This is a genomic window from Psychrobacillus sp. FSL K6-2836 (genome assembly GCF_038003085.1).
Lineage (GTDB): Bacteria > Bacillota > Bacilli > Bacillales_A > Planococcaceae > Psychrobacillus.
In genome coordinates, this window is record NZ_JBBOOM010000003.1 from 1 (window position 1) to 57671 (window position 57671).

Genomic DNA, 57671 nt, shown 5'->3' on the forward strand with positions numbered 1-57671 from the left:
AGCTCATTCTGTTAGGGGATCCAAAACCTACTTGGGAGCCCTGTATAGGCGTACTGCATCAAGAAAGGGTAAAAAGCGTGCAGGGATATCAGTGGCTCATGCCATTTTAAGAATCAGCTATTATCTCCTAACACGAAAAGAAATGTACGTAGACTTAGGTGAAGATTACTTTGACAAACAAAAAGAACTATCGATAGTACGATATTCTGTTCGAAGACTTGAAAACTTAGGTTACAACGTGACAATTTCTGAACCAAATGCCTCCTAGTCCAACCCACAATTTAATTCTCATTTAGGCGCTGCACTTTTTTAAAAAATTATTGAGCTGCGTCGGATTTCATATTGCCTTTTTTCCTAAATCGAAGATTTTAATTTTCATGGGAGTTGAAGAAGGAATATTACTTGCCTGTTTTAATTGCAGTATCACTGATAATTAAACTAAGTTGCAATCGACCTAACCATTTTTCAGAATCACTAACAATCCTTGAGATTCCATTCGTTTCTTCGTGGTATTCTAAGCCTTCCACGGAGCGATAGTCTATATCTAATTTTGCGATTCTAAATGCAATCATCGCCCATTCAGCATCCGTCATTTTTTCTTTTGAATTTCTGTTTATGTATTCAGCACTTTCCCTTGAAAAAGAACAAGAACCAGCTGTGATATCAACTTCTTTACCTAATTCTAAAGAACAGATCTTATTTGTAATCTTCTCTGTTTCAATCCATTCTACTGGGTGTGTTTTCATTGCTCTTTCGGTACGACCTAAAATTTGATAATTATGATTTGGAATATCTAATACTATATTTTTTAATTCATCTAAATGGTTCTTTCCCCAAGTTAATATTCGATCAAAGTCACAATAATGATAATATTGACTACTACCAGTGAGACCAAAATTTAATGCTTTTCTACGTGCCTGTGCTACACCTTCTTTGGGAATTATTTTAACATTAAACATGCTTCTTTCCATTTCCTTTATTAATTCAATTGATGATTCCTCACTAATCGCAATGAAAAGCTCTGAATAAATACCTTCAAATTCTTTTTGTAATTCATTAAATCCCTTTATATTTTTTCCATTTGGATCGTGAGTAACTGTCAATAGATCTATTTTGGACATGATTTATACCTTCAACACCTTTCGATAATAATTCTCCATTACAGCCTTTATTTCCTTTATTCTTATTCAACTAACCTGCCGAGTTGGTTCAATAAGAAAAAAAGCTTTACTCTTTCTTGAAGTAAAGCACCCGTTAGTTGAATAAATCCAATTATTAGCTATTAGCTATATCTATTACATTTTTCTACATATTTTTACTTTGTTGAAGAAGTTTAGATTGCCCTGTCCTTTCCCATCCTTCCACAGTCTCATATGCTTTTTCAGGAGTAAACCCTTTTCCTACAAGAACCCCCATTAGAATAAATTCTTGAAGAATATGAGTAGCATTTATTCCTCTTGCAACATCCTCCAATCCTTCATTTACCAAAAATTCAGTGTACCGTACCCATTCATCTGGAGTCTTGCCAGAAATAACTGTATTTCCATTGCTATGACTGTTTTCTTGTTCAGCAGCCATCGCATCTGCTTTCGTAGGATGAACAGTACCGAATGGATGGTTAGGAGGAGCATATATTGAATAAAGCTTTAATGGAATATTACCTGTATTTGTAAGATTATGCCATGTTCCAGCAGGTATCATGATTGCAGAATCGTCATATACATTTCTTCTGAAATTTAAATTATCTTTACTCTTGCCCATTTGAGTAATACCCTGACCCTGTTCAATACGTAAAAATTGGTCAACATCAGGATGTATTTCTAGTCCAATATCTTCTCCGGGATTTAGACTCATTAATGTAACCTGCAAATGGTTTCCAGTCCATATTGCAGTACGATAAGTGTTGTTTTGTTTCGTCGCTTCATTAATATTAATGACAAATGGGTCAGCTCCAAAATCTTTTAACATTCCTCTTCCATTATCATTAGAAACGTTATAGGATTCAAATTGATTTGCTCGAATTGTCCCATCAGGATAAGACCAGTTATTCGGGTTGCCACTATAATTATACGGAAAATTTCCATAATAAGGGTAATGATATAGATAACCATAAGGAGTATAATACACTTTTTCAATCCTTTCACAGATGTATGTATTATCATATGCTCCTATTTTAAAAATGTCCTTTTTATAATTTTAATAATGGAAACAAGTATTATTCTTACCTAAAAAAATAAAAAGCCGAAATAAAAAGTTCGGCTTTCAAAAAAAATTAATTTTGTTGCTCAGACATTAATTGGGTTCTTAATTGCTGAACTACACCTTCCGAAGCTGTAGCAGCTGGTTTATAGTGTCCCTTTTGAAGAGCATAACTATATAATGTTCGTTGACGAGATTCATCCTGATTTCTCATTTGAATCAAAGTCTGTCTAAGTTCCGAATTATTTGTTTGGGCGATGATATTGGCATATCCTGTTAAGCCTGCATTTAATCCACCTAGGTAATCATTGACCATTTCTTTATCTTGAAACATTTTATTCCTCCTTAATTTAAATATGACATTAAATCTTGTTGGGCTTTCTTTGCTGCTTGTGCATCTCTTTCAAAAATTGTTTTTAACTCAGTATCAGTACACCTCTGTGCATAAAATTCTAATTTTTTTGCTACGTTTCCATGTCCACCGATTAAACTTCGTAAGTGTTCTACTTCTAGTTCAGTTAAATTATGGTTCATTATTAATCCTCCTTTACTTTAATATATTCTCCCATTTTTAAAATTACATACATTACTTGATTCGTCCTTACATAATCTCATGATAAATGCATTGATTTTACTAAATCAACGTCGCGTTACTTTATTTCTTAACCCATCTCTTATTAAACTAAACTGCCGCGTTAGTTTAAGTGAAGCGTTTCACAATCTCACCTTTATTAAAGAATCAATTGTATCAGTGTCTAAAAAAAGCATTAATCCTTGTGGGATCAACGCTGATTAGAGTAAAACAAAAACTGGTATAAGTCTTATTTTTTCCGTACTTTCAAACCAGATATCGGTTTGTATTTTCCTAATGAAACAATATAATAATCTTCTCCATTATGCTCTATACGAGATGTTTCCCATTGGTTCCATTCGTTGTTCCAAACATCTAATGGTAAGCCCGAACTAAACTCGATTTCTGTCCCTTGGATTTCATAACGATTATTATTGTTTTTTACTAATACTCCTTCAGATATAACTGACTTATTCATCCATTCAATCTGCGTTTGTATATCTGCCAATTTAGATACGATAGTACGCACTGTATCATGTTGATATTTCTCTTCTGGATTATCGTAATTATATTCAAATTCGTCAGGTAAATTTCCATAGCGATCTTCTAGCTTAGAAATACTGTTTTCTATTTCTTCTAGTACTTTAAGAGCTAACTTTAATTCCATTATGCACCTTCTCCTTTAACGTCAATTCTCTAGGTTACACCTATATATTCCTAAATTATATTACTCCTTTATATCCCCCAAGTAATCCTTTACAAATTCTCTAATAAAACTATCTCGCTTCAAGAGGTCTTCTTCTTTACGGAATAACCCTACTCTTTTTACTCTTTGCTCCAGAGGCAATTTACTCCATTCAGCAATTGCTTTTTCTTCAATCTCATAGCGCTTTCGAACAGATGAAATCATGATATCTGTCTTTTCAGCTCTAATCTCTTGAGCTGTTTTTGGAATTGGCAGCCTGTTGAATACTTGTTGCTCTAATTCTTGTTTTTTTCTTTCCAACTCGAGAATTAATCTGTTTTCCATTTCTTTTTGCATTTCCTCAAATTTCCGACTCATTTCTTGCATCACTAGTGCCTCACTGAACACTGGTGAGCCACCAAAATCCTCAGTTGGAAATGACCTTACATCTATATGTTCGGAGAGCACATTAAAAATAGCATCTAAACTCCATTTTTGAGTTCTCTTATTTAAAATAAATATGGCGATGGCTACGTCTAATTCATCGTATATCTTCTTATTCGTTTCTGCAGTTCTTTGAATGTAATGAATGCCTTTATTTTCGAGTTCTTTAAACCATTTATCTACCGTGTTGTAATGAACGGACTCTTTAATGGTCGTTTCTTCTTCATATCTGTTCTGTATTTCTTCGGTAAAATCACGTATTTGCCAAACTGCCTCTTTCAACTCCATCTACAAACCTCCTACAATTAAAATAAGAATGATTCACAATTGATGTGTTCCCCATTAATGAACTAACTGTAGTGAACCAACGCACTACTACTAACCCATACTCTTATCGCACTAATGAATCTCTAGCCACTTGTAGAACACTACAAGATTTATTTGTATAATCACTTGTGAAACACTAACCATCTATAGACAACAAATACTGAACAACAAAAGAATATGGAATCAGCTTGGTGAATCATTAACAAATTTTGTAATCAAACAACTGTGAATCCTTGGCCACTTGTAGAGCATCAATGTTACGAAATTTCGCATCATCAATGAATCACTAACCACTTGTAGAACATTACTAAATTTACTCAAATCCTCACTAGTGGGGCATTAACCCCTGATAGATCACAATTACCAAACTTATAAACTAAAATTCCACATGCTCATAAGATCTTTGTCGGCTTTTAACAACACTAGTGATTCACTACTCACTGATGAATCATCGCAATTCTTTTATGAGTGATTACTAGGGAATCATCGACCACATATACACCACAATTATTATGATTTTTTTAATTACTAATGAATCCCTAACCATAAATGAATCACTGTACTTTATTAAATCTCACTAAATAATTCTAATTCGACAAACTAATAAAATTCCCTTTAATTTCAAGAGAAGATTATATATTAATTTAGATAATATCTACATTTAAAAATAAGAGAGTCCAATTCATATTTGAATTGGACTCTCTTATTCGTTCTTCATCATAAACTGTAAACACTTTCTTTAGTATTAGATAACACTTAACCAAAGATCCAAGCTTTCATTAACTGAGTTTTTCACTAACTGAATAAACGATTCATCTTCACCCGTTGTATGCGCATGATCCAACGCATCGTAATAAGCTGCACGATCAGTTGCTTTTATAACAGCAGGGGGGAAGCCGACTTTCATTAGCTCATAGTTCATCAGTAACCGAGAAGTACGTCCGTTTCCATCTATAAAAGGGTGAATCTTTACAAACTCTGCATGAACTTTTGCAGCACGTTCTACTGGGTGTAAAGTAGACCATTCATTTTCAACTGTTTCCACAAAACGTTCCATTAGTTCTGGAACAACTACATGATCAGGCGGACGATGAGTGGCACCCCCAATTAAAACATTTTCTTTTCGGTACACACCTGCATTTTCATCTTGTATTCCTTTTAACACAAGTCGATGTATTGACTTTATCGTCCATTCATTTAGTCGTTCCTCTTTTTGAACAACTTCTTCTAAGAAATCGATGGCGTCTCGGTGATTAATGACCTCTAGATGTTCACGCATCGTTTTACCACCAATAGTCATTCCTTCTAAAACCACTTTTGTCTCGGAAATAGTTAATGTATTTCCTTCTATGGCATTTGAATTGTAGGTCCAGTCAATCAACACATGATTTAATAGGGATTTTACTGAATGCACAGGTAAAGGACGAGCTTGATCTAACCTCTTTTTCTTTAAGTCAATTTCTTGAAAGTCCATGAACATTCATCCTCCTAGTCATTCATTTAACTCACTTTATACGTTCTTTTATATTCAATAAGCTATAATTCATTTTACCATTTACAACAGGAGAGAGTTGCTTTTTTACGTATATTCTTTCTCCAATTTATGATTTTCAACCCTTACAAACGCTTCTCTACACTATTTTTAACTTCTCACTTTATTTTTGCTCACAAATTCAGAAAATGTCTGAAAAACTTTTTCCCTTTGTTCGATGGTAAAATCCTCAATTCCGAAATACTTCTCAGCAAGAGCCCCAGTTTCAATCAACCGTTTTGTCCGCGCTTTTCTTTTCTCCCAGCTTAATTTCCTTCTAGTTTCTGTTTCCAGTTGTTTCTTCTTTTGTTGCAGCTGGTTTATCTTCGCTTTTAAGTCATTTGATTCTTCTAGTGGATCATATTTCATTCCTATTCACTTCCTCAGAAGCTACACTTTCCACACCATTTACTTGTGAGGCCATTTTTTGTACCCATTTAATTGCCTCTTCTTCTGAATCCACATTCCAAAGCTTGAGTACTTCCCGACCTATTCCAATGTGCATTTGTTCCTCAATTTTTTTTTGCCTTTCTTTTAATTTCTCAATTTGTTGCTCAATCGTTAGGATTTTCTCTAGTTTGTTTGTCATGTCCTTCACTCCTTTTTAACTTATTTATTCATATTTTAACATATAAGATAAAAATAATCACACTATTTCATAAATTTGTGATACAATGAGTCCGAGTACTGAAAGACGAGTGCCCATTTATACACCACTAAAAGTGGTGCCATGGGTTCTGTCCAAGGACAGAAAAAATAATGGTCGCCTTCGGATATTAAAATGAAAAAGGAAAAAGCCAAATCTAAAAGGAAAAGAAAGGAGGGACTTAAGATGAGTTATTACATGCTAAGAGCGAATGTCATAAGTAAAAAAACACAATCAGTAGTAGCAAGTGCCAGCTACCGAAGTGGAGAGGCATTATATTCAGAACGAGATGAGGAAGTAAAAAACTTCCGAACTCGTGGAGTGGCACCAGAAGCATTTATCTTAAGTCCCGACCATGCACCAGAGTGGACAAAAGACCGTGAAAGACTGTGGAATGAAGTAGAAAGAAAAGAAAAAGCCTGGAACGCTCAATTAGCCCGGGAGATATTAATCGCTTTACCACGTGAGCTAAACCACGATCAACAGAATGAATTGGTTCAGAAATTTGTTCAATCCACTTTTGTTGACGCTGGGATGGTTGCCGATGTAGCCATTCACAGAGACAAAGAACACAACCCACATGCCCATATCTTACTTACCGTTCGTCCGTTCAATGAGGATGGCTCTTGGGGAGAGAAGAAAAGAAGAGTTTACGAAAGAGATGAACTTGGAGATATAAAACGAACAAAGGACGGGAAAAAGATTTATCAAACAGTCTCGTCAACCGATTGGAATAATCGAGACACTTTAGTAAGATGGCGCCTTGCTTATGCGGATATGATGAATGATGCCTTTCTTGAAAATAACATTGATCAACGAGTATCTGCATTATCTTTTGAAAACCAAGGACTAGAAAAAATAGCAGAAGTCAGGCTAGAACGAAATGAATACCAGTTTGTGAAACGACTAGAAGCCCAAGGAAAAGAAGCTAATACTTTTTATCATCAGTTAAATCAACAAATTAGAAAGACGAATGAACAAATCTCTAAACTAAATTCCAAAATCGTAACGCTTGCTGCACATCAATCTACTCCATCAGTAGAGAAAATTCTTCATGATGAAACAAGCCTTGTGATGGGTCAACTGGAACCCGAATACCAAGAGAGTATTCATTTCTTACAAGGTCGCTTAAAGCAAGAATTAACTTTTTCTAATGTACGAAACCACTTGGATGGGTTATACCGTTGGAAAGAGAGAACAACAGAATCAAATGAAGTAAAAATGGCTGTTACGCATTCATTACTAGATGCTGTAAACAAAGCTTATCATGCACAAAACAAAGAGTTTCTAATGTCTCAAGGGTTTACAATAAAGGGGTTTTACGAACAATTTATCCCTAGATTAGAAGCTTATGAAGAGGCGGAAAACGACCAAGTAAAATTATCGGAAACGCAAGATATGCTAATTGAGCATTCGGAGAGAGCATACAATGCATACGCTCTAATAACACATCGCACCTTCAATCAGATTTATCCAGATATTGAAGAGGAATTTAAATGGAATGACCGAGTTCTTCTTAAAAAACAAGAGATACTCGATTCATTGAAAGAAAATAGAGGAGAACAAATACCATATCCAGAAGAGTTAACAGAGGAGCTAGCCATTGCTGAAATCGATCAACTTCTAAGTAAAGGTGATTCCATTAGTGAAACCATCCGAATTCAATCACTAACACGCAACAAGTTGGGTATAGAAAAAGACGCACTTAAAAACAAGAGAGGGGAACCCGACCGGGTTTATCAATTATCCGTAAAGCTCAATACGATGGTACAGATCTTAGATCAATCGATTCGAAAGGCTGCACTAATAAACGATCAATTAGGGCAGTTAATAGCTAGTCGATTTGCGAACGAAAAAGAATCTTTATTAATCAAAATAGAAGAGATGCCACTCCAAGTAAAAGCAGATATCTTACTTAACCACAAAGTGGAAATGGAGAAAGGATTCGTTCCTACATTAAAATCCTGTATTTTGTTTGCGAAAGAGCGTGAAAAAGAACGAGTTGATTCATATAAACTGTATGAAAAGAAGGAGTCCGGTCCATTTATTAAACGTCTAACCACGGAACAAAAAGAAGGTTCACATTTTATTGGAGGACGAGCACCCGTCGAGTTGTTTGATCAACTGATCCATCAATCAAGTGGGGTTCATTCATCTAAACACGAAGCACAAACACCATCAAAATCACGTAAAAAAACCAAAGATAAACGAATCCGTCAACAGTTAGATTTGGAAGTAGATTTATAAAAGGGAGGGAGGAAAACAAATGGGCAAACGAAAATTTCGAAAAGATGCAGGGATTAGGATATCAGTCACATTTTTATTAACCTTACTGATTGCGTATGTGCTCTCCGGTCTCTTTACGTTCTTAAAGTTGAAAGGCAGTTTGAATAGCCGGTTAATCGATGTGACAGGAACATTCGATTACGTGATGAATGATGCAGATAACAAAACGAAAATACTAATCATTTTACTCGCAGCCGTTTTCTTCTTCTGGTTCCTTTCCAAAATGAACCTGATGGAAAAATCGTATGAGGATGCACATGATTACGGGGTCCATGGCTCTTCTAGATTTACCCAGCCTCACGAGGTAATGAACGGCAAACAGCTATCCAAACGAAATAAATACAGTAAGTCCAATCCAGCTAAAACATTTGAAACGCTAGAAAATGGCTTAATAGTTGGAAAAGTACCTGATAAAAAGCAAGTTCTGATTATTCCACGCACTACTACTATTGATAATCGAAATGTATATGTAGTCGGTTCTAGTGGGAGTGGGAAAGGGCAATCATATGTTATTCCAAACCTATTAAATAATAGAGAAGAAACGATAATTGTGACGGATCCAAAAGGGGAACTATTTCACGAAACTGCACAAATCAAGCGAGAACAAGGGTATCAGGTCTACCAAGTAGACTTTATTAACTTCAATCAAGATCGCTATAACCTACTAGACTACGTCCTAGATGATCAAGATGCACAGAGTGTCTCCGTTACGATAGCGAAGAATTCTACAAAAGATAGTAAAGAAGACTTCTTTATGGAACGTGCACAAAAGATGTTGGCTGGGTTAATCGTCTACTGTAAGACAGAGATATCAAATGCCAGTATGAAAGATGTAATCGATACATTTAACGAGAAAGTTGCACCGGACGAAGATGAATTCCGTGAATGGGTAGACGAGGAGTTAACACAGCATCATCCAGCCTATCAACTATTGAAAGGGTTAACGACACTTGGTGGCAATACCCGTGCAAGTGTAACATCATCGTTTGCATCACAGGTCAGTATCTTTACACTAAACAAAATCAGCATGATGACCAGAACAAGTGATTTTAACTTCCGAGAGTTCCAGGAACAAAAAAGTATACTGTATGTCAAACTTCCAATGGATGATAACCCATTTATGGCACTGACTTCCGTATTCTTTGACCAACTGATCTCACAGTTTTACAAGATGGCCGATGAAAATCATGGAAAACTCAAAATACCAACGATTTTCTTATTAGATGAGTTTGCCAATATCGGCAAAATCGAAAAATATGGTCGCGTGCTCGCTACCTGCAGAGGCTTAGGTCTATCCATGAACACAATCGTCCAGGACAATGGTCAAATAGAAGCCATGTATGGAAAAGAGCTAGCAAGGTCTATATTATCGAATCACGACACCCTCTTATACTTAAGAAGTAAAGACATGGAAACAATTAAATATTTCTCCCAACTTGCAGGGGAGACGACCGCAAAGATCCAAACAGGCAGCACCAGTCAAAGCGGTGGCTTCATGAGTGGGAAATCGAGTGCGAGTTCAAGTCAGTCTGAACAATATGTGAAGAGACCATTAATTCCGGAAGGGGACTTATCAAACATTCCAAAAGATACGAGTTATCTATTTGTTAGTGGCATGTTCCCAATGAAACTTGAGAAAGCTTGGCAATCGGAGGTGTTCGGTAATTATGTAGGGCAGTTTAGTAAGCAGAACCCAATCTCTACGACTAATAGAATAGTAGACTCACGAACTGCAGCCACATTAGCAAGAGAACCAATGAAATCCAACCCTTCAACTGGTTCTCATACAATCACTCAAGTAATCGAAGAAGAGTGGGACCAAGCTGAACACCTAGGGCTTGATTTTGATGAAGCTGATTTGGAAGTCCATGACTCGGAGGAAGAAAAGGATCTAGAAAGTGAAGATATTCAAAAAAGACTAAAAGAGAAGGAAGTCACTATTCAAAACTTTTTCTAATGATATCTTTCGAGAGAAAAATAATTAAAGGAGTGAACTGGATGTATCTGACCATAAGTGAAATTCTCGGAACAGATAAACGGATACTTAGCTTTTATGATCCTGTGCCCTTTGAGGCACTTACATATGAGGGTCTACTTGATTTAGAAGAAAACATCGCAGATTACACGGTAACTTGTTACACACCAGTTCGTGTGGAAGGTAGTTTATCGCCTTTATATGAGGCATGGTATGTACGAAAGGACGTGATTGAATATGTCGAATAAAGTGGATTTAACTGAAGTGTCCAAACGGTTAGAGCAGAACTTGGAAGATCTATTCAAAAACGACCGTTTTCAGGATTTGTTGAATGTCATGGCTTCTGGACATCATTATTCATTTCATAATAGCCTACTTATTGCATCGCAAAAACCTGATGCAACCATGATTAGAGGGTTCAAACAGTGGCAAGAACTTGGCCGACAAGTGAATAAAGGGGAAAAGAGCATTGAGATCCTTGTTCCTACATTTCAAAAAGAGATTGAACAAAAAATAGATGCGAAAACTGGTGAGATCCTCAAAGATGAACAGGGTGATGCCCAGTTAGAAGTTAAAGAAACAATCAGCGGCTATGTATTTGGCAAAGTGTTTGATGTTTCCCAGACAAGTGGGAGAGAGCTGCCGAATGTTCGAGATTTCGTACAGAACGATTTACAATCAGAAGAATCATTAAGTGAACTATACGAGCGTTTTGTAGAACAAGTAAATAAAGATAGGCAGAATCCTATATCCATCCTAGAAGAAAATCATGAAAATGAGTCCTACGGAGGTTTTTACGAAAGAAATACCGATAAAATCGTCATTAATACAGCTATTTCTAAATCTACCGATGCTAAATTCAGAGTGGCTATCCATGAGTATGCACACGGTTTACTCCATAACAAAACAAATGAAATGCAAAAGTTTCCACAAGGGCATAAAGAGGCGCAGGCAGAATCAGCAGCATATATAGTATCTAAATACTACGGACTAGATACCAACCTAACCTCGACCGGCTATATCGCAACATGGGCACAGGACTTGAACCTAGCAAAACAAGCAATTCGAGAAGTACAGCAAGTGTCTGGTCAAATGATTGAACAAATCAACTCCCTACAAAGTGAAAAGATTAAAGAGTTCTATCAATCCATCGATCCATCCAAAGTAAAATCGGAACTGGAAGAGAAACTACGGATTGAATTTAAAGATGAACCAACATTGCAGTTAGTGGATTCAAAGAACGGTCTGGTCCTATTTGCAAAAGTGGAAGAAAGTACTCCAGATCATCATTTCATTTTACGTACCAATACGAATAGATTAGTACCTTTAGGTGACCTAGAGAGTAGATATCATGTCATCAATGTGTTGGAGAACCGAAATGAGATAGGTAAAGAGTTTAAAAAGGTCGAAGATTTTATGAAAATAACCAAAATAGATGACGGTAAATACGCAGTGACAATAGAAGGTGGGAAAACAACGGAACGAACATTTATGAAAAAGTTAGAGGGTCAAAAATTTGTTCAGAAAATAGCAATTGCTCAATCGCTTAATACCGATCGCTACTTATCGGTTACGAATTTAAAAGAAACGGGACATTTACAGCAAAAGAACGAAAAACTATTGAATGAGCGTGTAGGTAAGTACGTAAAAGAAAAAAATAGAAAAGCAGAACACCAACACAATGTCACTATTGGATGGCATTTGATGAAAAATCCGTTATTACAATCTAAAGAAGCGCTTGAAAGAAATATAAATTCACTCAACCCACATAATAGTCAAACAAAAGAATTAAAAGAAGCAGTATCCACGAAGGAAAAAGAACAAGAATTAGAAAAATAGAAAAGGTGATGGGGTTTTTAACCCTATCACCTTTTTCGTATAAATTTTTCTCCATTAATATTAAAGATATCTCTTCAACTAGACAGCTAGTTTTCTTATATTACTAGTTCTTTCTCGATTTCATAAATGTCAGTTTCGTTATTATTTCTCATTAAATATATTCTAATAGTGGGTAAACCTCCATTTCCATGCATATGCTCACCTAAAATTATTACACCTAGCCCCTCAAATGTAGGACTTAAAACCGTAAAAATTACCTCCATATGTTCTTATTCTACTGGCATAAATATAATCGTAAGTATGTATCTCTCCTTTATCTACATATCCATCCAAAAATGATTTCTCTTTCTTTGAAATAGTAAATAAGTTTATTAAGTAGATTGAAATTAACAATCAATAAATAGGTATTTAGAAATATGGAATTTCAAAAATTTTAAAAGTAAATATTATTAAACTTTTCTGAAATTATTGTTGACATTAATCAGAATTGTCTTAAAATGAATTATATCTAATATATTAGATTTTAGGAGGTGAATTGATGACAAACAATAAAGTAGTAATTGTAACGGGAGGAGTTTCAGGATTAGGTTTAGCTGTAGTCCAGGAACTTACTAATAAAGACATGAAAGTGGCAATTATTGATCTATCCGAAGAAAAAGGAAAGGATGTAGAAAGGACCTTAAGTGAACAAGGGAAAAGAGTAATATTTATTAAAGCAGACGTAACAATTCCAGAAGAAACCGAAAGGGCAGTAAAATTTGTTGTTGAAAATTTTGGGGGCGTAGATGCACTAGTAAATTGCGCAGGAATAATTTCCCGATCACCTGCGGCTTCAGTTTCTGCAAATGAGTTAGATACTATTTTGCGTATTAACCTTCAAGGTAGTGTCTATATGTGCCAAGCAGTACACCCATATATGAAAGAAAAGAAGATGGGTTCCATTGTAAATTTTTCTTCCATGCTTGCCCATTATGGCAGTTCAAACCTTCTATCGTATGCGGCCTCAAAAGGAGGAATTGTCCAGGTGACAAAGTGTTTAGCTGTAGAATGGGCACAGTTCAACATTCGAGTAAATGCTGTTAGTCCTGGATATATTGAAACGCCATTAGCCATAGGAGCTACACAAGATCCAAAGTTTAGAGAACGAATTTTATCTCGAACACCCCAAAAAAGGTTTGGGGCTCCTGAAGAAGTGGCAACAGTTGTAAATTTTCTAATATCCTCTGCTTCCAGTTTCGTCACAGGTATTATTTTACCAGTCGATGGTGGGCTTTTGGCCGGTGATCCAGATCTTTATCCGCCGGTTACGCAGAAAGCGTGAGTATATATTAAAAATATAGGAGGAAAAAAATGACTACAGAATTAAACAAATTTACGGAACAATTTCAATTAGACGACCAAGCAATTAATATTAATGATCTTCCATGGATTCCTCAGTCTGATAGAGTTTGGTTCAAACCTTTACGTTTTGACTTGACCACTGGAAGCTGGATTAACCTTTTGAAAGTAAAGCCAGGTGGAGCTGTAAACAGACACCGCCATTCTGGAGGAAAAGTTATGGCATACACCCTCCAAGGACAATGGAGATATTTAGAAAGAGAGTGGAGAGCTACTCCAGGATCTTTTGTATACGAACCTCCTGGCGATATACACACTCTTGTGGTAGATGGAGAAGAGGAAATGATTACACTTTTTATCCTTGAAGGGATTATCCAATATTTAGATGATAATGATAACGTAATTTCCCAAGATGATTTGTTTAGTAAAATGAATCTCTACTATAAATATTGTGAAGAACACAATATTCCAATTCAAAACTTAAAATATTAAACATATGAATCAAACAGTAATGAATATATCCTTTATTTTCTGAAATGATATACAAGAAAACCAGAAATATTCCTGAACTTTATCAACCAGCACATAGGGGTATTTCGGGTTTTCTTACTTACTCGATAAAGATATAAGTATGAAATTATTTGCTCATACTTATATATTTCAAGGAGACCTATAATGAAAAAACTAGATGTGTTTACTTTTGGAGAAACCATGATTCTTTTCCAACCTGTTCAAATGCTACCACTAGAATATATACATGATTATCCAAGAAAAATAGGTGGTGCGGAGTCAAATGTGGCAATTGGTCTTGCACGACTAGGTCATTCAGTTAAATGGTTTAGCAAGTTAGGCGATGATCCATTCGGACATTATATTAAAAAAACTATAAGAGGAGAAGGCGTGGATACTTCTTCTTGTATTTTCACCCCTCAAGCACCAACAGGACTATTTTTTAAAGAGCAGCTTTCTCCAGAGGACCTGAATATTTATTATTATCGAAAAGGTTCTGCTGCAAGTTTAATAGAGCCGAAAGAACTTGATGAGGAGTCCATTGCGAGTGCCAAAGTTTTACATATCAGCGGTATAACTCCCGCTTTAAGTATGACAAACTATCAGACTGTCTTAAGGGCGATTGACATTGCTAAAAAAAATAATACAATGATAGTTTTTGACCCTAATTTCCGTTCAAAACTTTGGTCAGAAGAAAAGGCAAAAAAAGTTTTGAACGAAATTGCTGAAAATGCCGATGTCCTTCTGCCTGGGCTTGCAGAGGGCCAGTTAATGACTGGGGAAACTGAAGTGGAAGCAGTTGCGAGAAAGCTGTTAGGAAATACCAATAAAATTATTATTTTAAAACTCGGAAGTCAAGGTGCATATTTGCATACAAAAGAAGAGAAATTTTTTGTAGAAGCATTTTCACTTAAACAAATAGTTGACCCAGTAGGGGCTGGAGACGGTTTTGCTGCTGGTATTATCAGCGGCATACTACGAAAGGAACCTATGTACCAAGTGATCAGACGAGCAAATGCTATTGGTGCAATGGTGGTTGGAGTAAAAGGTGATATCGAAGGATTGCCAACATCAAGTGCTGTTGAACATTTTATGGGCCAGTTAGGAAATGAGCAAGACGTAAAGCGCTAAATAGAGGAGACATTCAAAATGAAAAAATGGGACAACTTGATTCGTTTGAAAGAGTCTGGCTTAATTGCGGTAATCCGAAAACCAAAACAAGCACAGATATACCATATTGCAGAAGCACTGATTAATGGTGGGACAGGTGCTCTTGAGGTTACTCTTGATACTCCGGGAGCACTGCAGATGATTAAGGATTTAAAAGAGAAGTATAAAGACCAAGTATTAGTAGGGGCAGGTACGGTTTTAGATGCAACGTCAGCTAAAAACGCTATTGAGGCTGGAGCTGATTTTATTTTTTCTCCTACTTTGGATATCGAAACAATTCAAATGACAAACCGATATGGCAGAATATCAATCCCTGGTGTTATGACTCCAAGTGAAATTTTAAGTGCATATTCAGCAGGAGCTGATTTAGTGAAGATTTTCCCAGGTACAGCATTCAACGAGAATTATATCAAGGATTTGCAAGGACCTCTTAGCCATATTCCAATGATGCCAACTGGTGGTGTAAGTCTCGAGAATGTGGAAACATTTATTAAAAATGGAGCGATAGCTGTAGGAGCTGGTGGATCATTATTAAATAGTGAGGCAATTGCTGAAGGACGTTATGAAGTATTGACAGATATTGCAAAACAATTTATTGAAAAAATACGAAAAGCCAGAAATTAATCTAGTACCTAAAAAAGGAAATAGGAGGATTACTTTGAAAATAGTAAAAGTGGAAACTTTTTTAGTACCACCCCGATGGTTGTTCTTAAAAATAGAAACAGATGAAGGTATTTCAGGATGGGGAGAACCAGTTATTGAAGGACGAGCACTCACAGTAAAAACAGCCGTTGAGGAACTGAGCGATTATTTGATTGGCAAAGACCCTTTGCTTATTGAGGATCTTTGGCAAACTATGTACCGTTCTGGATTTTATCGTGGTGGACCAATTCTTATGAGCGCAATTGCCGGAATAGATCAGGCTTTATGGGACATTAAAGGTAAATATTACAATGCTTCCATTGCAGATTTAATGGGAGGTTCATGTAGAAATTCAGTTCGTGTCTACTCATGGATTGGAGGGGACCGTCCTAATGATGTAGGAAGAGCGGCTATGGAAAAAGTTGCAGCAGGATTTACAGCTGTAAAGATGAATGGCACAGAAGAACTTCAATATATTGATTCCTATGAAAAAGTTGATCAAGCAATCGAACGAATTGCAACAGTAAGGGAAGCAGTAGGTAAGTATGTTGGGATAGGTATTGATTTTCATGGCCGTGTACATAAACCAATGGCCAAAATTTTGGTAAAAGAGCTGGAACAATTTCGTCCAATGTTTATTGAAGAGCCTGTTTTGCCAGAAAATAACGAAGCTTTACGTGATATTGCACGCATTAGTAATATTCCTCTAGCCACTGGTGAAAGAATGTTTTCAAGATGGGATTTTAAAAAGATTTTACAGGAAGGGTACGTTGATATTATTCAACCTGACTTATCTCATGCAGGAGGAATAACCGAGTGCAAGAAAATTTTTGCTATGGCAGAAGCCTACGACGTAGCCGTGGCTCCGCATTGTCCGCTTGGCCCTATTGCATTAGCATCTTGTCTACAAGTTGATGCCACTTCTTATAACGTATTTATTCAGGAACAAAGTTTAGGAATCCATTATAACCAAGGCAGTGATTTGCTAGATTATTTAAATGATCCAGGAGTATTTGAATATAAAGATGGCTATGTCGATATGCTTTATAAGCCTGGTCTGGGCATTTCGATAAACGAAGAGTTTGTACGTACACAAGCAAAAGTTGGTCACAACTGGAAAAATCCAGTATGGCGCCATCAAGATGGGACTATTGCAGAATGGTAACTTAAAGAGTTCCAAAATCATAACTAGTTAATTTTATTTGGGTTTAATTATTAATTACAGGGAGTGTGAATATATGATATTTAAAGTACTGATAACAGACTATGAATATGAAAATTTAGATTATGAAGAAGAAATCTTTATAAATAGTGGCTTAAAAATTGAAATGATTAAAGCACAATGTAAAACAGAAGAAGAAGTGATAGAAAACGGACAACTAGCAGATGCAATAATAAATCAGTATGCTCCTATTTCTGAAAGAGTTATCAAGTCGCTCCCACATCTTAAAGTTATTTCCCATTACGGTGTAGGAGTAAACACAATTGATATCAATGCTGCAAGAGAAAAAGGGATTGTAGTTGCTAATGTACCTGATTATGGTATGGAGGAGGTTTCAAATCATGCTCTGGCACTCTTACTTGCATGGGCACGAAAAATACCACTTTTAAATAGAGAGGTTAAAAATGGTAACTGGGATTTCAAAGTGAGCACCCCTATTCACAGATTTTCACATCAAACACTTGGTGTTTTAGGTTTTGGACGCATTCCACGCCGCTTTATAGAGAAAGCAAAACCCCTAGGATTTAAAGTCGCTGCGTATGATCCTTTTATTTCAAAAGAAGACATGGCAGCGGTAGGTGTGCTAAAAATGGAATTTGATGAAATTATTAAAGAATCCGATTTTTTGTCGATACATGTTCCCCTTATTAAAGAAACTTATCATTTACTGGATAAAGAACAGTTTAAAAAAATGAAAAAAAATGCAGTTGTTATCAATACAGCACGTGGACCTATTATTGATGAAACAGCACTTGTAGAAGCTTTAGAAAAAGGTTTTATTACTGGTGCCGCATTGGATGTTACAGAAGAAGAACCCGTCAGTAAAAATAGTCCTCTTTTAAAAATGGACAATGTCATAATTACACCACATAGTGCCTGGTATTCAGAAGAGTCTATGATTGAGCTACGACAAAAAGCTGCAAGAAACATTGTACAAGTATTAAATGGGGAAGAGAGTCCATATTCTCTTAAATAAAATAACATTAAAACTGTATGCTCCTTTTGTTATTATCAATATTTTAATATTATTTATTTTAAATTAATCTTAATAAATTTTTGTCTAGTTGACAAACAATTCTAAAAAGTGATATATTAAATCTGATATATTAGATTTAATATTTCAGTTCATGGATTGTTATTATTACATCAATTTATTAAACAATAGTAAACTAAAAATATTGTAATGGCCTGTAATAAAGGAGTTGGAAAACTTGTTGAACTTTGACAATAGTAATTTATCTGAACGCGTTTATTTATATATCCGAAATAAAATACTGGATAATAAATTAAAACCAGGTTCAAAAATAAACTACGAAGAATTATGTAGTGAAATTGGAATCAGTAGAACTCCTCTTCGTGATGCACTTAATCTTTTAAAGCAAGATGGTTTAGTAGAGGTCAAACCAAGATCGGGAACCTATGTATGTTTGCCGCAGTTAAAAGATATAGAAGAAATCTTTGATGTGAGAAAAGCTCTAGAAATACAAGCTCTAAAATCCGCCTTAACTATCCCTAAAAGTACTCTTAGTTGCTATATGAAAGCTACTGATTATGCAGGGGTTGAACTAAAAACTGGAAATTTGCAACCTTTTTTAGAGACAGATAGAAAATTACATCAAACTATAATGCAGAATTCGAATAACAATTTATTAATCTCAATAATGGATTCGCTAGAAACAAAGATAAAATGGTTAGGTGCACTTACTGCCCAAAGTATTGAAAGGCCTATTCAAGCTAACAATGAGCATAAAAAAATATTGACTGCATTATATGAGTCGAACCTCGAAGAAGCTGTACTATTAATGGGAATCCATATAGATGGGTTTAAACGTTTTACAATTGAGGATAACAAGAGACTAAATAATGAGATAAGAAGAGCCAGGAATTCTTGATGGTCAATAAAAATCTCTGCACTTATATTGAAGGGGGGGATTTCAATAAAAGTACTTCTGCTTTAACTTTTAGAGAAAATAAAAAGACACTTTTACTAGATAGTAAAAAAAGAATAAATAATCGTATCAGTTTTTGATGAAATACCAAAGCGATAAAATAGAGATGCAATTAATGAAAACGCTTACAGTAAGGTATAACTATTATTTGGAAGAATAAGTGGATTCAAAAAGATCAATAGTTTTATTAAACGTTAATTATCCTGATTATAAGCAAGAAGAAAAAGATTTATAGAGTTTAAATGTTTGTTATAGACTCAAATATGTCTGATGAGAATAGATTTAGCATTTGACCGTAGCTTCTGCAGTAATGGTCAAAGTAGTTTCAAACAAACCAAACTCTTATTAATGCGATGCAACATGTAGAATAATAGTACCATACGGTGTCGGAGTAGACAATATAGACCTTAAAACCGCCTTCCGTGGAAATCCTTAGCATATTGAGTTATGGGATAAGGAAGGGATACAACTTCTAAAACAAAGCTGTATTCTCATTAACTACCAAACTTAGTGGTAACAGACCGTATGGGATGGTAATTCAGCGAATCAAATGCAGGATCTGCAAAGAAAAGCAGCGGAAGTGATTTATAGAGTGTTAACAGGACATTCTCCATGCAATTATGTCAACACTTTGAAGTAGAAAAGAATCATTCTGCTAAACAAATAAAAATATGTGCAATGTAAGTAATATAAATCCAATGGAGGTATCTGAAAATGACTTATACACCAGAAATTATTGAACAATATAAAAATATCTCAACAGCATCTATTGCTGATGCGGTTGACCAAATTGTAGGAAAGAGCGGGTTTATGGATTTTGAGGTAAAACCCCGAATTAATGATCGTCGGATTGTTGGTCCAGCTGTAACGGTTAAGGAAGTATTAACTAAAGAAAAAGTGCCTCCTATTCATGCACTTGAAGCAGTAGATGAATCAGAAGCTGGAAGCATTATCGTTATAGGTGTTGAAGGCAGCCCTAAGGATGTTGCTGTATGGGGAGGATTAATGGCAGCAGGCGCAATTGCTAATAAACTTGAAGGTGCAATTTTGGATGCAGGGGTAAGGGATATTACAGAAATTAAAAGAGATTTCGATTTTCCTGTTTTCTCGAGAAGTGTTTCTCCGGCAACTACTGTAGGACGTTATAAGACTGAGGCGTTAAATGTTCCTGTAGTGTGCGGTGGCATTACTGTTAATCCCGGGGATTTAATTATAGCTGATCCTGATGGTGTGGTAGTTGTTCCAGCTAGCTCAATTGTGGAAGTTCTAGAATTTTCACAAGATATCGAAGCACGTGAAGCAGAACAAGCAAAATTGATTTTAAGTGAAAAGTCATTGCGAAAAGGGATTGAAAAATTTAATCGTATATAAAAGGAGTTATAGCAATGGACATATTAGCAATTGGTGAACCTTTGATGGAATTGAGTGAGTCAACAGAAGGACAGTATGTTTCTGGTTTTGGAGGCGACACTTCTAATTTTATAATTGCTGCAAGTAGGCAAGGTGCTTCGACGGCTTATCAAACTGCAGTAGGGTCAGATACGTTCGGTTCCAAATTCCTAAAACTATGGAGACAGGAAAATGTGAATACAGATTTGGTAAGAATAGATCCAGAGCATCACACTGGATTGTATTTTATCAGCTATGGAGAACAGGGACATGAATTCACTTATCATCGCGAAGGTTCTGCGGCAAGTTATATGTCAGGAGAATTCATTAATGAAAAAGTCCTCAATGACTTTCGCTATATACATGTATCCGGAATTTCACAAGCTATTAGTAATTCAGCCTGTGATGCGATTTACAAAGCAATTTTAATCGCTCAGAAAAACGGGACAGTAGTAACTTATGACCCAAACTTACGCCTTAAGTTGTGGCCTTTAGAACGTGCTAAAGCTATTATCCATAACACCCTCCAGCATGTTGACATTTTTTTACCCAGTTTAGATGACGTCACTCATTTAACTGGATTAGATAATCCAGAAAAAATTGTCGATTATTACTTAGATATGGGATTGAAAATGGTAGTTTTAAAATTAGGCAGAGAAGGTTGTATTGTTGCAACACCTGAGAAGAAGACTCATATCCCTGGATTTATAGTAGATTCTCTCGATGCAACAGGAGCCGGTGATACATTTGATGGAGCATTTGTGGCTCAACTATCTAAAGGAAAATCACCTAAAACTGCAGCACAGTATGCAAATGCCGCAGCTGCTTTATCAACTCAAGGGATTGGGGCAGTGACCCCTATTCCTTCAATTAAACAGGTCGAACAGTTTTTATTAGAACAAAGTATTAAATTTTAAATATTATTTTCTGAAAATAATAAATAATGAGACTTCAATTAAATACTACTAATATACGAGGGGGAAGTAGAATGAATTTTAAAAAAGGATTTATATCCGTTTTGGCGTTACTGTTAGTTCTATTAATGACTGGATGTAGCGATGCAACAAATAAAGCTAATGGAAGCAGTGGGGATAGTTCAGGTGAAAAATTCACAATAAAATTAGCATCCTATTACGCATCAAATCACCCTCAAACCGAAGCTGCTAAGAAATTTAAAGAACTTGTTGAAGACAAGACACAAAACAATGTAACCGTGGAGATTTATCCAGACAGTCAATTAGGATCAGAAGACAGCTATATTCCGTCAGTTAAGAATGGCACAGTTGAAATGGGAATTGCAGGAACAATGATTGGTAATGAGGGGTCCCCTTTAATTTCTGTTATTGAAATGCCTTTCTTATTTGAGGGGTGGGATCATGTAAAAGATGTACTTAGTGGAGAAATAGGTAAGGAATTGGCTGACCCTCTTCTTGAAAAATCTGGGATCAAAGGTCTCGCATGGTCAGTAAATGGATTCCGTGAAGTATCATCTAACAAACCAATCGAAAAAATGGAAGATTTCAAAGGCTTGAAATTACGTGTCCCGAACGTACCTAATTATGTTGAAATGGCAAAAGGTCTTGGTGCAAGCCCTGTTACAATGTCATTAACTGAATTATTCACTGCCTTAGAGCAAGGTACAGTTGATGGACAAGATAATCCATTCCCTACAAATTTAGCATCAAGTTTTTATGAAGTACAAAAATATATGTTAGAGACTCGTCATGTTTTCAGTCCAGCTCTTTGGGTTATTAACGATGCTTTCTATCAAAGTTTACCTGAAGATTATCAAACTATTGTAGCGGAATCTGCAAATGAAGCTTCAGAATATAACTGGGAGATTTCTAAAGAATATGATGAGTCGGCTAAAGAACAACTAATAGAACATGGTGTCACAATTAAAGTACCTGACGAACAGTTTAAACAGGAACTACGTGATTCTCAAAAAGATGTAGAACAATGGTTCTACAAAGAATACCCTGGTTCTGAAGAACTTGTAGAGAAAATTAGAAATACTAAATAAACTGTACGTAGTCAAGGCAATATTTCGTATAACTTCAGTTATACGAAATATTGGTTACGGAGGAGATTTTATTGAAAACTACGAAGCTTTTCTATGTTTTAGAACTACTATTGAAAATAGCTATTATTATTTCATTACTTGGCATGGTTCTTCTCGTCTTCCTTAATGCAACGATGCGCTATTTCTTTGGAGGCGGGATTGCAGAAAGTGAAGAATTGGCTAGATATTTATTCATTTGGACTGTATTTCTTGGCTCTATAATAGCTTTCAAGAACAATATGCACATGGGTGTTACATTAGTAGTAGATAAACTATCGGGTCTATCAAAAAAGATTTTTGTAACAATTGCTCACCTTTTATCTTTTTTTGCAGTCTATATTGTCTTCCAAGGGGGACTGATTTTTACTCAAACAGTTGGTGGAACTGAGAGCCCTTCGACAGGTTTACCTCTCAGTGTATACACTGTATCAATTATATTTACCTCTGTTTGTATTGGGTTAATTATTATATACCGAATAATTACTCTATGGACCACAAAAGAACAGGGGGAAAATTAAATATGGAGTTATTAGTATTTATAGTTTCACTCTTTGTACTGTTGACTTTTGGAATTCCAATAGCATTAGTGCTAGTGCTATCCGCTACTGCATTAATGTTTTTTATGGACCAATGGAATCCGGTTATTATCAGCCAATCAATGGTACAAGGTGCCAATAGTTTCACACTGATGGCTGTTCCATTTTTTATGCTTGCCGGTGAAATAATGGCAAAAGGTGGACTTTCACGCTTACTTGTCCAATTTGCAAGTATTCTAGTAGGGCGTATAAATGGAGGAATTGGATATACCGCTGTTTTAGCAAGTATTTTATTTGCAGGATTATCTGGTAGTGCGGTAGCGGATGCTGCAGCCCTAGGTGCTATTCTTATCCCCATAATGAAAAGTCGCGGTTATGACATTGGTCGTTCTACAGGATTAGTTACTGCAAGTTCATTAATTGCTGTAATTATTCCCCCTAGTATTCCGCTGATTTTATTAGGATCAATGGTAGGAATTTCTATAAGCCGTCTTTTTATGGCTGGGATTGTTCCAGGTCTATTAATTGGTCTTGCATTAATGGTTACTTGGTTTTTGGTAGCTAAAAAAGATGGATATGAAGATAAAGAGATATTCACCGCTAAAGAAGCTTGGCAAATCACCAAAAAATCTCTACCTGCCTTGTTTATGCCTATATTGATTATAGGTGGAATCCGATTTGGTATCTTTACTCCAACTGAAGCAGGGGTTTTTGCCACAGTTTATGCATTTCTAGTATCTATTTTTATCTATAAAGAGCTAAAAATGAAAGATATGGGTGAAATATTTGTTAAAGCAGCGCAAAGTACAGCTGTAGTAATGCTTGTAGTGGCAGCAGCTTCTGCCGTTGCCTGGCTAATAACAATTGCTCAACTACCTGTCCAAGTTGCATCGTTACTCGGTGGTTTTATGGATTCACCAATGCTTTTGCTAATGGTGATTATCATATTCCTTTTCCTAGTTGGAATGGTTATGGATATGACTCCGGCTATTCTTATTTTTGCACCAATACTTTTTCCAGTTATTATACAGGCAGGAATTGATCCTTATTTCTTTGGCATCATTATGGTGTTCAACTTGGCAATCGGTCTGATTACACCTCCAGTAGGTACGTTGCTCTATTTAGGAAGTAGCATTGGAAATATCAGCTTTGGACAAATGTTAAAAGGAATTATGCCCTTCTTGATTGCCGAAATATTAATGATGCTTTTATATGCTTTTGTTCCAGAATTAATCACCACACCTATGAAATGGTTTACAGAATAACTTAAAGGACAGGTGACCCATCTATGCCCATTTTGACAGACACTGCACTCAAAATGATCCTTCCGAAAATGTATAAAGTCCAACAGGAATTCGAAGCGGAAGAGATTACTAATATCAAACAAGCTGTTGATACTGAAATAAATAGAGCAGAAATAAAAAAAATCGTAAAAACTGGTCAGAGAATTGCTTTGGCAGTAGGTAGCCGTGGAATTTATAATCTCGATGCCATAGTAAAACAAACTATAATATCATTAAAAGAATTGGGGGCAGACCCGTTCATCATTCCGGCGATGGGAAGTCATGGAGGAGCTACTTCCGAAGGCCAAAAGCAGGTTCTTGAAGACTACGGTATAACTGAAGAAGCAATGGGCGTATCTATAATTTCTTCCATGGAAGTTGAACAAATTGGTGAGACAGAAAGTGGAATTCCAGTTTTTTTAGATAAAAATGCTCTTCAAGCAGATTTAATAGTTCCAATCGGACGCATTAAACCCCATACGGATTTTAAAGGTCCCATTGAAAGCGGGATTTGTAAGATGCTAGCCATCGGGCTTGGCAAACATGAAGGATGCTCAAGAATACATCAAGAAGGTTTTGATACTTTTCATAAGGTAATTCCTGAAATCGCACAAGTGATCATTAATCGTGCACCTATTGGTTTTGGTATAGCTATTGTAGAAAATGCATTTGATCGAACCGCAAAAATAAAATGTATGATAGCTTCCAATATTCTAAAAGAGGAACCTCTCTTATTAGAATTTGCAAAGGCTTCGATGCCTAAGCTACTCTTTGATGAAATTGATGTTTTGATTGTAGAAGAAATTGGAAAAGATATCAGTGGAGCCGGCATGGATCCCAATATAACCGGGAGAACAACTAAAGGGATAATTGAAGGGTTTACCGGTCCTACAATTCAGCGAATTGTGGTCTTAGATTTGACAGAACATACACACGGAAACGCTGCAGGAATTGGTGCAGCAGAATTTATTACCAAAAGTGTTATGGATAAAATTGATTTAGTGTCGACTTACACTAACTGTGTTGCATCTTCTAACCCTGAGGGTGCAAGACTCCCCATAGTAATGGATACCGAAAGAGAAGCATTAATTGCGGCTATCAAGTGTTGTAATCGTATTGACATAGAAAATCCTAAAATAGTAAGGATTAAAAACACTTTAGATCTATCCGAAATCTATGTTTCTGAAGCTTTGGTGGAAAATGTAAAACATTCGACTAGATTAAAAATAATATAAGAAAGAATTTGAAAAGGGAAGCGTGAAAAAATATGAATCAGTCAAAAATAAAAAACAATAAGCTATGAAAAATCAATCAGAAATAAATTGAGTAATATTAACCTTTTCCCATGATGTCGATATCACATTAGTCTCGATTCGGACACAACAGTAAATCCCACAGATAATGTCTGGGGGGTGTTGTGTTGTCTTAGCTGTTCCTTAAAAAAGAGTTTGAAAGAGCTTGTTAAATTGGGCGAAGAAATGAATACCCCAGTCCTTAAAAAGAAATAATGCACATTGGAAACAAAGAAGTATACCGAAAAAACAAACTTCCTAATAAGAGGAGATTTTGAAATATGGAAATGTCCATTAAACCATATTTAAATATAATAGAACAACTGCGTTCATCTATTTCTAAAAACGAACCATTAATAGTCGCAATTGATGGAAGAAGCGCAAGTGGAAAAACAACTTGCGCTGATGTAATTGTAAACGAATTAGATGGTTTTGTTATTCATATGGATGATTTCTTTCTTCCAATGAAGGAACGTTTAAGTAATTGGCAAAAGCAAATTGCGGGGAATATACATATTTCAAAAATAACCCAAGATATACTTAAACCTATTACAATGGGGAAAACATTTACTTTTAAACCTTATAATTGCCAAATGAGCAAGTATGATGCAACTATAGTAATTCCAAAAAAATCTTTATATATTATCGAAGGATCATATAGTATGCATCCGGATCTTCAAATATTTTATCATCATTCCATTTTTCTAACAATTTCACCAGAAACGCAAGAACAGAGAATTATCCGAAGAAATGGTAAAAAAGATTTTGAAAATTTTCAAAAAAAGTGGATACCTATGGAAGAATTATATATAAAAAAGCTCGCCATCCACAATCATTGTGACTTTATTTTGGATACAACAAATTTATTTTAGGAAGAGAGATTACATATGAAACATAATTCCACAAAAAAACTAGTTTACATGTCATTATGTATTGCAATCGGATTGGTACTACCACAAGCATTTCATATGTTACCTATAGCTAATAGTGGATCCGTTTTATTACCCATGCATATTCCTGTTATTATTTGCGGTGTCTTGTGTGGCTATAAATATGGCGCATTTACTGGATTTTTGTTACCATTTCTTTCTTCAATCTTAACAGGTATGCCTCCACTATTTCCGATTGGGTTATCTATGATGTTCGAATTAGCAACTTATGGCTTCCTTGCTGGTCTAGGGTATGAAATAACAAAAAGGAGAATTATTCCAACACTGCTGATTGCAATGTTTGGAGGTCGCATCGTATTAGGAATTGCCAATACAATTTTCTTTGGTATGGCCGATATGCCATATAGTTTTAATTTGTTTATCACAGCTGCCTTTATCACAGCAATACCCGGAATTATTTTGCAATTTATTATTATTCCATCCATTCTATATGCACTGGAAAAAGTGAGCCTAACACTTCCAACCGTAAGTAAAATTGAATGAACCCTATATTAAATTTCAATATTTAAGTTAGACTATCTTCCATTGCTCTTATGGTATAGATTATGTCAAATGTTCTAATTCAACTTAACTGCTACGTTCTATAGAAGGAATTTTTTTCACCCTTTGTAGCATTTTCTAGTATAAAAGAGGTTGTTCCAAAAGTTGAGAGATAAAAGATAATCAACTTTTGGAACCTTCTCTTTTTGTCATTAATGAACTATATAGGGTGATTTTTTATAGTCCTATCCCACTAGCCGCATTATCCTCAAAAATAGTTCCATGCTTGATATACCGTTGGAGGGAACTCGATTGCTTATGTCTAGTCTGACGCATAATCTGATGTTCACTTTTTCCAGCTTTTGCTGCAGTCGAACAAAAACCACTACGCAAACTATGTGCCCCATAAGATGCCGCTGGAAGTCCTGCCTCCTGGCAATTCTTTTTTACAATCAATCGAACCGATTGTGCCGTCATACGCTCGTATAGATTTCCATGTCGGTCCATCCGCCGAAAGACTGGTCCACTAGTGATTCCCGATTCCTCCAACCACGCTTGCATAGAACGTACCGGACATGTCAAACGATTGCTACCGTAAGGAAGCGCAATGACTTGTCCCGCCCCTTGTTGGTCCGTCTTACTGTGCTCAATCGTGAGCACTAATCCATCACTAGTGAACCTCATGTGCTCCACATCTACCCCCACCAGTTCACTTCGACGTAGAGCACCTGCCCATCCACTCACTAATAGGGCACGATTCCGGATCCCAATTAATGTGTTTGGTAAAATTCCAACCACCTGTCGCAAGTCTGCTAACCATAATGCCTCTTTTCCCACTTCTTTAATCCCGATGGAACGTTGAATCCCTTGCCACACCCCCTGTACGAGAGCATTTTTTGTAGGGCTCTCCAAGTTCGCAGACAAATGACGTTGCGAGATGGCCGTCATTTTCCGTTTAATGGTGGAGGCTTTATATGCTGAACTAAGAAAAGTAAGGTAATAAGCGATGGTTTCCGGGGTTGCTGGTAGTTCGACTAAGTTATGTGTCGCACACCAATCCGTAAAGAGTTGCCAATCAGACGTATATGCCTTTTTCGTATTTTTTGCTTTGGAGTTCGATAGATGGACTTCTGCTTGTTGATGTAGTTGTTGGACATCAGCTGGTAATTCCGTTGATGATTGAATGATAATCGATTTATTTTCCATTAATTTATCCTCCTTTAATATTTTATTCCCTAAAAAGGAAATTGGAGTTTCTTCTATTTAAATAGCGTATTTTTATCTGTTCTGCTTTTGTTCTATTTTACCATAAACTATTTCACTTAATATACCCGTTCTAAGTATCGATAAGGACGTTTATCGATACTTAGAATATACTTAAGAAAAATAAGTGAGAATAAAATGGACATTTAATTTTAAATGAGATTCATATTAACATATACCACAATTTTATTTCATTTTTACAATCCTCCTCCTAAAATGGATTCTAGGATATATAAAAGACTAGATGCAGCAGAAGGGTAATCGTGTTCAACGGAAACTTTCTATAATATAGCCCACAATATCATTCCCATCTCAAGTATTCATCATATTTGTACTTAATGAAGGAAATTGGTACCAAGAAAACTACTTTTTATAAACTAGTCAAAGAGTATGAAAAACAACTAAGGACTTAAAGTCATAGAAAAGACCCCTTTTCTTTAAAAGGAGTCTTTTCTATGTCAAATAATTTACTTTATATGAAGATAATCAAATGTTTGATCATTAAACCCTAATCGAGCTGGCTTAATATGTTGATTGTGTTCAATCTCTTTAAATAACTCACTAATCTTATCGTTCCAATAAAGTTGCATTTCTGTAGGCATTAGCATAAAAATACGCTTCATGATTAATAAGTAGGTTATTATTCTTTTATCATAATTAAATTTCTCTAAATCCTTCATGAAACTTTCATCTTTTATGTGCTTCTGAGGTAATATATCAAAATTACTTCCATATATTTTTCCAGTGTGAGAAACTACATTTCTCAAATATCTTAATGCATTAATCCAACTAGCTAACATATCACCAGGAATCATATTATTTACCTTATCAACAACTAAACCTTGTGCTACTCTTCTTTTATACTTAGGGATTAAATAATTAAAAAAGGTAGATACTTGTCCAAAAGTAAGTAAATCAAATAGTAGCCAAGCTGGAGTAGCTCCATAAGCTTCTTGGTGATGCTTAATTGCTATATTTCGTGTTTTACTTTCTTGAATAGTATTATTGAAAGATTCCAACAACTTATGAACACCAATAATCCTTTTTTTATTTCTAGATCTTTTACCTGTTTCTTCAAAGTATATCTCATCATCTATGTAAAATTGAGCTGATTGGTAATGTTTTGAATCATATGTTTGCGCAAGAATGTCGACAATTGCAGTCCGAAGAAATACTTCAATATGTGATAATAAATCGTGTAGCCAACTTCTTATATATTGATTGAATATGTATATTTCTTTAACTGCCTTATATGGTTTAACCTCTTTTTTACCGAATTCAGTTTGAGCATAATACTTAAATGTGTAATAATTAACACATTTCAAGAAAGCTGCACAGTTTACTTTTTCTTGATCATTAAAAAACATTTGATTTGATTCCAATTTATCAACCATTTCCTTCATAGTATACGGTTTTTTCATTGGATTTTTTGCAACTGCTATTTTGTTGAACGTAAAATGAAGATATTCATAGTCTGTAATATCTATGACTTCTTCAGTATAAAAATTATTTTTAATTTTTTCTAACTTCACTTCATAAAATTTAGACATACGATGCCCTTCTTGTTTTTAGACATAAAAAAGGCCAACCCTGTTTCGCATTAAAAAGAGGCGCTGGTTGACTACTGATATCTTTATTATATGCAGTAACCATTAGGATGTCAACTAATTTGTTATTAAAAAATTAAAAAATAAACATGGCAGTCAACTTTAATTATTCATCCTAGCAGTACGGTAAGGACGAAATGTACGTTTGACAACCTATTACCTACAAGTGCCTTACTGATCTCAACTGATTGCTAAATATTTATTAAAACTCTCGCCCAGTTAAGACATTCTTTAAATTTATTTAAACCAATTTGAGCTGGTCTCCTTATTTTTACTGTTTTTTTGACTTCATTTTATTGTACAGAAAAATGTGAGTTTACATATATTTTACTCCAAATCTTTTTTTCAAAATGTCTCTCAAACAACTACTTACTTTTTAATGTCTTCAGTAAGATAGTCCTTTTCTAACATTTCTATAAAATCATTTTTTAGACATCTAAAAATCTCAGTAATTGGAGAACGAAGTTGAACTTACAGTAATGTGTTTAAAAAAAATTGAACTTGGTATGTAAAAATCTAAACCATCTTTTTAAAATAGTTAAACTATTATTTTTAAGTACCACTAATTGGTTATCATTCTCGAAGTATTTTTTTTGGTATTCTTTCATAACCTTCTCTATTACATCTGTATTAATCTTGGTTTGGTAAAATTCACTTTCGGCTAACAAAATCTCGAAAGATAAAATATTCAAGTAGTTTTTAAGTGAGTAAATTCTATATTGCTCTTGTGAAAAAAAAGAAAATTCCTTAACGAAATATTTAACATTAAATCCAATAATATTAAATAACACAATAAGAAAAAGAACTACTATTACAATAGCCATACCAGTATTAAGATCATTAATAGATTTAAATAGCCTGGTGTTTGCAGCGGACCACACTGGAATGAAAAAAGCTAGTATTATGCCCGTATTAATCAATGGAGTATAATTTTTTGCTTGATTTTCAGCTTTTTCTATTAAAATCGCTTTCAATTCGTCAATTTTTTCTTTATTATTAATCCCATTACGTAACAAAAATGCTTTTAGTAAAGAAAAATAAAACAGTTCCCACTCTCGAGTAGAGAAGGCTGGAATAAATAGTTTATTTATTGAAAATCCATAAACTGACTTAATTATTTTCTTCGTCGGTTGAATAACCAGAAAAAATATATTAAAGAAGAAAAAGCAAAATATTAATGTTAATAGAAACGCAAAAATTTTCAAATTAAAATCATTATGATTGACTATAACGTAACAAATTAAACTAGCTATAAATACAAAATTTATAATAAAAAATGCTATTATAGATTTTTTTATGTATTTAAAGACCAAATTCCAACTACTCAGACCATACTTAAAAAAGTGGAGTACATCTTCAATAATCATTCTTTTTCACCCTACCTATAGATAATTATATTTCCGTATAAACTTTTCAGTAATTTGTCCTAAGCAGCTTTTTATTGTCTGCTTAGGACAAATAACAATGCAATGTACCTAATATTTATATCTAATTGTAAAAATCGGATCATACTGCATCGAATATTGAATGATATGACGTCCGACCCCTGCAATTTTATTGTTATATTCTAATACTGGTGCAGGAATACCTTCAGGGCTAATAGCTTGTGGTTCACCATACAGAGTAGCCCCTCTCGGAAGAATAATAATTACTGACATGTTAAACTGGCCTTGTGTAACACTAAAATTACTTTGTGGAGCAATAAAAGAGAATTCGAAAATCTCTCCTTCGTGAGTAGCTGTCGGCATAATTTCTTTTTGCATAAAAAACTTCAGTTCTTGACTTCCTGCAACTAAATCAATTGTACTTAACGTAACTTGATTTGCTTCTTCTTTAATCTGATCCCACTGTTGTTTTAAAGCTGTAATTTGTTCCTCAAGTTTCTGACGTTGTTCTTCTGTCATGGCATCGAATTGTTCTAAATCTATAGGAGATTCAAACTCTTGTCTATTATCTACTTCACCTATCGTTCTTAAATAGGCTCTTTGTGGATCTCCTGTAACAGTGGGTAGCACTAGAGTTACTGTTTCAGCTTCTGGACTAGTCAATTTAATTACAGTATCAATATTAAGTGTGTCTCCTACATTCCCTCCTTGAATTCGTGAAGTATCACTTACCGTTACAACCGTATCTTGTTGTTGAATCGCTCTTGTAAATTCCGCCATTTTTCATCTTCCTTCTTCCATATTCATATTTTGTAGTGAAAAAATAACTAATAAGTCATTTAATCCTCTCTTCGAACTCCTTTAAAGGAACCCCCAGATGTTTTTTGATCCATAATTCTGCCTGTTTCAGTGTTACGCTTCACCCAATTCCCATTAGAATTTTTAAATTGACTACGATTATCTATAGTCCCTTTTCTGTATCCCCTACCTGTATTTTTTGCCATTCACTTCACCTCCAAATCTAAACTAGAATTTTCTATAATGTTTCCTGCATATATTTACCCCCAAAAAATAGATAACGGAGGTTCTCTACTACAACTAATTCTGTTCATAATTCTTCTCCTTAACGGATTTCAATTTTAGAATTGAAATCGAATAATTTAAAAAATCATTCCGTTTTCAATTTATAAATTGAATTCGGTGATTTAAAAAGGAGGTTTCCCCCCCTTAAAACAAACTGTTATAAATATATTGCCGTCCACCTTCTTGAAGTTGCTCTTCTTGCCGACTTATCAATCGATATTCATATAATTTAGTAAGGTGTGTAGAAATAAGAGTGTGTTTTTTATTTAAATTTTTTGCTAAATCACTAGCTGATACTTGTTTATGTAAGTATATAAAATCCAGCAACTCTAAAAGTGCTTCACCAGCCTTGTTACCGATTACCTCATATGATTCCTCATTTTGAGCAATAATTGAAACTTTCTCTTTGTTACAAGTGATTTGGATATTATATAAATGATCGTATTCCACGCTTAGATTCTTGAGTATCAAAAACTTTTCGTGTGACTTAAAATTTTCATATAGCCATTCTAACGGTTTAATAATAACCTCATGGATACCAGAACCATTTACTTCTCTTACTTCATTTAAATCATAATAGAATATTGTTCCTTGAGGAGCTTCTTTCATTAATTCAATTATTTTTTCTTTTAGTGGTACAGTAGGTCTTCTACCTACAAGATCAATAAAATTATCTTCTTGTGTCAATAAACTGATAAGACGCATAGCATCCACCATTCACTTTATTTTTTTGATTTCAATTTAGAAATTGAAATCTATCTTTATATTAAGGCATTAATTAAATGCGGTCAAGCTTTTATTAATGCATATTAATAATAATATAATAATAGGTACCAAAATAATATTCTCCTGATTCTAATGTCTCTACCTTATCAGGAAATACTTGATACGCGCTGTTATGAGTCCTAACGTAGAATTGAGATATCAGAGACCAGTCAAAGGTTCTTTGCTTAACTTCCATAAGACCTCTTCCTCTATCCTCATCTTCAACGCCGCTAGCTTTTGTAAGTATTGCTTTAGACACAACATCATGTGAGGAATTATGTGGTACGAGATCTTTAAGAGTTTTAACTATCCCTTTTCCAAAATCACATATAGCGATTTCAACCTTCTTTTTTTGAGGATAATATTGAACACAAGGAAAGCAAGGAGTTCCACCATGTTCAATTGAGTTATTTGCCAACTCTCCTATAATACTTGCAATATCCGATACTCTATTAGGTGCCAGCCTTCCTTTCATGATATCACGTATCGATTTTTGCAAAGGGCCTACTTCTCTGTAATTTTTTACTCTCTGAAGCTCAAATAGAGCTTTTGTTTGAACGTTCCGGTGCCTATTATAATATTTATCCATATCGCAATGAGTCTCGAAAGCTGTTTTAACTTCGATTGGACATATCTCGAAAAAATCCATTCTTTCGAGATAACCAATTACTTTATCCGCAGACTCATTATCAGGTATAGATATTCTAATATCGTATCGAGAATATAATTTGTAAAAAGTTGCAGCTAAAGCTGCACACCCAACCGGAGAAACCCATTTTAAACTACTTAGATCTATCTTTATTCTTTCATTATGTTCTGTACTTCGATAAATAGTAGCACAACGATTTAGCCACTCATGAACATCTTCAATACTTTTTAAATTACTAGGGGATATTAGTTGCACTTATTTTCATTCCACCTTTAGTTTTATTGCCAGTATGATAACATTATAAATCGATCGGGATATAATACCCAGTAAAAATTTTGATAGATGATAAATAAGTCTAGAATTCCCTATATATAAAGGTGTATAAATCGATTATATTGTATTTCCATTTGAAAAAGTAGTAATTTACGGCTCTTAGTCCGCCTTCCTACATATTTGTATTGTATCCAGCTTTTTACTTCGCCTCGTTTGGTATAACAACCAGCCCGTAAACGCTTTAATAATTATCTCTTCAAACGAGGCATGTTTGTTGTTTGTGAGGAAGGAGTAGGCAGGTATAAATATTATTATTATAATTAACCATTTACTCTAGTTTTAGATTACTAATCATAAAAGATATTTGGTCATTTTTTGTGTTAAGTTGTAATACAAGAGGGTGGAATTGATAAATATATTCTTTGAACTTATTGTAGCCATCTCCAATGTTAAATAACGATCCAAATAACTGAATTTTTTCTTCATCTTTTGTAGGAATAGTTAAAGTTATATTTATCGCTTCCCTAGATTCAATTATGTCTAAATATATTTCATTTGCACTATCAATTATATAATAATCAAAAAAACCTGATTTTTTATATCTCTTAAGTTCATTAACAATATTTTCGAAGTAGTCTTTGTTTTCATATGAGAATGAAAGATATGGAAAACAACTCGTTTCATTTTTTTCAGATCCATATAGACCCACTGAAAAATTATTCGATATAACATTTAAATTAATATCCATTGTTACATCGTTAATATTTAATATAGCATGATTTGGATTAATAATATTTAACGATATAAGATTATAATATGACTCTCCAATATCTGTTATTAAAATATTCCCTTGGGATTTCTCTCCTTTTTCAGTAAAGACACTTAAATAATGGCTTAAAAAAATTTCAAAATAAGTTTTAGCGTTTAATCTACTATCTACACATATATAGCTGATCGCAATTCCCAAAAGAGTCTCAAAATTACTCGGATCAATCTTTAAACAACGAATGAAATAAGTGATTGCATTATTGAAATCACCGTAATATCTATAAATTTCTCCTATTCTAGCATAAGCTTGATAACATTAAGGATTAATTTTAAGTGCCTTATTACTATGATTTTTCGCAGCATCCATTCTTCCCTGTACAAAATATAGCTGGCTGATATTTATATGCGCACTAATATAATCTTCGTCTACTATTAAACATTTTTTATAAAAATCCAATGCTAGCTGATTATCGCCCTGTTGGGAATAAATATATGCTAAGTTATAATAACATTCAGGGATATCTTGATTTATTTCAAGTACCTGATAAAAAAATAGCTATCGCCTTATCAAACTGCTTTAATTCAGCTAAATTATTCACTTTAATAATTAACGCTTCAGCGTTATTTGGATTCCCACTTAATATTCTTTCAATATGTTTAATAGACTGATTATAATCACCTATATAATTTAATAAGATAGAGCATTGTAGAGTCAAATTTTCGCTTTCAAATATCTGATTCAAACTATTGAATATTTCATATGCTTGTTTATATTTTTTTTCAGAGGTTAATTCTTCAGCTTCCTTATATTTTTCTTTATACTTATCAAGGGGTAGCGTCAGGAAAATGCGGATTTACAACGTTAAGGAAATCAAAATATAAAAAGTCTAATTTCTCGGTGTTATAAGTGAAAAATTAGGCTTTAGTTACTTCATTAAAGCGCCCGATTGTTGAAGACTAAAGTTTATATTCACCAAGAAAATTGATATGCTCTTATCCTAACAAATTTTATTTAGGACTTACATGTATGCCTTCACTCTCTCGCCAATCTGCGTAGAGTATACGCTTTACATTATCATATCCATTGGTAGTTAATTGGTTATCTAACCACTGTTGATCAAATCCGAGTTCATGTAAATTATCCCATAAAATTTCCCCATCTATAATTAACGATGTTGGGAGGTCTACTGGACTTTCTGGAAGATTGAGATCTTGCTTGTCTGGTTTTTGATACTTGGATTTTAATAATAAACTTAATTGCCCATTAGCTTCCAATATACCGTATTTGACTTCGCGAACTGAAAAGACATTATTTTGACGGAGTATACTCAATACTTGATTTACATCCAATTTGTTCTTTGTAAGTAACTTTCTGTCCATAACACCATCTCGAATGATTATGTTAGGATTGCCTAATAAGAGAGAACGTGTCGATTTATTTTTTAGAGTCATAAACTCTATTCCCAACATAAGAAACGTCCACAATCCGATGGCATATAAAAAATGAAAAATCCCTACCTTATCTTCATAAATGGTATTTCCTAAAAAATCTCCAAGTACTAACACAAAAACTAAGTGAAACGGGGTTAACTGATAGATGGATGTTCTGCCTGTTATGATAATGATAAAAAATAAAGTGGCAAAACCAACGATGACTTTGATCGTCAGTAAACCAATATTAACTTCTTCCAAAGTTTTTTCCTCCAATTTAAATTTTACTTAGTTGTAAGATCTTGAGGTTTAGATAAAGAGGCTAGTTTTAGTATTAAAGCTCGAGTTACAATTCCAACAATGATGTAATATATGAATGAATATCTGTATCTCCACTCTAAATAATTAACAAGTTTGACCCACTCGCAAAAGGGTTCACCTATAAAGGCATATGTTAGTGCCATAATGATCTGGGCTAAAATAAAAGATTTCCATGTTCTAAAATATTGATATAACAACATATAAGCTACAGGTACCATTGAAAAATCAAAAGGAAAGGCCCGAGGAATAATAGGTAGGAATGCAATGGGGTAATCCCAAAAACTATATTGTGCACCAACTACATCTAATAAGGTTGTTGTCAAGATAATTATGGTACCAAATAACAAAATTTCTAAAATAATGTCTCGTTTAACAAGTTTAGCCCATATAACCCAAGGCACAATAAAAAAAACTACTAGAATCCACCATTCCCAAGTTAAAAACTCATTTTTTAGCCAACCATTTAATTCTAAATGATAGAGCTTATCTTCAAATAAACGTATTTCCTTAAGATTTTCAAATATATTATTTATTGATATCACCCCTATATTTAAATTAAAAGGTAACAGATATTTTTGAATTCAAACTCTTTGAGCTGCCTTTTTAGTATTACCGTTTTTTAGTAATGAATTTCCATCGTAATTAAGAAAATTTTTTAAATCTAGATTTAAGATAGAACAATAAAAACAGGATACATCAACTTATAATAATGGAGAAAGCAAGCGAGCACCTTGTTCAACAATGCGTTCGGTCAGGGATCGTTGCAACAAGTCTTCAATTCTTAATGGTACAGAATCAGTAAGATCCCTCTCGAACTGCTCTGTGAGTTCCCTTGCCACATCAGCACTGTACACGACTTGACACACCTCATAATTCAGGCGAAAACTTCTCATATCATAGTTTGCTGCGCCTACTTCTGCAATTTCCTCATCAATGATCATCAGTTTCGCATGTAACATTCCTTTATTGTACTGGTAGATTTGGACCCCAGCTTCTATAAGTTCCCCGTAATAGGTACGACTTGCAAAGCCCACGCTTTTTTGATCAATGTGGCGAGGAACCAGCAATCTTACGTGCACACCACGAGCCACAGCTGTCTTTAATGCCATGATAATATCTGTTTCTGGTACAAAGTAGGGTGTTGTTATATCAATAGTCTTGGTCGCCTGTGTTATACATATAAAGTAAGCTTGACGAATAACTGGGGTAGGAATTCCAGGGTTTCCTTCCAACGTATGGATGTACGCTTTTTGCAATGTCCCTGTCTTTGGGTATATGTCCATCTCTTTACCTTCTATGGTGCTCAACTCTGACCCCAATTCGGCTGACCATCTGGAAAGATCTACTCTTCCGATTGGATTGATTTTCGTTACCTCAGATTTTGTTTTCAGATTTGTTTTCGATTTTATCCGTTCCGGCACAGCAATATTCCAATGAACGTCAAAGACAGTCTGCAAATCGACTGATGCTTCTCCTGTTATTTGTAAATGAGTATCCCGCCAGAAGCCAACGTCAGGATTCAATCCTGTATATTCATATCCTACGTTCATGCCACCAGTAAAAGCTTTCTTTCCGTCGACCGTGACAATCTTACAATGATCCCGATAATTCCAATTGGATAAAATCCAGGGAAAGTGTAAAGGAAATATTGTCCGGCATTCTATCCCTGCTTCCACCATCTGAAGGATTTTTTGACGCGGAAATTTTTTACTCCCCCAACCATCTCTAATAAAACGAACCCGCACTCCGTTTACTGCTTTTTCGATCAGCAGTTCTGTGATGCGATTACCTATTTGGTCATTCCGATAGATGTAATATTCCAGTTCAATGGTTTTTTGGGCTTTTTGTAGGGATTCGATGAGTTGTTCATATTTTGCTATTCCATTGTTTAATACTTGGACTTTGCCGACTCGAAGCCCGCCTACAGTAAAATACCTTAAAGCATCGGCGATTATCGATGCTGAATCACTATATGTATCAGGTAACTTATCAGACTCATTATGAGAAGAGGTCAATCTTTTACGATGAATAAGCTTGGGATTTGATATGCTAAGATATAGTAAGAAACCAATGAAAGGCAAAACAAGGACGATTACTATCCAATTCAAAGCTTTGGCTGGCCGACGAACTTCCCAAATTGCTATGAATAAGATAAAGAACGTATTTAACAGGTATAGAAAAAAAATCCACTCCAACTAAAATTCCTCCTTAGTTTTTCCCTTAGCATGTACAAACTATGTAGCAAGTATACGTTTGGAATACGAGGAATTGTTTAGATTGACCTTTTCTCATGAGACACCTCATTTCATTGGTACTGTGCCACCACTTTCACTGATATAAAGGCAAGTTATACAGTAACTATTATCGTTATTGCTTTCCCTGCCAACGTTTCTTAGGGAGTAAGCCCTCCGCGTTATCAGCTTACAACGTTGAATTATATCTATTATAGAATGAACTTAGATGCTTCCTGTAAGCCTGTTAGCATTCATACGCCTGTAACGTATCATGGATTTTCATATTAGTTAGTCTTACTCATCCACATCTAACCTCACGATTTGGTGATATACACATTTCTATGTATCGCAGTTCTAGACCCGTACATTCAGAAGTTCGTCAGCTTAACCTTTTCTTTTAGGTTTATTCGCATTCTCACCATATTCATTCAACTCAAGCATCATGAACTACACCACTCCATCGAGTAGGCTTTCGTCAGCCGAACTGGTACGGTAATTTCTCACGCCTTTTCACCGAGCTTATAACACAGTCATTCTTACTAAATCCAGTGCTACTCGACTAAGAGAGAACCCTTCCGTAGGAACATTTCGCACAACTAAACTCCCTCTATAAACATTGAGATATCAACGGTTTACATCACTTCGTGATTTAAGAAAAATATTTTTCTTTCGTTTAATAAACAGAGTCTTGAATTTATAGATTTTATTACCAAATCGAGCGTACGCTTCGCTAAAACTAATGGAAATCATTAGCCTTTTTCTCCACTATGTGATGCACAATGGATCTCTGCGAAACTTATGACGACGTACCCTCCCATGTCTCTTAGCGTCAGTGCGCTTACATTCCTTCGTTCGGTCTATTCATAAGGCAGAGGTCAGCTAAGCTGCCCCGGGGACTCATAGTCTTAGTGTTAGTTATAGTGCCGGCTTCTCCGTGTCATCCTTTAATAGGTCGTTGATTGGAAATGCTTACGCTGCCTCTCCGAGACAGTAAAGATCTTTCATCATAGCTTGCTCGTTAAAATAAACTTTCTTTTTACAAATTCCATGTAATACCTTTAGTAATTTACCACAGAGTACTACCATCGATTGCTTGCCCCGTAAGGGATTTTGTTTCCGTGTTGTGTAGTATTCATGTAAGTGTTTAAACGCTTGGTTGTGACGAATAAGTGGAACAATTACTTTGAAAAGAATATATCTAAGTTTCTTTCTTCCTCGTTTGGAGATATGTTTTTGTCCCTTATGTTGTCCAGAAGAGTTTTCACGTAATGTTAATCCCGCTAGTTTGATGAGTTGGCGTGGATTCTCATAAAGTGAAAAGCTTCCTACTTCTGAAAGTAAGTCTACAATCGTCGCATCTCCTAGACCTGGAACAGATGCGAGCAGGTCATATTCATTCGTTGTTTTAGCCATTTCAGCTAATTGATTATTTACTTCTTCAATTTCCGTTTCTAATAAACGATATTGACGTAGGAGTGTGGCAATTTCATGTTTGGCCATCTGTGCTCCTTCAGTCAATCCGATTGAGTTAGTCGCAGCTTCAATCAGTAGTTTGGCTTTCGGTAACTGTGGAGCTTTCATACCCCCTACCTGACGGTAGAGAAAGACAAGTTCTTCCGCTGTTTTCCCTTGAAGTTCCTGAGGCATTGGTGTTTTTTCTAGTGCTACAAGTGCCATCTTTCCGAAAGTAGAAAAGACTTGAGTAAATTCAGGGAAATAGCGATCGAGCCAACGTCTGATTCGATTTTTAATACTAGCTAAATCCTCTGTTAACTTGGAACGTAAGGTAGATCCGATGCGCAGTTCAGCTTCTATCTCCTTTAATAAACGAGGGTAGCTAAAGCGACCGTCTTTCATTAAACGAGCGATGACTAACGCATCTTTTTTATCATTCTTCGTCTGTAAATTATCATCCAGTTCTTTCGAACGTTTGACGTGCATTGGATTTACCATAACGAGTGGAATGCCGTATTGATCTAAAAAATAAGCTAAGTTCATCCAGTAGTGACCTGTAGGTTCGATGCCGACGATGACTTCCGTTTTCTGTGTTTCCAGCATCGTTTGTCGAATCTTTTCATACAAAATTTCGAATCCTTCTTTTGATTGATGTACCGCAAAGGCCTTTTCTATCACGCGTCCTCTTTCATCGACGAAACAGGCGTAATGCACACGCTTCGCAATGTCCATGCCAACGACGAGTGTATTTTCAGTCACTTGATTAATTTTGTTATTCACTTTAGAATGCATTTAGGAGTCCTCCTTGTAGATGATGGGTCAATGGTCGTTGACACTCAGCATCATACTAGAGGGCTCTTTTTTCTGCAAGACCCCGAACATCTTTCAAACAGGAATGCTGCCCCTTTAGTTCAATAAGAAAAAAGGCTTTACTCCTTTTGGAGAATTACTTTTTTAAAAATCCCACAAAAATTTTTTTTAAAAGTGCTGCTTAAATATTAGCGAGGACCCTCATGGGATTCACCATTACTTTCGTTCAAGTGAGGACAAGTGTTTTTCTGTGTTCATCATCATTCACTGAATGCCAAGGGCTATTCTTTCCTAATTGTTCGGTCCTTCCCAGTCGTTCTAGACCAACCGGTATTATGACCTCTGCTGACTTCTGATGGTTCAACTACTTATCACTAAGTAGGTTATGAAGGGTACTTCACGTATCCATCAGACCTCCCCGGGTAAGAGTGTGTACTTTCACTCCATCTATCCGCCTCATTTACTTTGTCTACCCTTCGACAGAAAGGACTTTACGTTGTTATGCACGCTCATCCAGAAAAACATAGCCTACTATGAGGTTCGTGTTCCTCGGACCGGAGTTTTGCCGCCTGCTTCCTTCAGATTCCGCGTCACCACGGACACCCTTGCACTTGGCTAACCACTACTTTTGCCTTCGTGGTTCGGGACTTGCACCCTATAGTTCACACCCATGCCGGGCGCACATAAAAAAAAGTCTCGGAATAAAATCCAAGACTTTTTCCTTTGATTAAGTTATCAACGGCAGGGGCGAGTCCTGCATCTCCATACCCATTCTAAATGGGGGTGTTGGCCGCCAGTTCCAACTACTGTACCTAATCTTTATATTTATATACATTAGAACGATGTGTTATGCACATGGAAATTGATATTTACGAGTTTTCTTAGCGGCATTATCCGCCCTATTATTTTAAACAATTAACTTTTTAAGATGTGGGTAACTTTATCAATAGCTTTTTGTAGTTATTCACTATTTTTTACATATAGCTCCTTAGCATCCTTATTTTATGTTGCTAGCGCAAATAATTCTAAGTCTGCTTGGCATTTTTTCATTGTCGCAAGGATTAATGGCTTTCTTGAGGAGATGGAACTTGTAGTTTATCATCAAAAACATCAACCGTTAATTCCCCATAGGAGTTCACTTGTCCGATAAATACGTTTTCAATTGTGACTCCCAGTTTTTCCAGTTCCGTCTTTAACCATCTTCTACTGTACCCAATGGTTGCAAGTGGCTCATCCAAAATCTTGCCATCCATAATGACAGTCTGAGGCTCCTTGATTGATGCTACCTTTATGTTTAAATCCTTTGCTGTTAAAGGTTGGTTTTCTTTCTTCAACATAACAGATAAATCCCCAGTTGGTTCTAATACCGCAAATTCTACATCAGATAGCTGAAAGACATCCTTCCTTCTAAGCAATTCCAATAATTCGTCCGTCGTATATCTTTCCTTTTTCAAATTATCTTCCATAACTTTTCCATCTTTGATGAATACAGATGCCTTGCCTTCTATAAAATCGCGAATTTTTTTGCTTTTTAAAGAAATAAGACCAACTATAAAAGGTATTAATGCAGTGATCACCATCGCTAATAACCCTATATACATATTTTGTTCCAATCCTGTAATAACTTCTGCAGCTATACTTCCTATAGTAATCCCGGTTACATATTCAAAGAAAGAAAGTTGGGATATTTGTTTTTTACCTAGCGCCTTTGTAATGAAAAAAAGAACAATTACAAACAATATTGATCGAACCGATACATCTATCCATTCAGGCATAATGAAAAAATACCTCCTCTCTTCTTAAAATCCTTTATATTGGAATTCTTCTCTTTCCAATTCTCCAACCCTTTTTTTCACGTCCGTCACTATTTCACTCACTACCATCATCGTTTCATGTAAAATTTGTTTTGATTCGTTATCTTGTGTACGTTCTGCTAAATTAGATAAACTGACTTCTATGCCTTTAAGACCGGCAAGACACTGTTTTACATTCGATGCTACCGTCATCTTGCATCTTCCTCCTTACCCCTTTGGTTTAAATATCAAAGCACCTACCATTAATGGCGGATGAAATTCCAGAACTTGTCACTTCGAACATCCCTGTAAGTACGCCAACTAAACCGTGTTTTTCGGCCTCTTGCATAGCCCCGTGTACAAGTGAATTCCCAAAGCTTGTATTAGGCACAGTAGCTCCTGCCCCAGCAAAATCAATCAGTGGTTCATATAAACCTAACCCATCTAAAATAGCACCAACCACTACAAGGGTACTTAATGTATGTGCCGGAGTAAGTTTGAACACATCAAACATAATTTGACCGATTACACAAATCAAGCCACCAACGACAAAAGCCCAAAAAAAGATCATATCTATTCTTCCCCCCGTATTCAATCGATACCGCATGAGCAATACAAGGAATTGTTTCGTTTTGCTGGAAGGTTAGCGGTGATAGTAGAGCACCTGTAGCTACCACTAACATTCTTTTAAATTCACCTTTTTTCATGCGATTCAATAAATGGCCATAGACCACTGTTGCTGAACACCCAGCCCCACTAGCTCCTGCTAAAACTGGTTGTCCTTCCCGGTAAATCATAAGGCCACAATCTTGGTATTGTTTTTCACTGATGGGAGTTCCATGCTTTTTAAATAAATTAAAGGAAACTTCCTGTCCTATACTGCCTAGATCACCGGTTACAATTAAATCGTAATAAGAAGGATCAATGTTTCGTTCCCTTAGATGCGCTTCGATAGTATCATCCGCAGCAGGTGCCATAGCCCCTCCCATATTAAAAGGATCAGTCAACCCCATATCAATGACACGGCCTATCGTGGCAGAAGTGACACGTGGTCCTTCCCCAGAATTACTTAACAAAGCCGCACCAGCACCTGTCACCGTCCATTGTGCAGTAGGCGGTTTCTGTCCACCGTATTCAGTTGGATAGCGAAACTGTTTTTCAACCGCAGTGTTATGACTGGAGGCCCCTGTCAATAAATATTTAGCTCCATTTGAGTTGATAATAAAGGTACCGAGAGCCAATCCTTCCATAGATGTGGAACATGCACCAAACAAACCAAAATAAGGTGCTCCAATGGTTCGACTTGCAAAACTTGTCGGGGTAATTTGGTTAATCAGGTCACCTGCGAGTAGAAACTGAACCTGTTCTTTTTGGATTCCCCCTTTTTCCATTGCTTTTTGGCATGCTTCTTCAAAAAGAATTTTATGTGCTTTTTCATATGAATCTTGTGCGAGCCATAAATCGGAATGAAGGAGATCAAAATCATCTGCGATAGCTCCATCTGCTTCAAATGGCCCTCCAACTGTTCCGGTAGAAATAATCACAGGTTTTTGTTCGAAGACCCATGTACGATGACCTGCTAACATTACAATCCACCCCACTGTATTAAAATTGTTTTAATCAAGGCAATGACAAATGCTGAAAATACGCCAAATACAATCACGGAACCGGCAAGTTTAAACATATTACCACCCACACCTAACACAAATCCTTCTGTTCGATGTTCAATAGCTGCAGATATAATGGCGTTTCCGAATCCAGTCACCGGAACAGCCGACCCCGCTCCTCCGAATTGTGCAATTCTATCATAAACCCCAAATCCTGTAAGAAGCATAGCGATAAAAATTAAAGTTCCCACCGTTGGATTTGCTGCCGTTTGATCTGTAAAATCAAAATAATAAATATAGAATGTTTGAATTAGCTGTCCAATAAGACAAATAAGTCCACCAATTAAAAACGCCTTTATACAATTTCGAACTACTGGTCTTTTTATCTCTCGTTGCTTTTGAAGATCTTGGTATTCCTGTTGCACTGGTGTTAATTGTTTCTTTTTATTATTCGACATGGGACCAAGCCTCTCTTTCTCTACGATTGTTCTTTCATGAGACTTTTGATTTTTTTAATATCTTTTTCTAACTTCTTCATACTCAAGTTATTCTTTTGGAGTTTTTGTTCCAGTTTGTCAAGTTCAAAATACATTTTTTGATCGGTCGAAACCAAGATTTTGTAATCTGGATACATTTTTTCCAAATCAGTTTTTACGTTCTTTTCAATTTTTTTTAATTGAAAACGATCAAATTGTTTCACTTTTATGGCTACTAATAGCTCTTTATCAGTATTCACAGCCTTCACATCCGAAGTTTCTTCTTCAGTAATGGTGTTTTCTTTTGCTTGATTGGCAACGGATTGACTGATTGGCTTACTTATATTCACCTCTGAAACTTTCAAATCCTCATTGGCATCAGCAAATTGATCCTGATTTCCATTACAACCTGAGCATAATCCGATAACCATTAATATTAAAAGACCAACTTTCAATTTTTTTATTGTGGATATCATGAATTCACCTCTGTGTTTTGTCTCTCCTTAATAATTATTCCTGTTTGTATTGAGGTTCTTCTTGTTCAATTTGTTGAACACGCAGTTCAATACTGTCTATAACAGATTGAGTTTGTTTAGCAGCATCTTGGTAAAGCGACTTCGCTTGTTGATTGTCTGTACTTAGAGCAAAGGTTTCAAAATTGCCTGAGCACTTTTCAAGCCTGCTAGAGAAGTCTTAACGTCATTAATTACCGTCATAAGAACACCTCCTTATCTTTTTTGATTTTCAACTTCTAATGGGATGTATTAGTTTCCAATTTCCTATTTTCAATTGGCAAAATGAATCCCTGGATATATTCCCCTATTTTTCTATTACTTTTCGATAATAACTCCTCTAACTAAAATATTTAAAAAGGAAATATACTGTTAAATGATGACCTTTATTTTTACAAAACGTATTGAACATAAAAGATTGACCTCTAATAGTTCTAACAAATTACATGATTCATAGAGTGATTCAACCATAGTAATCGCCGATGCTTTACTGCATTTCAAGTTCGCCCCTTGACTGTGTTTTTCACTTTTAGTCAACTCCTGTCTTTGTTGGATATAGGGGGAGGGCGAACGTCTAGGAATTTGCCACTGTTTCCGGCTTAAAACAGGTTGGGAATGTGTACGATACGTATATAAATGTCAACACTAATATGTACATTTTCGCTTATATAAGGATGTACACGAAATATCACTCACCCTACAGTCATTAAATGAAAAGTTCATCAGATAAAGCTCATTTTGAAGGAGAATTCACACTCACCCTAATCATGAATTCCATGACCTTAAAGTACCTTCAAATACTGATACAACTTGATTCTATTTATCTTGCTGTTTATTCATATGATCCATTATCTGATTGATTTTCTTGAAAATTCAAATTGGAAAAGTTAAATTTCTTTTCACCTTTTTTAGGAATCATAATAGTTCAATTTGAAACATACAAAACAAAGGGGCTGTCTAATAAGTCCCTAAAATAAAACAGGTGGAGAAAAACGAGTCGTTTTTCTCCACCTGTATTTATGTTTTTACTAATTTTTCTTGAAAGTAGTTGGCGAATGCCTGCTACTTTCAGTAGGTTGTGGGCTAATGCCACAATCCCAAATTCTGTGTGGACCTTTTCGAGGCCCCGCAGTAAAAATCTGCGGAACGATCGATTGCCCTTGATGTGGCCAAAAACACTTTCTACGTCAATTTTACGTTGTGCGTAGATGCGTGATTTCGTTTCACATTCAAGGGCTGCTTTGGCCTTTGCTTTCATTTCTTCAAAAATGGGGTTCCATTGTACTTGGCGATTGCCTTTGGCTTTTGTACAGAGTGCTTTCAATGGACAATCTGAACAGTCCTCACATTCTTACACTTTTAAACTTTGTATATAACCCGAGACATTTTTCTTATTCAAATACTTTTTAAATTCAACTCTACGCCCGTTTGGACAAATAAAATGATCTTCCTTTTCGATGTAATCCCAATTCTTCGCATGTTTGATGTTCTTCTTATAACTTCGTGACTTTTCCTTTAGATACATTCTGTACGGAATAAGGAAGTCAAAACGGGGTTCTTTTTCTTCACCCATCGCATACAGATAATTTTCTTCACTTCCATAACCCGCATCGGCTATCACCGTTTTTGGCATCGGTAAACTAGATGCTGCTAATTTCTCCAAGTGTGGAATAAAGCAGCGTGTATCCGTAGGACGTTGATGCATGGAGTAAAGTAAAATAAAATGAATTTATTTTCTGTTGCCATTTGAACATTATAAGCCGCTTTTAATTGTCCGATTTTCATATGATCATCTTTCATTCGCATAAACGTCGCGTCATAATCTGTTTTCGAAAAGCTATTGCGGTCACCGAAGACTTCGTATTGTTGTTTATATTTATTCAGGCGAGGTAAGAAGTTTTCTCGAATCAATTTTAATGGTTTCTTTAGCACACTTCGTTGCGAACGGATTTCTTTACGTGCCGCGACATCTTCTTCTGCTTCAACTTCATTTGTTAAAGTGAATACCTGTTCTTCCAATTCCTGCGCAATGATTTCTAATTGTTCTGGGGTTACGTCTTCTTTGACTTCCTTAATAGTAGATTGAATCAACTCGGATTCCGCTATTTCTTGAATATGTTGAATCGTTTCTTGTATTTTTTCTTTTAGCTTTCCCTCGAAATTCTTCGTTGCTTTTTTCCACACAATAGAATACTTATTGGCATCGGCTTCAATTTTTGTCCCATCAAAAAAGTAGTTTTCCATGGTAATATAGTTTTGCTCGATAAGTAGCAGAATCATTTCTTCAAATAGTGAATCTATCATGTTTATAAATTGCTCTGAACGGAAGCGATTGATTGTACGATGATCGGGTTCTTGTCCAGCTGCGAGCCATTTTACGGGAATATTTTCGCTGAGTAAATTTTCAATACCCCATGAGGAATAAACCTTTTTAGAATAACCGTACAGAATCACTTTTGTCATCATCTTCGGATGGAATGAGCTTCTCCCACCACCTTTATAATGAGAAAAGAAAACTTCGTCATCAATAGACTCAATCATTTCATCAATCACGCGTGATACATGGTTGCCAGGGATCAAATCTTGTATATCAAAAAGGGATATTCCTTGTTGGTTATTATATGGAATAAAAGTAGGTGCGTAATTTCTTTTTTTAGAAACGCAAGTTTCCTCCTGAATTGCCAGTGGAAGTGAAGTTTGTTCAGTGATATAATTTGGATTAGTAATCTTTGGATTGCACATAAAAAATCGTCCCTTCTAAATGTTGGTGTGGTAACTTTCATTTTACTAGAAGTGACGATTTTTTTGTACCCATTTTTAGTAACGAAAAAAGGGCTGCCCCCAAAAGTCATTATTGGTGACTTTTGGGACAGCCCCTTAAACTTATTGCTGTTTACTTATTTTCATCTGTTGTATCTGGGTCAGTTGCATCTGCGGGATCTTCAACCGGTTCTTCTGAATCAGGGACCACATTATTTTCATCTGTAGTATCTGGATCAGTTGCATCTGCGGGATCTTCAACCGGTTCTTCTAAATCAGGGACCACATTATTTTCATCTGTAGTATCTGGATCAGTTGCATCTGCGGGATCTTCAATCGGTTCTTCTAAATCAGGGACCACATTATTTTCATCTGTAGTATCTGGATCAGTTGCATCTGCGGGATCTTCAATCGGTTCTTCATCATTATTACAACCCATTAACAAGATGGCAGATAGAAAAACTGCTGTTACTAGTCTTAACCACTTAAGATTCATTTTTTACCGCCCTTTCTATATTCATTTTATAATCTAAATTATATTGCCCGTTTATTCTTTTTTTATACTTGTGGTTCCTAGGGATGTTAATATAGTCACATTCCTATATCCAAACTTTCACTTTGTTTAAACACTCCGTTTTTCATCTCAATCAATATTTCAAAATGACCGTTTATTTGTTGAACCTTACTTATTGGTTGCCAATGACGTTTTGCATTTACTTCATCACCTGGTTGAAACGGTTCATCACCAGCATTTTCAATTTCTTCGTGAATCACCCATTTATGATCCTCAACTGGTTCACCAACAGTTGTTGGAGTATATGTAACAGTATAAATTGTCGTATCAAAGGCACCATATATTGTAGCTTCAGAACCATTCATTCCCGACATATGTTCCGCATTGATAATGGCTTGGCTTCCAACAGGATAGGTAAAGCAGGATCATCTGCTATACCTCCTTTCTGTACAATCACATGCGAGCCATATTTTAAGATAATCAACTTTTTAAAATATAGGTAACTTGATCAATTGCTTTTTGCAGTTTTTCACTGTTTTTTACAAATAGCTGCTTAGCATCCTTATCTTCTGTTGCAAGCGCAAATAATTCTAAGTCCGCTTGGCATTTTTTCATCGTTGAAAGCATTAAAGGCCTTTCCTGCGGAGATGGAACTTGTAGCTTATCATCAAAAACATCAACCGTTAATTCCCCATAAGAATTTACTTGACCAATAAATACGTTTTCAATTGTAACCCCTAGTTTTTCTATTTCTGTCTTTAACCACCCCCGACTATGCCCAATGGTGGCAAGTGGTTCATCCAAAATCTTGCCATCCATAATGACAGTCTGAGGTTCCTTAATTGAAGCTACTTTCATGTTTAAATCCTTTGGTGTTAAAGGTTGGTTCTCTTTCTTCAGCATGACAGATAAATCACCTGTTGCCTCTAAAATCGCAAATTGCACATCAGACACCTGGAAGACATCCTTATTCCGAAGTAGTTCTAACAATTCGTCCACAGTATATCTTTCCTTCTTCAAATTATCTTCCATAACTTTTCCGTCTTTGATGAATATAGTCCCCTTGCCTTCTGTAAAATCGCGAAACTTTTTACTTTTTAAAGAAATAAGACCACCTAAAAATGGGATCAATGAAACGATTCCAATCCCTAACAATCCTAAAAACATGTTTCCATCTAATCCCATGATACTTTCTGCTGCTATGCTTCCAATGGTTATTCCAGTTACATATTCAAAGAAAGAAAGTTGAGCTATTTGTTTTTTACCTAGTACCTTGGTAACGAAAAAAAGAAAAATGACAAACATTACTGATCGAAGCGCGACATCTAGCCATTCAGGCATGATTAAAAGACCTCCTCTTTACTTAAAAACCTTTATATTGATATTCTTCATTTTCCAATTCTCCAACCCTTTTATTCAAATCTGTCACTATTTCGCTTACTACCATCATCGTTTCATGTATGGTTTGTTTTGATTCATTATCTTGTGTACGTTCTGCTAAATTGGATAGGCTAGCTTCTACTCCTTTGAGACTAGCTAGACATTGTTTTACATCCGACACTACAGTCATCTGTCATCCTCCTCATCCCTTTGGTTTAAAAAATAATGCACCAATCATGCCGAAAACAATGGCAGATGAAATACCGGAACTTGTCACTTCGAACATCCCAGTGAGTACCCCAACTAAGCCGTGTTTTTCAGCTTCTGCCATCGCCCCATGTACCAGTGAATTACCAAAGCTTGTAATTGGTACGGTAGCTCCTGCACCAGCAAAATCAATCAATGGTTCATATAAACCTACCCCATCTAAAATGGCACCAGACACTACAAGGGTACTTAACGTATGTGCTGGTGTTAGTTTAAACACATCAAACATAATTTGACCTATTACACAAATCAAGCCACCAACAACAAAAGCCCAAAAAAAGATCATATCTATTCTTCCCCCCCGTATTCAATCGATACCGCATGAGCAATACAAGGAATTGTTTCGTTTTGCTGGAAGGTTAGCGGTGATAGTAGAGCACCTGTAGCTACCACTAACATTCTTTTAAATTCACCTTTTTTCATGCGATTTAATAAATGGCCATATACTACGGTTGCTGAGCAACCCGCACCACTGGCTCCTGCCAAAACCGGCTGTCCTTCCCGATAAATCATGAGTCCACAATCCTGGTATTGTTCTTCCGTGATAGGGGTTCCATGCTTTTTGAATATTTCAAGCGATGCTTCATGCCCTATTTTGCCAAGGTCACCTGTTACGATTAAGTCATAATAAGAGGGATCAACGTTTCGTTCCTTTAAATGCGCTTCGATGGTATCAACCGCAGCGGGTGCCATAGCCCCTCCCATATTAAAAGGATCTGTCAACCCCATATCAATGACGCGGCCTATCGTGGCAGAAGTTACACGTGGTCCTTCCCCGGTATTACTTAACAAAGCAGCCCCTGCACCCGTTACTGTCCATTGTGCAGTAGGCGGTTTTTGTCCACCATATTCAGTCGGATAGCGAAACTGTTTTTCAACGGCCGTGTTATGACTGGAAGCTCCTGTTAATATATATTTAGCCCCATTTGTGTTAATGATATAGGCACCTAGAGCCAATCCTTCCATAGATGTTGAACAGGCTCCAAACAAACCGAAATAAGGGGCTCCAATCGTTCGACTTGCGAAACTTGTAGGGGTAATTTGGTTAATCAGATCACCAGCTAGTAGAAATTGAACTTGTTCCTTTTGAATTTCTCCTTTTTCGAGTGCTTTTTGACAGGCTTCTTCAAAAAGTATTTTATGTGCTTTTTCATATGAATCTTGCGCGAGCCACAAATCGGAATGCAGAAGATCAAAATCATCTGCTATAGCTCCATCTGCTTCGAATGGCCCTCCGACTGTTCCAGTGGAAATAATTACTGGTTTTTGATCAAAGATCCATGTACGATGACCTGCTAACATTACAAACCACCCCACTGTATAAAGATTGTTTTAATCAAAGAAATGATAAATGCAGAAAATACGCCAAACAGAATTACCGAACCGGCAAGTTTAAACATATTACCACCTACCCCTAATACAAATCCTTCTGTCCGGTGTTCAATAGCAGCAGATATAATAGCATTTCCAAATCCAGTAACTGGAACAGCAGTCCCCGCCCCTCCAAATTGTGCGATTCTATCATAAACTCCAAATCCTGTAAGAAGCATCGCAATAAAAACTAAAGTTCCCACCGTTGGATTACCTGCTGTTTGATCGGTAAAATCAAAATAATAAATATAAAATGTTGAAATTAGCTGACCGATTAGACAGATAAGACCACCGACTAAAAAAGCTTTTATGCAATTTCGAACTACTGGTCTTTTTGTTTCGTGTTTCTTTTGAAGTTCTTGGTATTCCTGTTGCACTGGTGTTAATTGCTTCTTTTTATTATTCGACATCTAGCAAGCCTCTCTTTCTCTACGATTGTTCTTTCATGAGACTTTTAATCTTTTTTATATCTTTTTCTAAGTTCTTCATACCCAAAGTATTCTTTTGAAGTTTTTCGTCTAGTTTAACAAGTTCAAAATACATTTTTAGATCGGCTGAAACTAAGATTGAATAATCTGGGTACCGTTTTTCCAGATCTGATTTTATGTTCTTCTCAATTTTTTTTAACTGAAAACGATCAAATTGTTTTACTTTTATGGCTACTAATAGCTCTTTATCTGAATTCACTGCCATCACATCTGAAATTTCCTCTTCCATGCTGACGTTTTCTATAGCTTGATTGGCAACGGATTGACTGATTGGCTTACTCACCTGTGAAACATTCAAATCCTCATTGGCATCCTGATCCTGATTTCCATTACAACCTGTGCATAATCCGATAACCATTAATATTAAAAGACCAACTTTCACATTTTTTATTTTGGATATCATGATTTCACCTCTGTGTTATATCGATTATTTTTAGAAATAAAAGGTTGGTTAATTCAACCAACCTTTTATCTCCTTTTAATTATTCCTCTCTGTACTGAGGTTCTTCTTGTTGAATTTCTTGAAGACGTGGTTCAACACTGTCTACAATAGCTTGGGTTTTGATAGCAGCATCTTGATAAAGCGATTTCGCTTGCTGATTATCTGTACTTAAAGCAAATGTTTCAAAGCTAGCTTGAGCAGTTTTCAATCCCGCCAGAACAGTCTTAACGTCGTTTACTACCGTCATGAAATAACACCTCCTTATTTTATTAAATTTCAAATTCTATAAGAAAACATTCATTTCCAATTTTTAGTTGTCAATTGGACTAAATGAATCCCTGGACATTTTACCCGTTTTGTGAAAACTTTATACTGTTCGACTTTTGAAGTAAAAAATGACAGGAAACTTAAGAAAGTTTTATAGAGAAGCTATACAAGTTGAATTACTGAAGGAAAAAAACTGTTTGAATCCTTCTAAAGTAAGCGCCAAATAATGCCCACCTAGTCGAACAGCCACTGAAAAAGTACCTTTTACTTAAACAAGCGATCCTTATCTCGGTTTATCGAGATAAGGATCGCTGTTTTTTTGTATAATAAAAGTACTAACTTTAGGTGGTGTCCGGTATGATTTCCAATCAACAGTCTCTTTCTCTCAGTCCATTTACGTTATATCAAAAATCTCCTGAAGAAATCCTAATGAAGAAATCGAAAAACCTTCGAAAAGCAGTGTACCAAATAGATGAAAAAATGAAAGAGAAGTTCTCGTTAAAAACAACGACAAATGAATTAGAAGATGAGCTAACCTATTGCCGTCAAGTTATCGAATCAATGGAAGCTGAGGAAAAAATCCGTGAATATCCGAACGATTTGTCGAGATAAATGAACACCTAATTGTTCAAATTGGTTTTCTTGACCATAGGCTTTGAATAAATTAGAATGTGTTTGATGTTTCAATAATTCCTAAACGTAAATAGTTAAACAAGTGAATTAATATTTTGCTTCAGTTAATGATTCATCCTTCACATTACAGGAGTTATTGTTCGTTTCATCATAGCCCTACACCGTTTCACACTTTCTGAGGTACCACTGTATTTCCACTTAGTACCAATGTTATCTCTATAGTTATAATCCTTATGATCAGTAACCGTTTCTTCTTCATCGCGTTTTACAAGTTCATATCCTCTTGCTTCTAATTCAGCAATTGCTATATCTAGTTCGGCTATCGTAATTCGATTGATATGTACCTGTTGGTTATTTAAATACCCATATCGTTTTTTCGTTTGCATCTTGAACGCCCCTTTATTTTGGTGAATGACAAATTGCACCATGTTTTAGGTACTTATACATTAGGTATTATCAGCGATGATAAATATAGTTACCTGTATATAAATTGTTCAAAATACTGTTGAATATTCATATCGTACTTCAAATGACTTTTGAAGTTGTTCGCTTATCAAAACGTCAACTAACTGCATATGTTATAAAGTTCATTCTTTTTAGCACGTATATCTTTTGTAACCCCCTAATGCGCCTTCTCATTAGGGGGTTTTTTTGTTGTACAGTGAGAAACAGAATCCAAAAAGGTTTTAAATGGTGCTTATATTTTTTATAACCAGGCTGTATGAACAAGGTTCACATCTATTTGAAATGCAAAGACAATGAAAAATACATACAATTTTTTAACGTAAATACAGAGCAGAGCATCGACTATCGAAACCCAACACAAGACGGATGAAAAGTCTGAGTGTAGACATTTAGGCTTTTTATTGTACATCCATTTTAAAGTAGAATTAGAATTGATTTGGGTATATTGAACAAACAAATTAAATAGATGAACACTGAAGACACTTCAACTTATGAGGTGTCTTTTTTGTCGTGTTCATTATGCACATTACAGAAAGGAGACAATCAAATGAAACAGAAAGAAAATAAAGTTACATTAGATATTCAACATGAATTCTACCTCCAGGTTGCCAGCCAAATTTTACCGAAACTTACCGAAAAAAGAATATCGTGAATGCGGATGTGAAATTAAAGAACAACATAAATCATATCTATACGAATGTGAGCACTGTATGCGTACACATGAAGAGTAGATAATATGGTTTCCGTATTAAAAACGGAAGATAAAACTAAAAAAGGCATAAACAAAACTTTTTCAAAAGAAAAGTTTTGTTTATGCCTTTTTTTACATCCAGACTGGTGTTCATTAACTGTGGATGCTTTTTCATTTTAACGTGTGGATTGTGGAATTCTAATCTTCTGTGTAACAAAACTCGTCCCTTTCTGAACACGCCCCAATCCAAATGGAAAAGAGCGTGTCACTTTAGTTGGTACTTTGCACATTTTTAAAGCATTATTTTGCACCTAATATTCAAAATGAAACATTACAGTCTTTAAATCAAGTAAATTAATTACTGTGTCAGTTATTACCATTTAAGTTACAATAATATTAAGGGTATCCAGTATAAATTTCGACTACCGAATCTTCAACTAACGGGGCAGCATTCCTGTTTGAAAGTTATTCGGGGTCTTGCAGAAAAAAGAGCCCTCTAGTATGATGCTGAGTGTCAACGCACATTGACCCATCATCTACTAGGAGGACTCCTAAATGCATTCTAAAATGAATAACAAAATTAATCAAGTGACTGAAAATACACTCGTCGTTGGCATGGACATTGCGAAGCGTGTGCATTACGCCTGTTTCGTCGATGAAAGAGGACGCGTGATAGAAAAAGCATTTGCGGTACATCAATCAAAAGAAGGTTTCGAAAGTTTGTATAAAAAGATTCGATTAACGATGAAAGAAACTCAGAAGACAGAAGTAGTTGTTGGAATTGAACCTACGGGTCACTATTGGATGAATTTAGCGTATTTCTTAGATCAATATGGAATTCCACTCGTCATGGTCAATCCAATGCACGTCAAACGTTCTAAAGAACTGGACGATAATTTACCGACCAAGCATGATAAAAAAGATGCGCTAGTCATCGCTCGTTTAGTGAAAGATGGACGTTTTAGTTATCCACGTTTATTAAAAGACATAGATGCTGAATTGCGTATTGGTTCTACCCTTCGTTCCAAATTAACGGAGGACCTATCAAGTATTAAAAATCGAATCATTCGTTGGTTGGATCGTTACTTTCCAGAGTTTACTCAAGTCTTTCCGTCTTTTGGGAAGATGGCACTTGCCACGCTGGAAAAGACTCCGTTGCCAAAGGATATTGAACGGAAAACCGCTGAACAGCTTGTGTTTCTCTACCGTCAGGTAGAGGGAATGAGAGTTCCACAGTTACCTAAAGCACAGCTTCTCATTGAGGCTGCGATAAAATCTATTGGACTGACAGAAGGAACAGAGATGGCCCGACGTGAAATCGCCACGCTCCTACGTCAGTATCGCTTATTAGAAAGCGAAATTGAATCTTTAAACAATCAACTAGCCGAAATGGCTAAAATGACTATGGAATATGACCTACTTGCATCGGTTCCAGGTTTAGGAGATGCGACGATTGTTGATTTACTTTCAGAAGTAGGAAGCTTTTCACTTTATGATAATCCACGCCAACTCATCAAACTAGCGGGATTAACATTACGTGAAAACTCATCTGGTCAGCATAAGGGGCAAAAACATATCTCCAAACGAGGAAGAAAAAGACTTAGATATATTCTTTTCAAAGTAATAGTACCACTCATTCGTCACAACGAAGCTTTCAAGCAACTTCATGAATATTACACCACACGCCAACAAAATCCCTTACGTGGAAAGCAATCAATGGTGGTATTGTGTGGTAAATTACTGAAGGTATTACATGGTATTTGTAAAAAGAAAGTCCGTTTTAACGAGAAACATATGATGAAAGACCTTTACTGTCTCGCAGAGGCAGCATAAACAAATTCTTTTCATCGAACTATTCCAAGAAGGATGACACGGAGAAGCCAGCAACATAACTAAACTTAGACCAAGAGTCCCCGGGGCAGCTTAGCAGGCCTCTGCCTTATGAATAGACCGAACGAAGGAATGTAAGCGCACTGACGCTAAGAGACATGGGAGGGTACGTCGTCATAAGTTTCGCAGAGATCCATTGTGCATCACATAGTGGAGAAAAAAGCTAATGATTTCCATTAGTTTTAGCGAAGCGTACGCTCAACTTGGTAATAAAATCTATAAATTCAAGACTCTGTTTATCAAAGAAAAGAAAAATATTTTTCTTAAATCACGAAGTGATGAAAACCGTTGATATCTCAATGTTTATAGAGGGAGTTTAGTTGAAGAAAAAGGATTATTTTCTCGCCTTATAGAATTTATAGATATGTAAAATTATTGGAGGGAAATAAATGATTTTTGAAATAACTAATCAAGTCCGTGTTACTGATATTCAACAAGGACATAAGTGGTATGAAATTTTACTAAACAAAAAGCCTGATTTTATACCACACGATGGATTCGTCGAATGGGAAATCCTACCCGGTTGTTGGTTGCAAGTTGCTGAAGGAACTCCTTCGGAAGGTAGTGGACCTTTGCGTTTAGGGGTTACTAATATAATTGCTGAAAGAGATAGACTTGTAAAGGAGTTGGGAATTGAGAACTTTGAGATATTTTCTCGTGAAGAAGTCTCTGCAAAATGGGGGTCTTTCACTGACCCTTGGGGAAATCAACTGGGTTTCTTTGAGTATTTGGATAAGAAAGAAGA

General features: G+C 35.6%; 60 protein-coding genes and 9 pseudogenes (1 of these 69 running past the window's edge). 24 read left to right on the forward strand and 45 right to left on the reverse strand.

The window, feature by feature from the left end; all coding sequences use genetic code 11:
* Nucleotides 1-268: pseudogene (locus MKY37_RS21390) on the forward strand (IS110 family transposase); the annotation flags it as partial.
* Between the two features lie 130 nt (nt 269-398).
* Here the strand turns inward: MKY37_RS21390 and MKY37_RS21395 are convergent.
* The 9 genes from MKY37_RS21395 to MKY37_RS21435 all read right to left on the reverse strand — a co-directional run bounded on the left by MKY37_RS21395 (nt 399) and on the right by MKY37_RS21435 (nt 6346).
* Nucleotides 399-1121 (reverse strand): hypothetical protein, encoded by a 723-nt coding sequence (locus MKY37_RS21395; protein WP_340780215.1) that lies wholly within the window; start codon nt 1119-1121, stop codon nt 399-401.
* Between the two features lie 184 nt (nt 1122-1305).
* Nucleotides 1306-2127, reverse strand: coding sequence for a cupin domain-containing protein (locus tag MKY37_RS21400; protein ID WP_340780217.1), 822 nt, complete (start codon nt 2125-2127; stop codon nt 1306-1308).
* A 145-nt stretch (nt 2128-2272) separates the two neighbouring features.
* On the reverse strand, nt 2273-2533 hold the full coding sequence (locus tag MKY37_RS21405; RefSeq protein ID WP_340780219.1) for a spore coat protein: 261 nt from the start codon (nt 2531-2533) through the stop codon (nt 2273-2275).
* Between the two features lie 11 nt (nt 2534-2544).
* Nucleotides 2545-2733, reverse strand: a complete 189-nt coding sequence (locus tag MKY37_RS21410) for a hypothetical protein (protein WP_340780220.1) — start codon at nt 2731-2733, stop codon at nt 2545-2547.
* A gap of 287 nt (nt 2734-3020) precedes the next feature.
* Nucleotides 3021-3437: a DUF5348 domain-containing protein gene (locus MKY37_RS21415; RefSeq protein ID WP_340780221.1), complete on the reverse strand. Its 417-nt coding sequence runs from the start codon at nt 3435-3437 to the stop codon at nt 3021-3023.
* A 60-nt stretch (nt 3438-3497) separates the two neighbouring features.
* Complete coding sequence (locus MKY37_RS21420; RefSeq protein WP_340780222.1) at nt 3498-4187, reverse strand: hypothetical protein; 690 nt, start codon at nt 4185-4187, stop codon at nt 3498-3500.
* A 784-nt stretch (nt 4188-4971) separates the two neighbouring features.
* Nucleotides 4972-5700 (reverse strand): Fic family protein, encoded by a 729-nt coding sequence (locus MKY37_RS21425; RefSeq protein WP_340780224.1) that lies wholly within the window; start codon nt 5698-5700, stop codon nt 4972-4974.
* A gap of 168 nt (nt 5701-5868) precedes the next feature.
* On the reverse strand, nt 5869-6126 hold the full coding sequence (locus tag MKY37_RS21430; RefSeq protein WP_340780226.1) for a hypothetical protein: 258 nt from the start codon (nt 6124-6126) through the stop codon (nt 5869-5871).
* Nucleotides 6116-6346, reverse strand: a complete 231-nt coding sequence (locus MKY37_RS21435) for a hypothetical protein (protein ID WP_340780227.1) — start codon at nt 6344-6346, stop codon at nt 6116-6118. Before MKY37_RS21435 ends, MKY37_RS21430 begins: the two co-directional genes overlap by 11 nt.
* A 243-nt stretch (nt 6347-6589) precedes the next feature.
* Here MKY37_RS21435 and mobQ point away from each other — a divergent pair, with 243 nt between their 5' ends.
* From mobQ to MKY37_RS21455, 4 genes are read left to right on the forward strand one after another with little or no spacing between them, the layout of a single operon-like run.
* Nucleotides 6590-8650 (forward strand): MobQ family relaxase, encoded by a 2061-nt coding sequence (gene mobQ / locus MKY37_RS21440; RefSeq protein ID WP_340780228.1) that lies wholly within the window; start codon nt 6590-6592, stop codon nt 8648-8650.
* Between the two features lie 19 nt (nt 8651-8669).
* The gene (locus tag MKY37_RS21445) at nt 8670-10646 is read left to right on the forward strand and encodes a VirD4-like conjugal transfer protein, CD1115 family (protein ID WP_340780229.1); all 1977 of its coding nucleotides are present in this window, start codon (nt 8670-8672) and stop codon (nt 10644-10646) included.
* A gap of 41 nt (nt 10647-10687) precedes the next feature.
* A complete protein-coding gene (locus MKY37_RS21450) occupies nt 10688-10912 on the forward strand; it encodes a hypothetical protein (RefSeq protein WP_340780230.1) in 225 nt (74 codons plus the stop codon).
* Complete coding sequence (locus tag MKY37_RS21455) at nt 10902-12503, forward strand: ArdC family protein (protein ID WP_340780232.1); 1602 nt, start codon at nt 10902-10904, stop codon at nt 12501-12503. The genes MKY37_RS21450 and MKY37_RS21455 overlap by 11 nt, the downstream gene beginning before the upstream one ends.
* Nucleotides 12504-12598: 95 nt before the next feature.
* Here the strand turns inward: MKY37_RS21455 and MKY37_RS21460 are convergent, their stop codons facing one another.
* Entirely contained in the window at nt 12599-12766 is a 168-nt protein-coding gene (locus MKY37_RS21460) for a hypothetical protein (protein WP_340780233.1), read from the reverse strand.
* 275 nt (nt 12767-13041) lie between these two features.
* Here MKY37_RS21460 and MKY37_RS21465 point away from each other — a divergent pair, with 275 nt between their 5' ends.
* The 15 genes from MKY37_RS21465 (at nt 13042) to MKY37_RS21535 (ending at nt 27329) form a co-directional block, all read left to right on the forward strand.
* A complete protein-coding gene (locus MKY37_RS21465; RefSeq protein WP_340780234.1) occupies nt 13042-13824 on the forward strand; it encodes an SDR family NAD(P)-dependent oxidoreductase in 783 nt (260 codons plus the stop codon).
* Between the two features lie 29 nt (nt 13825-13853).
* Entirely contained in the window at nt 13854-14333 is a 480-nt protein-coding gene (locus MKY37_RS21470; RefSeq protein ID WP_340780235.1) for a 2,4'-dihydroxyacetophenone dioxygenase family protein, read from the forward strand.
* Nucleotides 14334-14516: 183 nt separating this feature from the next.
* Nucleotides 14517-15482 (forward strand): sugar kinase, encoded by a 966-nt coding sequence (locus MKY37_RS21475; RefSeq protein WP_340780237.1) that lies wholly within the window; start codon nt 14517-14519, stop codon nt 15480-15482.
* Nucleotides 15483-15500: 18 nt separating this feature from the next.
* Nucleotides 15501-16145: a bifunctional 4-hydroxy-2-oxoglutarate aldolase/2-dehydro-3-deoxy-phosphogluconate aldolase gene (locus tag MKY37_RS21480; RefSeq protein WP_340780239.1), complete on the forward strand. Its 645-nt coding sequence runs from the start codon at nt 15501-15503 to the stop codon at nt 16143-16145.
* Nucleotides 16146-16179: 34 nt separating this feature from the next.
* Entirely contained in the window at nt 16180-17328 is a 1149-nt protein-coding gene (dgoD, locus tag MKY37_RS21485) for a galactonate dehydratase (protein WP_340780241.1), read from the forward strand.
* A gap of 37 nt (nt 17329-17365) precedes the next feature.
* Nucleotides 17366-18361, forward strand: coding sequence for a C-terminal binding protein (locus tag MKY37_RS21490; protein ID WP_340780242.1), 996 nt, complete (start codon nt 17366-17368; stop codon nt 18359-18361).
* 235 nt (nt 18362-18596) lie between these two features.
* A complete protein-coding gene (locus tag MKY37_RS21495) occupies nt 18597-19277 on the forward strand; it encodes a GntR family transcriptional regulator (protein WP_340780243.1) in 681 nt (226 codons plus the stop codon).
* Between the two features lie 771 nt (nt 19278-20048).
* The gene (locus MKY37_RS21500) at nt 20049-20705 is read left to right on the forward strand and encodes an RraA family protein (protein WP_340780245.1); all 657 of its coding nucleotides are present in this window, start codon (nt 20049-20051) and stop codon (nt 20703-20705) included.
* 14 nt (nt 20706-20719) lie between these two features.
* The gene (locus MKY37_RS21505; protein WP_340780246.1) at nt 20720-21640 is read left to right on the forward strand and encodes a sugar kinase; all 921 of its coding nucleotides are present in this window, start codon (nt 20720-20722) and stop codon (nt 21638-21640) included.
* A 71-nt stretch (nt 21641-21711) separates the two neighbouring features.
* Nucleotides 21712-22746 (forward strand): TRAP transporter substrate-binding protein, encoded by a 1035-nt coding sequence (locus MKY37_RS21510; RefSeq protein ID WP_340780247.1) that lies wholly within the window; start codon nt 21712-21714, stop codon nt 22744-22746.
* 71 nt (nt 22747-22817) lie between these two features.
* A complete protein-coding gene (locus MKY37_RS21515) occupies nt 22818-23303 on the forward strand; it encodes a TRAP transporter small permease (protein WP_340780248.1) in 486 nt (161 codons plus the stop codon).
* A gap of 2 nt (nt 23304-23305) precedes the next feature.
* A complete protein-coding gene (locus MKY37_RS21520; RefSeq protein WP_340780249.1) occupies nt 23306-24586 on the forward strand; it encodes a TRAP transporter large permease in 1281 nt (426 codons plus the stop codon).
* A gap of 23 nt (nt 24587-24609) precedes the next feature.
* The gene (locus MKY37_RS21525) at nt 24610-25839 is read left to right on the forward strand and encodes a lactate racemase domain-containing protein (RefSeq protein ID WP_340780250.1); all 1230 of its coding nucleotides are present in this window, start codon (nt 24610-24612) and stop codon (nt 25837-25839) included.
* A gap of 338 nt (nt 25840-26177) precedes the next feature.
* A complete protein-coding gene (locus MKY37_RS21530; RefSeq protein WP_340780251.1) occupies nt 26178-26768 on the forward strand; it encodes a uridine kinase family protein in 591 nt (196 codons plus the stop codon).
* A 15-nt stretch (nt 26769-26783) separates the two neighbouring features.
* Entirely contained in the window at nt 26784-27329 is a 546-nt protein-coding gene (locus tag MKY37_RS21535) for an ECF transporter S component (protein ID WP_340780253.1), read from the forward strand.
* Between the two features lie 234 nt (nt 27330-27563).
* Here MKY37_RS21535 and MKY37_RS21540 read toward each other — a convergent pair whose 3' ends face one another.
* The 34 genes and pseudogenes from MKY37_RS21540 to MKY37_RS21695 all read right to left on the reverse strand — a co-directional run bounded on the left by MKY37_RS21540 (nt 27564) and on the right by MKY37_RS21695 (nt 53227).
* Nucleotides 27564-28532 (reverse strand): site-specific integrase, encoded by a 969-nt coding sequence (locus MKY37_RS21540; RefSeq protein ID WP_340780254.1) that lies wholly within the window; start codon nt 28530-28532, stop codon nt 27564-27566.
* Between the two features lie 524 nt (nt 28533-29056).
* On the reverse strand, nt 29057-30139 hold the full coding sequence (locus MKY37_RS21545) for an Abi family protein (RefSeq protein ID WP_340780255.1): 1083 nt from the start codon (nt 30137-30139) through the stop codon (nt 29057-29059).
* A 542-nt stretch (nt 30140-30681) separates the two neighbouring features.
* Entirely contained in the window at nt 30682-31563 is an 882-nt protein-coding gene (locus MKY37_RS21550; protein ID WP_340780256.1) for a hypothetical protein, read from the reverse strand.
* A gap of 108 nt (nt 31564-31671) precedes the next feature.
* Nucleotides 31672-32361 carry a hypothetical protein gene (locus MKY37_RS21555; protein WP_340780258.1) on the reverse strand — a complete coding sequence of 230 codons (690 nt, stop codon included), beginning with the start codon at nt 32359-32361 and terminating at the stop codon, nt 31672-31674.
* Between the two features lie 59 nt (nt 32362-32420).
* A complete protein-coding gene (locus tag MKY37_RS21560; RefSeq protein ID WP_340780259.1) occupies nt 32421-32585 on the reverse strand; it encodes a hypothetical protein in 165 nt (54 codons plus the stop codon).
* A gap of 223 nt (nt 32586-32808) precedes the next feature.
* Nucleotides 32809-33381 (reverse strand): hypothetical protein, encoded by a 573-nt coding sequence (locus MKY37_RS21565; protein ID WP_340780261.1) that lies wholly within the window; start codon nt 33379-33381, stop codon nt 32809-32811.
* Between the two features lie 82 nt (nt 33382-33463).
* Nucleotides 33464-34333 (reverse strand): hypothetical protein, encoded by an 870-nt coding sequence (locus MKY37_RS21570; protein WP_340780263.1) that lies wholly within the window; start codon nt 34331-34333, stop codon nt 33464-33466.
* A gap of 346 nt (nt 34334-34679) precedes the next feature.
* Nucleotides 34680-35318 (reverse strand): hypothetical protein, encoded by a 639-nt coding sequence (locus tag MKY37_RS21575; RefSeq protein WP_340780265.1) that lies wholly within the window; start codon nt 35316-35318, stop codon nt 34680-34682.
* Nucleotides 35319-35342: 24 nt separating this feature from the next.
* Nucleotides 35343-35420 (reverse strand): annotated as a pseudogene (locus MKY37_RS22445) (hypothetical protein); the annotation flags it as partial.
* Nucleotides 35421-35435: 15 nt separating this feature from the next.
* Entirely contained in the window at nt 35436-35651 is a 216-nt protein-coding gene (locus MKY37_RS22450) for a tetratricopeptide repeat protein (protein WP_445323081.1), read from the reverse strand.
* A 1-nt stretch (nt 35652) separates the two neighbouring features.
* Nucleotides 35653-35835 (reverse strand): tetratricopeptide repeat protein, encoded by a 183-nt coding sequence (locus tag MKY37_RS21580; RefSeq protein ID WP_340780267.1) that lies wholly within the window; start codon nt 35833-35835, stop codon nt 35653-35655.
* Nucleotides 35836-36127: 292 nt separating this feature from the next.
* Complete coding sequence (locus MKY37_RS21585) at nt 36128-36811, reverse strand: DUF421 domain-containing protein (RefSeq protein ID WP_087974583.1); 684 nt, start codon at nt 36809-36811, stop codon at nt 36128-36130.
* Between the two features lie 23 nt (nt 36812-36834).
* Entirely contained in the window at nt 36835-37413 is a 579-nt protein-coding gene (locus MKY37_RS21590; RefSeq protein WP_340780268.1) for a CBO0543 family protein, read from the reverse strand.
* 159 nt (nt 37414-37572) lie between these two features.
* Nucleotides 37573-39066 (reverse strand): phospholipase D-like domain-containing protein, encoded by a 1494-nt coding sequence (locus MKY37_RS21595; protein WP_340780269.1) that lies wholly within the window; start codon nt 39064-39066, stop codon nt 37573-37575.
* A 1008-nt stretch (nt 39067-40074) separates the two neighbouring features.
* A complete protein-coding gene (locus MKY37_RS21600) occupies nt 40075-41352 on the reverse strand; it encodes an IS110 family transposase (RefSeq protein WP_340780270.1) in 1278 nt (425 codons plus the stop codon).
* Between the two features lie 978 nt (nt 41353-42330).
* Nucleotides 42331-43145, reverse strand: a pseudogene (locus MKY37_RS21605) (DUF421 domain-containing protein).
* A gap of 24 nt (nt 43146-43169) precedes the next feature.
* Complete coding sequence (locus tag MKY37_RS21610; protein WP_340780271.1) at nt 43170-43376, reverse strand: DUF1657 domain-containing protein; 207 nt, start codon at nt 43374-43376, stop codon at nt 43170-43172.
* 15 nt (nt 43377-43391) lie between these two features.
* Nucleotides 43392-43734, reverse strand: a pseudogene (spoVAE, locus tag MKY37_RS21615) (stage V sporulation protein AE).
* 10 nt (nt 43735-43744) lie between these two features.
* Nucleotides 43745-44749 (reverse strand): annotated as a pseudogene (gene spoVAD / locus MKY37_RS21620) (stage V sporulation protein AD); the annotation flags it as partial.
* Nucleotides 44749-45228: a stage V sporulation protein AC gene (spoVAC, locus tag MKY37_RS21625; RefSeq protein ID WP_340780272.1), complete on the reverse strand. Its 480-nt coding sequence runs from the start codon at nt 45226-45228 to the stop codon at nt 44749-44751. The pseudogene spoVAD (MKY37_RS21620) and the gene spoVAC (MKY37_RS21625), both read right to left, overlap by 1 nt.
* A gap of 20 nt (nt 45229-45248) precedes the next feature.
* Complete coding sequence (locus tag MKY37_RS21630; protein ID WP_340780274.1) at nt 45249-45722, reverse strand: YhcN/YlaJ family sporulation lipoprotein; 474 nt, start codon at nt 45720-45722, stop codon at nt 45249-45251.
* A gap of 34 nt (nt 45723-45756) precedes the next feature.
* Nucleotides 45757-45962: pseudogene (locus MKY37_RS21635) on the reverse strand (DUF1657 domain-containing protein).
* A 721-nt stretch (nt 45963-46683) separates the two neighbouring features.
* Nucleotides 46684-47097: pseudogene (locus MKY37_RS21640) on the reverse strand (transposase); the annotation flags it as partial.
* A 12-nt stretch (nt 47098-47109) separates the two neighbouring features.
* Nucleotides 47110-47421, reverse strand: a complete 312-nt coding sequence (locus MKY37_RS21645; RefSeq protein ID WP_340780276.1) for a hypothetical protein — start codon at nt 47419-47421, stop codon at nt 47110-47112.
* Nucleotides 47409-48500 carry a transposase gene (locus tag MKY37_RS21650; protein ID WP_340780277.1) on the reverse strand — a complete coding sequence of 364 codons (1092 nt, stop codon included), beginning with the start codon at nt 48498-48500 and terminating at the stop codon, nt 47409-47411. The genes MKY37_RS21645 and MKY37_RS21650 overlap by 13 nt, the downstream gene beginning before the upstream one ends.
* Nucleotides 48501-48651: 151 nt before the next feature.
* Nucleotides 48652-49014 (reverse strand): hypothetical protein, encoded by a 363-nt coding sequence (locus MKY37_RS21655; protein WP_340780278.1) that lies wholly within the window; start codon nt 49012-49014, stop codon nt 48652-48654.
* Nucleotides 49015-49232: 218 nt separating this feature from the next.
* A pseudogene (locus tag MKY37_RS21660) lies at nt 49233-49445 on the reverse strand (DUF1541 domain-containing protein); the annotation flags it as partial.
* Nucleotides 49446-49512: 67 nt separating this feature from the next.
* Nucleotides 49513-50373 carry a DUF421 domain-containing protein gene (locus MKY37_RS21665; protein ID WP_340780279.1) on the reverse strand — a complete coding sequence of 287 codons (861 nt, stop codon included), beginning with the start codon at nt 50371-50373 and terminating at the stop codon, nt 49513-49515.
* Nucleotides 50374-50395: 22 nt separating this feature from the next.
* Nucleotides 50396-50602 carry a DUF1657 domain-containing protein gene (locus tag MKY37_RS21670; RefSeq protein WP_340780280.1) on the reverse strand — a complete coding sequence of 69 codons (207 nt, stop codon included), beginning with the start codon at nt 50600-50602 and terminating at the stop codon, nt 50396-50398.
* Nucleotides 50603-50614: 12 nt separating this feature from the next.
* Entirely contained in the window at nt 50615-50965 is a 351-nt protein-coding gene (gene spoVAE / locus MKY37_RS21675) for a stage V sporulation protein AE (RefSeq protein WP_340780281.1), read from the reverse strand.
* A gap of 2 nt (nt 50966-50967) precedes the next feature.
* A complete protein-coding gene (spoVAD, locus tag MKY37_RS21680; protein ID WP_340780282.1) occupies nt 50968-51981 on the reverse strand; it encodes a stage V sporulation protein AD in 1014 nt (337 codons plus the stop codon).
* Nucleotides 51981-52460: a stage V sporulation protein AC gene (gene spoVAC / locus MKY37_RS21685; RefSeq protein ID WP_340780283.1), complete on the reverse strand. Its 480-nt coding sequence runs from the start codon at nt 52458-52460 to the stop codon at nt 51981-51983. Before spoVAC (MKY37_RS21685) ends, spoVAD (MKY37_RS21680) begins: the two co-directional genes overlap by 1 nt.
* Nucleotides 52461-52479: 19 nt before the next feature.
* A complete protein-coding gene (locus MKY37_RS21690; RefSeq protein ID WP_340780284.1) occupies nt 52480-52941 on the reverse strand; it encodes a YhcN/YlaJ family sporulation lipoprotein in 462 nt (153 codons plus the stop codon).
* A 79-nt stretch (nt 52942-53020) separates the two neighbouring features.
* Nucleotides 53021-53227 carry a DUF1657 domain-containing protein gene (locus MKY37_RS21695; protein ID WP_340780285.1) on the reverse strand — a complete coding sequence of 69 codons (207 nt, stop codon included), beginning with the start codon at nt 53225-53227 and terminating at the stop codon, nt 53021-53023.
* 425 nt (nt 53228-53652) lie between these two features.
* On the opposite strand from MKY37_RS21695, the pseudogene MKY37_RS21700 reads away from it, so the two are divergent.
* Nucleotides 53653-53844 (forward strand): annotated as a pseudogene (locus MKY37_RS21700) (IS5/IS1182 family transposase); the annotation flags it as partial.
* Nucleotides 53845-53999: 155 nt separating this feature from the next.
* Here the strand turns inward: MKY37_RS21700 and MKY37_RS21705 are convergent.
* A complete protein-coding gene (locus MKY37_RS21705; RefSeq protein ID WP_340780286.1) occupies nt 54000-54266 on the reverse strand; it encodes a hypothetical protein in 267 nt (88 codons plus the stop codon).
* A 684-nt stretch (nt 54267-54950) separates the two neighbouring features.
* Between MKY37_RS21705 and yhfH the strand changes: the two genes are divergently transcribed.
* The 3 genes from yhfH to MKY37_RS21720 form a co-directional block, all read left to right on the forward strand.
* Nucleotides 54951-55076: a protein YhfH gene (gene yhfH / locus MKY37_RS21710; protein ID WP_340780288.1), complete on the forward strand. Its 126-nt coding sequence runs from the start codon at nt 54951-54953 to the stop codon at nt 55074-55076.
* Between the two features lie 515 nt (nt 55077-55591).
* A complete protein-coding gene (locus MKY37_RS21715; protein WP_340780289.1) occupies nt 55592-56869 on the forward strand; it encodes an IS110 family transposase in 1278 nt (425 codons plus the stop codon).
* Nucleotides 56870-57315: 446 nt separating this feature from the next.
* On the forward strand, nt 57316-57671 hold the 5' portion of the coding sequence (locus MKY37_RS21720; protein ID WP_340780290.1) for a VOC family protein. 34 nt of this gene lie beyond the right edge of the window; the window shows 356 of its 390 coding nt (coding positions 1-356); it begins with the start codon at nt 57316-57318; the stop codon falls past the right edge of the window.

What these genes read in the sequence shown, in the direction of transcription:
- MKY37_RS21395 (WP_340780215.1), bottom strand. Translation starts at nt 1,121, where the DNA reads ATGTCCAAAATAGATCTATTGACAGTTACTCACGATCCAAATGGAAAA.
- MKY37_RS21405 (WP_340780219.1), bottom strand. Translation starts at nt 2,533, where the DNA reads ATGTTTCAAGATAAAGAAATGGTCAATGATTACCTAGGTGGATTAAAT.
- MKY37_RS21410 (WP_340780220.1), bottom strand. Translation starts at nt 2,733, where the DNA reads ATGAACCATAATTTAACTGAACTAGAAGTAGAACACTTACGAAGTTTA.
- MKY37_RS21415 (WP_340780221.1), bottom strand. Translation starts at nt 3,437, where the DNA reads ATGGAATTAAAGTTAGCTCTTAAAGTACTAGAAGAAATAGAAAACAGT.
- MKY37_RS21420 (WP_340780222.1), bottom strand. Translation starts at nt 4,187, where the DNA reads ATGGAGTTGAAAGAGGCAGTTTGGCAAATACGTGATTTTACCGAAGAA.
- MKY37_RS21425 (WP_340780224.1), bottom strand. Translation starts at nt 5,700, where the DNA reads ATGGACTTTCAAGAAATTGACTTAAAGAAAAAGAGGTTAGATCAAGCT.
- MKY37_RS21430 (WP_340780226.1), bottom strand. Translation starts at nt 6,126, where the DNA reads ATGAAATATGATCCACTAGAAGAATCAAATGACTTAAAAGCGAAGATA.
- MKY37_RS21435 (WP_340780227.1), bottom strand. Translation starts at nt 6,346, where the DNA reads ATGACAAACAAACTAGAGAAAATCCTAACGATTGAGCAACAAATTGAG.
- mobQ (WP_340780228.1), top strand. Translation starts at nt 6,590, where the DNA reads ATGAGTTATTACATGCTAAGAGCGAATGTCATAAGTAAAAAAACACAA.
- MKY37_RS21445 (WP_340780229.1), top strand. Translation starts at nt 8,670, where the DNA reads ATGGGCAAACGAAAATTTCGAAAAGATGCAGGGATTAGGATATCAGTC.
- MKY37_RS21450 (WP_340780230.1), top strand. Translation starts at nt 10,688, where the DNA reads ATGTATCTGACCATAAGTGAAATTCTCGGAACAGATAAACGGATACTT.
- MKY37_RS21455 (WP_340780232.1), top strand. Translation starts at nt 10,902, where the DNA reads ATGTCGAATAAAGTGGATTTAACTGAAGTGTCCAAACGGTTAGAGCAG.
- MKY37_RS21460 (WP_340780233.1), bottom strand. Translation starts at nt 12,766, where the DNA reads ATGGAGGTAATTTTTACGGTTTTAAGTCCTACATTTGAGGGGCTAGGT.
- MKY37_RS21465 (WP_340780234.1), top strand. Translation starts at nt 13,042, where the DNA reads ATGACAAACAATAAAGTAGTAATTGTAACGGGAGGAGTTTCAGGATTA.
- MKY37_RS21470 (WP_340780235.1), top strand. Translation starts at nt 13,854, where the DNA reads ATGACTACAGAATTAAACAAATTTACGGAACAATTTCAATTAGACGAC.
- MKY37_RS21475 (WP_340780237.1), top strand. Translation starts at nt 14,517, where the DNA reads ATGAAAAAACTAGATGTGTTTACTTTTGGAGAAACCATGATTCTTTTC.
- MKY37_RS21480 (WP_340780239.1), top strand. Translation starts at nt 15,501, where the DNA reads ATGAAAAAATGGGACAACTTGATTCGTTTGAAAGAGTCTGGCTTAATT.
- MKY37_RS21500 (WP_340780245.1), top strand. Translation starts at nt 20,049, where the DNA reads ATGACTTATACACCAGAAATTATTGAACAATATAAAAATATCTCAACA.
- MKY37_RS21505 (WP_340780246.1), top strand. Translation starts at nt 20,720, where the DNA reads ATGGACATATTAGCAATTGGTGAACCTTTGATGGAATTGAGTGAGTCA.
- MKY37_RS21510 (WP_340780247.1), top strand. Translation starts at nt 21,712, where the DNA reads ATGAATTTTAAAAAAGGATTTATATCCGTTTTGGCGTTACTGTTAGTT.
- MKY37_RS21520 (WP_340780249.1), top strand. Translation starts at nt 23,306, where the DNA reads ATGGAGTTATTAGTATTTATAGTTTCACTCTTTGTACTGTTGACTTTT.
- MKY37_RS21525 (WP_340780250.1), top strand. Translation starts at nt 24,610, where the DNA reads ATGCCCATTTTGACAGACACTGCACTCAAAATGATCCTTCCGAAAATG.
- MKY37_RS21530 (WP_340780251.1), top strand. Translation starts at nt 26,178, where the DNA reads ATGGAAATGTCCATTAAACCATATTTAAATATAATAGAACAACTGCGT.
- MKY37_RS21535 (WP_340780253.1), top strand. Translation starts at nt 26,784, where the DNA reads ATGAAACATAATTCCACAAAAAAACTAGTTTACATGTCATTATGTATT.
- MKY37_RS21540 (WP_340780254.1), bottom strand. Translation starts at nt 28,532, where the DNA reads ATGGAAAATAAATCGATTATCATTCAATCATCAACGGAATTACCAGCT.
- MKY37_RS21545 (WP_340780255.1), bottom strand. Translation starts at nt 30,139, where the DNA reads ATGTCTAAATTTTATGAAGTGAAGTTAGAAAAAATTAAAAATAATTTT.
- MKY37_RS21550 (WP_340780256.1), bottom strand. Translation starts at nt 31,563, where the DNA reads ATGATTATTGAAGATGTACTCCACTTTTTTAAGTATGGTCTGAGTAGT.
- MKY37_RS21555 (WP_340780258.1), bottom strand. Translation starts at nt 32,361, where the DNA reads ATGGCGGAATTTACAAGAGCGATTCAACAACAAGATACGGTTGTAACG.
- MKY37_RS21560 (WP_340780259.1), bottom strand. Translation starts at nt 32,585, where the DNA reads ATGGCAAAAAATACAGGTAGGGGATACAGAAAAGGGACTATAGATAAT.
- MKY37_RS21565 (WP_340780261.1), bottom strand. Translation starts at nt 33,381, where the DNA reads ATGGTGGATGCTATGCGTCTTATCAGTTTATTGACACAAGAAGATAAT.
- MKY37_RS21600 (WP_340780270.1), bottom strand. Translation starts at nt 41,352, where the DNA reads ATGCATTCTAAAGTGAATAACAAAATTAATCAAGTGACTGAAAATACA.
- MKY37_RS21610 (WP_340780271.1), bottom strand. Translation starts at nt 43,376, where the DNA reads ATGACGGTAGCATCGAATGTAAAACAGTGTCTTGCCGGTCTTAAAGGC.
- spoVAC (WP_340780272.1), bottom strand. Translation starts at nt 45,228, where the DNA reads ATGTCGAATAATAAAAAGAAACAATTAACACCAGTGCAACAGGAATAC.
- MKY37_RS21630 (WP_340780274.1), bottom strand. Translation starts at nt 45,722, where the DNA reads ATGATATCCACAATAAAAAAATTGAAAGTTGGTCTTTTAATATTAATG.
- MKY37_RS21650 (WP_340780277.1), bottom strand. Translation starts at nt 48,500, where the DNA reads ATGTGCAATCCAAAGATTACTAATCCAAATTATATCACTGAACAAACT.
- MKY37_RS21655 (WP_340780278.1), bottom strand. Translation starts at nt 49,014, where the DNA reads ATGAATCTTAAGTGGTTAAGACTAGTAACAGCAGTTTTTCTATCTGCC.
- MKY37_RS21665 (WP_340780279.1), bottom strand. Translation starts at nt 50,373, where the DNA reads ATGCCTGAATGGCTAGATGTCGCGCTTCGATCAGTAATGTTTGTCATT.
- MKY37_RS21670 (WP_340780280.1), bottom strand. Translation starts at nt 50,602, where the DNA reads ATGACTGTAGTGTCGGATGTAAAACAATGTCTAGCTAGTCTCAAAGGA.
- spoVAE (WP_340780281.1), bottom strand. Translation starts at nt 50,965, where the DNA reads ATGATCTTTTTTTGGGCTTTTGTTGTTGGTGGCTTGATTTGTGTAATA.
- spoVAD (WP_340780282.1), bottom strand. Translation starts at nt 51,981, where the DNA reads ATGTTAGCAGGTCATCGTACATGGATCTTTGATCAAAAACCAGTAATT.
- spoVAC (WP_340780283.1), bottom strand. Translation starts at nt 52,460, where the DNA reads ATGTCGAATAATAAAAAGAAGCAATTAACACCAGTGCAACAGGAATAC.
- MKY37_RS21690 (WP_340780284.1), bottom strand. Translation starts at nt 52,941, where the DNA reads ATGATATCCAAAATAAAAAATGTGAAAGTTGGTCTTTTAATATTAATG.
- MKY37_RS21695 (WP_340780285.1), bottom strand. Translation starts at nt 53,227, where the DNA reads ATGACGGTAGTAAACGACGTTAAGACTGTTCTGGCGGGATTGAAAACT.
- MKY37_RS21705 (WP_340780286.1), bottom strand. Translation starts at nt 54,266, where the DNA reads ATGCAAACGAAAAAACGATATGGGTATTTAAATAACCAACAGGTACAT.
- MKY37_RS21715 (WP_340780289.1), top strand. Translation starts at nt 55,592, where the DNA reads ATGCATTCTAAAATGAATAACAAAATTAATCAAGTGACTGAAAATACA.